The 57,671-nt window shown below is 68.7% G+C and carries 51 protein-coding genes and 4 tRNA genes (1 of these 55 running past the window's edge); 36 read left to right on the forward strand and 19 right to left on the reverse strand.

What is annotated here, in order from left to right:
- From N1032_RS05485 to N1032_RS05495, 3 genes are all read right to left on the reverse strand, one after another.
- Positions 1–563 (reverse strand): biotin/lipoyl-containing protein (locus tag N1032_RS05485; protein WP_310795926.1); only part of this gene is annotated, 563 nt, incomplete at its 3' end.
- 50 nt (positions 564–613) lie between these two features.
- A complete protein-coding gene (lpdA, locus tag N1032_RS05490; RefSeq protein ID WP_259538002.1) occupies positions 614–1,987 on the reverse strand; it encodes a dihydrolipoyl dehydrogenase in 1,374 nt (457 codons plus the stop codon).
- Positions 1,988–2,081: 94 nt separating this feature from the next.
- A complete protein-coding gene (locus tag N1032_RS05495; RefSeq protein WP_259538003.1) occupies positions 2,082–3,602 on the reverse strand; it encodes a leucyl aminopeptidase in 1,521 nt (506 codons plus the stop codon).
- 104 nt (positions 3,603–3,706) lie between these two features.
- Between N1032_RS05495 and N1032_RS05500 the strand changes: the two genes are divergently transcribed.
- From N1032_RS05500 to N1032_RS05520, 5 genes are all read left to right on the forward strand, one after another.
- Positions 3,707–4,645: a proteasome assembly chaperone family protein gene (locus N1032_RS05500; protein ID WP_259538004.1), complete on the forward strand. Its 939-nt coding sequence runs from the start codon at positions 3,707–3,709 to the stop codon at positions 4,643–4,645.
- Between the two features lie 116 nt (positions 4,646–4,761).
- Positions 4,762–6,078, forward strand: a complete 1,317-nt coding sequence (locus N1032_RS05505; RefSeq protein WP_259538005.1) for an MFS transporter — start codon at positions 4,762–4,764, stop codon at positions 6,076–6,078.
- A 204-nt stretch (positions 6,079–6,282) separates the two neighbouring features.
- Positions 6,283–7,581, forward strand: coding sequence for an RNA polymerase sigma factor (locus N1032_RS05510; RefSeq protein ID WP_259538006.1), 1,299 nt, complete (start codon positions 6,283–6,285; stop codon positions 7,579–7,581).
- 4 nt (positions 7,582–7,585) lie between these two features.
- Positions 7,586–8,914, forward strand: coding sequence for a MurT ligase domain-containing protein (locus N1032_RS05515; protein WP_259538007.1), 1,329 nt, complete (start codon positions 7,586–7,588; stop codon positions 8,912–8,914).
- Positions 8,914–9,663, forward strand: a complete 750-nt coding sequence (locus N1032_RS05520; protein ID WP_259538008.1) for a type 1 glutamine amidotransferase — start codon at positions 8,914–8,916, stop codon at positions 9,661–9,663. Before N1032_RS05515 ends, N1032_RS05520 begins: the two co-directional genes overlap by 1 nt.
- A gap of 32 nt (positions 9,664–9,695) precedes the next feature.
- Here the strand turns inward: N1032_RS05520 and N1032_RS05525 are convergent, their stop codons facing one another.
- Both N1032_RS05525 and N1032_RS05530 read right to left on the reverse strand, forming a co-directional pair.
- Complete coding sequence (locus N1032_RS05525; RefSeq protein ID WP_259538009.1) at positions 9,696–10,727, reverse strand: cell wall-binding repeat-containing protein; 1,032 nt, start codon at positions 10,725–10,727, stop codon at positions 9,696–9,698.
- 100 nt (positions 10,728–10,827) lie between these two features.
- Positions 10,828–12,915, reverse strand: coding sequence for a DNA gyrase/topoisomerase IV subunit B (locus N1032_RS05530; RefSeq protein WP_259538010.1), 2,088 nt, complete (start codon positions 12,913–12,915; stop codon positions 10,828–10,830).
- Between the two features lie 211 nt (positions 12,916–13,126).
- Between N1032_RS05530 and N1032_RS05535 the strand changes: the two genes are divergently transcribed.
- Positions 13,127–13,360 (forward strand): DUF7455 domain-containing protein, encoded by a 234-nt coding sequence (locus N1032_RS05535; protein WP_259538011.1) that lies wholly within the window; start codon positions 13,127–13,129, stop codon positions 13,358–13,360.
- Positions 13,361–13,503: 143 nt separating this feature from the next.
- Here the strand turns inward: N1032_RS05535 and N1032_RS05540 are convergent, their stop codons facing one another.
- Entirely contained in the window at positions 13,504–15,969 is a 2,466-nt protein-coding gene (locus tag N1032_RS05540) for a DNA gyrase/topoisomerase IV subunit A (RefSeq protein ID WP_259538012.1), read from the reverse strand.
- 87 nt (positions 15,970–16,056) lie between these two features.
- Here N1032_RS05540 and N1032_RS05545 point away from each other — a divergent pair, with 87 nt between their 5' ends.
- Entirely contained in the window at positions 16,057–17,202 is a 1,146-nt protein-coding gene (locus N1032_RS05545) for an alkaline phosphatase family protein (RefSeq protein WP_259538013.1), read from the forward strand.
- A gap of 36 nt (positions 17,203–17,238) precedes the next feature.
- Here the strand turns inward: N1032_RS05545 and sepH are convergent, their stop codons facing one another.
- Positions 17,239–18,420 carry a septation protein SepH gene (sepH, locus tag N1032_RS05550; protein ID WP_259538014.1) on the reverse strand — a complete coding sequence of 394 codons (1,182 nt, stop codon included), beginning with the start codon at positions 18,418–18,420 and terminating at the stop codon, positions 17,239–17,241.
- Between the two features lie 201 nt (positions 18,421–18,621).
- Between sepH and N1032_RS05555 the strand changes: the two genes are divergently transcribed.
- Positions 18,622–18,915 (forward strand): DUF4193 domain-containing protein, encoded by a 294-nt coding sequence (locus N1032_RS05555; protein ID WP_022897746.1) that lies wholly within the window; start codon positions 18,622–18,624, stop codon positions 18,913–18,915.
- A gap of 35 nt (positions 18,916–18,950) precedes the next feature.
- Here N1032_RS05555 and N1032_RS05560 read toward each other — a convergent pair whose 3' ends face one another.
- Positions 18,951–19,406, reverse strand: a complete 456-nt coding sequence (locus N1032_RS05560; protein WP_259538015.1) for a DUF3093 domain-containing protein — start codon at positions 19,404–19,406, stop codon at positions 18,951–18,953.
- A gap of 39 nt (positions 19,407–19,445) precedes the next feature.
- On the opposite strand from N1032_RS05560, the gene dut reads away from it, so the two are divergent.
- The 6 genes from dut (at position 19,446) to dxs (ending at position 28,698) form a co-directional block, all read left to right on the forward strand.
- A complete protein-coding gene (gene dut, locus N1032_RS05565) occupies positions 19,446–19,904 on the forward strand; it encodes a dUTP diphosphatase (RefSeq protein ID WP_259538017.1) in 459 nt (152 codons plus the stop codon).
- Positions 19,901–20,563, forward strand: a complete 663-nt coding sequence (locus tag N1032_RS05570) for a DUF3710 domain-containing protein (RefSeq protein ID WP_259538018.1) — start codon at positions 19,901–19,903, stop codon at positions 20,561–20,563. Before dut ends, N1032_RS05570 begins: the two co-directional genes overlap by 4 nt.
- Complete coding sequence (locus N1032_RS05575) at positions 20,560–21,300, forward strand: DUF3159 domain-containing protein (protein ID WP_259538019.1); 741 nt, start codon at positions 20,560–20,562, stop codon at positions 21,298–21,300. Before N1032_RS05570 ends, N1032_RS05575 begins: the two co-directional genes overlap by 4 nt.
- 31 nt (positions 21,301–21,331) lie before the next feature.
- Complete coding sequence (locus N1032_RS05580; RefSeq protein WP_259538020.1) at positions 21,332–23,713, forward strand: HAD-IC family P-type ATPase; 2,382 nt, start codon at positions 21,332–21,334, stop codon at positions 23,711–23,713.
- Between the two features lie 142 nt (positions 23,714–23,855).
- Positions 23,856–26,693, forward strand: a complete 2,838-nt coding sequence (locus N1032_RS05585) for an aconitate hydratase (protein ID WP_259538021.1) — start codon at positions 23,856–23,858, stop codon at positions 26,691–26,693.
- A gap of 64 nt (positions 26,694–26,757) precedes the next feature.
- Positions 26,758–28,698 (forward strand): 1-deoxy-D-xylulose-5-phosphate synthase, encoded by a 1,941-nt coding sequence (gene dxs, locus N1032_RS05590; RefSeq protein WP_259538022.1) that lies wholly within the window; start codon positions 26,758–26,760, stop codon positions 28,696–28,698.
- 21 nt (positions 28,699–28,719) lie between these two features.
- Here the strand turns inward: dxs and N1032_RS05595 are convergent, their stop codons facing one another.
- The 5 genes from N1032_RS05595 to N1032_RS05615 form a co-directional block, all read right to left on the reverse strand.
- Positions 28,720–29,262, reverse strand: a complete 543-nt coding sequence (locus tag N1032_RS05595; protein ID WP_259538023.1) for a dihydrofolate reductase family protein — start codon at positions 29,260–29,262, stop codon at positions 28,720–28,722.
- Between the two features lie 53 nt (positions 29,263–29,315).
- Positions 29,316–31,463: a 3-hydroxyacyl-CoA dehydrogenase NAD-binding domain-containing protein gene (locus tag N1032_RS05600; protein ID WP_259538024.1), complete on the reverse strand. Its 2,148-nt coding sequence runs from the start codon at positions 31,461–31,463 to the stop codon at positions 29,316–29,318.
- Complete coding sequence (locus N1032_RS05605) at positions 31,460–32,683, reverse strand: thiolase family protein (protein ID WP_259538026.1); 1,224 nt, start codon at positions 32,681–32,683, stop codon at positions 31,460–31,462. The genes N1032_RS05600 and N1032_RS05605 overlap by 4 nt, the downstream gene beginning before the upstream one ends.
- A gap of 72 nt (positions 32,684–32,755) precedes the next feature.
- The gene (locus N1032_RS05610; protein WP_259538027.1) at positions 32,756–33,976 is read right to left on the reverse strand and encodes a ribonuclease D; all 1,221 of its coding nucleotides are present in this window, start codon (positions 33,974–33,976) and stop codon (positions 32,756–32,758) included.
- Positions 33,969–34,565 (reverse strand): DUF3000 domain-containing protein, encoded by a 597-nt coding sequence (locus N1032_RS05615; RefSeq protein ID WP_259538028.1) that lies wholly within the window; start codon positions 34,563–34,565, stop codon positions 33,969–33,971. Before N1032_RS05615 ends, N1032_RS05610 begins: the two co-directional genes overlap by 8 nt.
- A gap of 116 nt (positions 34,566–34,681) precedes the next feature.
- Here N1032_RS05615 and N1032_RS05620 point away from each other — a divergent pair, with 116 nt between their 5' ends.
- Positions 34,682–35,863, forward strand: a complete 1,182-nt coding sequence (locus tag N1032_RS05620; protein ID WP_259538029.1) for an alpha/beta hydrolase family protein — start codon at positions 34,682–34,684, stop codon at positions 35,861–35,863.
- 19 nt (positions 35,864–35,882) lie between these two features.
- Here N1032_RS05620 and N1032_RS05625 read toward each other — a convergent pair whose 3' ends face one another.
- Together N1032_RS05625 and N1032_RS05630 are read right to left on the reverse strand one after the other, a co-directional pair.
- Positions 35,883–36,323, reverse strand: coding sequence for a SufE family protein (locus N1032_RS05625; RefSeq protein WP_259538030.1), 441 nt, complete (start codon positions 36,321–36,323; stop codon positions 35,883–35,885).
- Positions 36,324–36,339: 16 nt separating this feature from the next.
- A complete protein-coding gene (locus N1032_RS05630; protein ID WP_259538031.1) occupies positions 36,340–37,251 on the reverse strand; it encodes a sulfurtransferase in 912 nt (303 codons plus the stop codon).
- 106 nt (positions 37,252–37,357) lie between these two features.
- Between N1032_RS05630 and zapE the strand changes: the two genes are divergently transcribed.
- Together zapE and N1032_RS05640 are read left to right on the forward strand one after the other, a co-directional pair.
- Complete coding sequence (zapE, locus tag N1032_RS05635) at positions 37,358–38,392, forward strand: cell division protein ZapE (protein ID WP_259538032.1); 1,035 nt, start codon at positions 37,358–37,360, stop codon at positions 38,390–38,392.
- Between the two features lie 243 nt (positions 38,393–38,635).
- Entirely contained in the window at positions 38,636–39,874 is a 1,239-nt protein-coding gene (locus N1032_RS05640) for an ammonium transporter (RefSeq protein WP_259538033.1), read from the forward strand.
- A gap of 31 nt (positions 39,875–39,905) precedes the next feature.
- Here the strand turns inward: N1032_RS05640 and N1032_RS05645 are convergent, their stop codons facing one another.
- A complete protein-coding gene (locus N1032_RS05645) occupies positions 39,906–40,751 on the reverse strand; it encodes an EI24 domain-containing protein (RefSeq protein ID WP_259538034.1) in 846 nt (281 codons plus the stop codon).
- Positions 40,752–40,761: 10 nt separating this feature from the next.
- On the opposite strand from N1032_RS05645, the gene N1032_RS05650 reads away from it, so the two are divergent.
- Positions 40,762–41,052: a hypothetical protein gene (locus tag N1032_RS05650; protein ID WP_259538035.1), complete on the forward strand. Its 291-nt coding sequence runs from the start codon at positions 40,762–40,764 to the stop codon at positions 41,050–41,052.
- Positions 41,053–41,062: 10 nt separating this feature from the next.
- On the opposite strand, the gene N1032_RS05655 is transcribed toward N1032_RS05650, so the two are convergent.
- Positions 41,063–41,135: transfer RNA gene (locus N1032_RS05655), tRNA-Val, on the reverse strand.
- A 139-nt stretch (positions 41,136–41,274) separates the two neighbouring features.
- On the opposite strand from N1032_RS05655, the gene N1032_RS05660 reads away from it, so the two are divergent.
- The 5 genes from N1032_RS05660 to N1032_RS05680 all read left to right on the forward strand — a co-directional run bounded on the left by N1032_RS05660 (position 41,275) and on the right by N1032_RS05680 (position 42,800).
- Positions 41,275–41,346 (forward strand) — tRNA-Gly (locus tag N1032_RS05660).
- Positions 41,347–41,399: 53 nt separating this feature from the next.
- Positions 41,400–41,473: transfer RNA gene (locus N1032_RS05665), tRNA-Cys, on the forward strand.
- Positions 41,474–41,509: 36 nt separating this feature from the next.
- Positions 41,510–41,584 (forward strand) — tRNA-Val (locus N1032_RS05670).
- A 188-nt stretch (positions 41,585–41,772) separates the two neighbouring features.
- Positions 41,773–42,390 (forward strand): DUF433 domain-containing protein, encoded by a 618-nt coding sequence (locus N1032_RS05675; RefSeq protein WP_259538036.1) that lies wholly within the window; start codon positions 41,773–41,775, stop codon positions 42,388–42,390.
- Positions 42,387–42,800 (forward strand): PIN-like domain-containing protein, encoded by a 414-nt coding sequence (locus N1032_RS05680; protein WP_259538037.1) that lies wholly within the window; start codon positions 42,387–42,389, stop codon positions 42,798–42,800. Before N1032_RS05675 ends, N1032_RS05680 begins: the two co-directional genes overlap by 4 nt.
- Positions 42,801–42,997: 197 nt before the next feature.
- Here N1032_RS05680 and N1032_RS05685 read toward each other — a convergent pair whose 3' ends face one another.
- Positions 42,998–43,609, reverse strand: a complete 612-nt coding sequence (locus tag N1032_RS05685) for a GNAT family N-acetyltransferase (protein WP_259538038.1) — start codon at positions 43,607–43,609, stop codon at positions 42,998–43,000.
- Positions 43,610–43,675: 66 nt separating this feature from the next.
- Here N1032_RS05685 and N1032_RS05690 point away from each other — a divergent pair, with 66 nt between their 5' ends.
- The 13 genes from N1032_RS05690 to N1032_RS05750 all read left to right on the forward strand — a co-directional run bounded on the left by N1032_RS05690 (position 43,676) and on the right by N1032_RS05750 (position 57,174).
- Positions 43,676–44,002: a PGPGW domain-containing protein gene (locus N1032_RS05690; protein ID WP_259538039.1), complete on the forward strand. Its 327-nt coding sequence runs from the start codon at positions 43,676–43,678 to the stop codon at positions 44,000–44,002.
- A 62-nt stretch (positions 44,003–44,064) separates the two neighbouring features.
- Positions 44,065–46,044 (forward strand): threonine--tRNA ligase, encoded by a 1,980-nt coding sequence (gene thrS / locus N1032_RS05695; protein WP_259538040.1) that lies wholly within the window; start codon positions 44,065–44,067, stop codon positions 46,042–46,044.
- Positions 46,044–46,682, forward strand: a complete 639-nt coding sequence (locus N1032_RS05700; protein ID WP_259538041.1) for an HIT family protein — start codon at positions 46,044–46,046, stop codon at positions 46,680–46,682. The genes thrS and N1032_RS05700 overlap by 1 nt, the downstream gene beginning before the upstream one ends.
- Before the next feature lie 120 nt (positions 46,683–46,802).
- The gene (gene pdxS / locus N1032_RS05705; protein ID WP_259538654.1) at positions 46,803–47,702 is read left to right on the forward strand and encodes a pyridoxal 5'-phosphate synthase lyase subunit PdxS; all 900 of its coding nucleotides are present in this window, start codon (positions 46,803–46,805) and stop codon (positions 47,700–47,702) included.
- Entirely contained in the window at positions 47,692–48,339 is a 648-nt protein-coding gene (gene pdxT, locus N1032_RS05710) for a pyridoxal 5'-phosphate synthase glutaminase subunit PdxT (RefSeq protein WP_259538042.1), read from the forward strand. The genes pdxS and pdxT overlap by 11 nt, the downstream gene beginning before the upstream one ends.
- 58 nt (positions 48,340–48,397) lie before the next feature.
- On the forward strand, positions 48,398–49,156 hold the full coding sequence (locus N1032_RS05715) for a YebC/PmpR family DNA-binding transcriptional regulator (protein WP_259538043.1): 759 nt from the start codon (positions 48,398–48,400) through the stop codon (positions 49,154–49,156).
- Between the two features lie 69 nt (positions 49,157–49,225).
- Positions 49,226–49,846, forward strand: a complete 621-nt coding sequence (gene ruvC / locus N1032_RS05720) for a crossover junction endodeoxyribonuclease RuvC (protein WP_259538044.1) — start codon at positions 49,226–49,228, stop codon at positions 49,844–49,846.
- Complete coding sequence (gene ruvA / locus N1032_RS05725) at positions 49,843–50,466, forward strand: Holliday junction branch migration protein RuvA (protein ID WP_259538045.1); 624 nt, start codon at positions 49,843–49,845, stop codon at positions 50,464–50,466. Before ruvC ends, ruvA begins: the two co-directional genes overlap by 4 nt.
- On the forward strand, positions 50,463–51,500 hold the full coding sequence (gene ruvB, locus N1032_RS05730) for a Holliday junction branch migration DNA helicase RuvB (RefSeq protein WP_259538046.1): 1,038 nt from the start codon (positions 50,463–50,465) through the stop codon (positions 51,498–51,500). Before ruvA ends, ruvB begins: the two co-directional genes overlap by 4 nt.
- 78 nt (positions 51,501–51,578) lie before the next feature.
- Positions 51,579–52,007, forward strand: coding sequence for a preprotein translocase subunit YajC (yajC, locus tag N1032_RS05735; protein WP_259538048.1), 429 nt, complete (start codon positions 51,579–51,581; stop codon positions 52,005–52,007).
- A gap of 74 nt (positions 52,008–52,081) precedes the next feature.
- Complete coding sequence (secD, locus tag N1032_RS05740; RefSeq protein ID WP_259538049.1) at positions 52,082–53,833, forward strand: protein translocase subunit SecD; 1,752 nt, start codon at positions 52,082–52,084, stop codon at positions 53,831–53,833.
- Positions 53,833–54,834, forward strand: a complete 1,002-nt coding sequence (gene secF / locus N1032_RS05745) for a protein translocase subunit SecF (RefSeq protein WP_259538050.1) — start codon at positions 53,833–53,835, stop codon at positions 54,832–54,834. The genes secD and secF overlap by 1 nt, the downstream gene beginning before the upstream one ends.
- 84 nt (positions 54,835–54,918) lie before the next feature.
- On the forward strand, positions 54,919–57,174 hold the full coding sequence (locus N1032_RS05750; RefSeq protein ID WP_259538051.1) for a RelA/SpoT family protein: 2,256 nt from the start codon (positions 54,919–54,921) through the stop codon (positions 57,172–57,174).
- On the opposite strand, the gene N1032_RS05755 is transcribed toward N1032_RS05750, so the two are convergent.
- On the reverse strand, positions 57,161–57,671 hold the 3' portion of the coding sequence (locus tag N1032_RS05755) for a hypothetical protein (protein ID WP_259538053.1). 74 nt of this gene lie beyond the right edge of the window; the window shows 511 of its 585 coding nt (coding positions 75–585); its start codon lies beyond the right edge, outside the window; the stop codon is at positions 57,161–57,163. The two genes, N1032_RS05750 and N1032_RS05755, sit on opposite strands and share 14 nt — an antisense overlap.

The raw sequence follows: 57,671 nt of genomic DNA on the forward strand, positions 1-57,671 counted from the left end.
CGCGCCGGAGCGGTGGCAGGCGCCGGTGCGGCGGGGGCCGGTGCGGCAGGCGCGGCAGCGACAGGAGCGGGCTCGGGAGCGGCGACGGGCGCCTCCTGCACCGGCGCCGGAGCGGCGGCGGGAACGGCTTCGGCCGGCGCGGGCGCCTCGGTCGACGGCGTCACGACCTCCGCCGGCTGCTCGGCCGACGGCGCCGCCGGAGCGGGCTCGGCAGCGGCAGGAGCCGGTTCGGCCGCCGGAGCGGCGGCCGGTGCCTCGGCGGCGGCCGGGGCCGGAGCGCTCTCCTCGGCGGGCGCCTCGGGCGCGGCAGGCGCCGCGGCGGCGGATCCGTCACCGATCGTCACCAGCGCGGTGCCGACCTCGACCGTCTCGTCTTCCTGCACGAGGATGGCCTCGATCACCCCCGCCACCGGCGAGGGGATCTCGGTGTCGACCTTGTCGGTCGAGACCTCGAGCAGAGGCTCGTCGACCTCCACGCGGTCGCCGACGTTCTTGAGCCAGCGGGTGACCGTACCCTCCGTGACACTCTCACCGAGTGCGGGAAGGTTGACGGATTCGCTCATGAGCTTGTCTCCTTATGAAACCGTTCGTAACTGTTGCCGAAGTGGCAGGACTAGATGGCGTGCAGGGGTTTTCCGGCCAGAGCGAGGTGTGCTTCGCCGAGCGCCTCGTTCTGCGTGGGGTGTGCGTGGATGAGCGACGCCACGTCTTCCGGGTATGCCTCCCAGTTCACGATCAGCTGACCCTCTCCGATCAACTCTCCCACGCGGGCACCGATCATGTGGATACCGATGACCGGCCCGTCGTTGACGCGCACGACCTTCACCGATCCGGTGGTGCCGATGATGTGGCTCTTGCCGTTGCCGGCGAGGTTGTAGTCGTAGCTCGAGATCTCGTCGGCGCCGTACTTCTCGGCCGCCTTCGCCTCGGTCAGGCCCACGGAGGCGACCTCGGGGTCGGAGTAGGTGACCTTCGGGATGTTGACGTCTTCGACGACCTGCGGGTTCAACCCTGCGATCTCCTCGGCCACGAAGATGCCCTGCTGGAACCCGCGGTGCGCGAGCTGCAGGCCGGGCACGATGTCGCCGACGGCGTAGACGCCGGGAACGCTCGTCTCGAGGCGGTCGTTGGTGATGACGAAGCCGCGGTCGACGGTGACGCCGGCCTCTTCGAAGCCGAGTCCCTGCGTCGACGGCCCACGGCCCACGGCGACGAGCAGCAGCTCGCCCTCGAAGGTCTTGCCGTCTTCGAGGCTGACCACGACGCCGTTCTCGTCTTGCGTGACGCCCGAGAAGCGGGTGCCGAGGTTGAAGGCGATGCCGCGCTTGCGGAACGCGCGCTCGAACTGCTTGCTGATGGCCTCGTCTTCGTTGGGCACCAGGTGCGGCAGGGCTTCGACGATGGTGACGTCGGCGCCGAACGACTTCCACACGCTCGCGAACTCGACGCCGATCACGCCGCCGCCGAGGATGACGACCTTCTGCGGCACGAAGTCGAGCGTGAGGGCCTGCTCCGAGGTGATGACCCGGCCGCCGATCTCGAGGCCAGGAAGGGTGCGCGAGTAGGAGCCGGTGGCCAGCACGATCTTCTTGCCCACGATGGTGTCGTCGCCGACCTGCACGGTGGTCGGCGACGTGAGCCGGCCCTCGCCGAGGATCGTCGTGATGCCACGTGCTTTGACCAGGCCTTCGAGGCCCTTGTACTTCGACGAGACGATGCCCTCGCGGTAGGCGGTGACGGCCGCGATGTCGACGCCGTGGAAGTCGGTGTTGATGCCGTACTTCGCCGACTCGCGCGAGACATCCGCGACCTCGGCCGAGTGCAGCAACGCCTTGGTGGGGATGCAGCCCCGGTGCAGACAGGTTCCGCCGACTTTGTCTTTTTCGATCATCGCCACCGAGAATCCCAGCTGGCTGGCCCGCAACGCGGCTGCATAGCCGCCGCTGCCGCCGCCGAGGACCACAATGTCAAAATTCTGTTCCGACACCAAGCAACTCCCTCGTGCATCAGTATCCGCCTGCGCCATCGACTCACGACGGAGGACGGAAGATGGGCGAGATTTTTTCGCCCATACGACCTTACTACGCGCGTGAGTAGCGCTCGGCAAATCGGACGAGCGTGCGCACGGCCACTCCGGTCGGTCCTTTCGGGGTGAATCCGTAGCCCGAGTCCTTATTGAGGGCCGGTCCGGCGATGTCGAGATGCACCCACGGGATCTTGTCGCCCGCGGCGTCGGTGCCGACGAACTCCTCGAGGAACACGCCCGCCACGAGCATGCCGCCGGCGGTGTTGCCGGGCTTCACGTTCGCGATGTCGGCGATGTCGGATGCCAGCAACGGGCGCAGTTCGGCCGGCAGCGGCATCGGCCACATCGGCTCGCCGACCTCGCGTGCCGCCGCGACGACCGACGCCGTGAGCTCCTCGTCTCCCATCGCTCCCACGTAGCGGTTGCCGAGCGCCACGATCGCGGCCCCGGTGAGGGTGGCGACGTCGATGATCGCGTCGGGGTTCTCCTCGCTCGCGGCCACGAGCCCGTCGGCCATCACGAGGCGCCCCTCGGCATCCGTGTTCAGCACCTCGACGGTGCGGCCGCCGTGGATGGTGAGCACGTCGCCCGGGCGGATTGCGTCGCCCGACGGCATGTTCTCGGCCAGGCACAGCCACGCCGTGAGGCGCACGGCGAGCCCGAGGTCGGCAGCGGCGAGCACGGCCGCGAGCACCGTCGCGGCGCCGGCCATGTCGTCTTTCATGCCGATCATCGAGATCGGCGGCTTCAGCGACAGCCCGCCGGTGTCGAAGGTGATGCCCTTGCCCACGAGCGCGATGTGCTTCGTGGCGCCGGCGGGGGAGTAGTCCACCCGCACCAGGCGCGGCAGGCGCGTGGAGCCCTGCCCGACTCCGGCGATGCCGCCGAATCCGCCCGCGACGAGGGCGTCGAAGTCCCACTCGGTGACCTCGAGCGGCCGGTCGGCCGCGAGCGCGCCGACCCGCTCGGCGAAGACCTCGGGGTAGAGGTCGAGCGCCGGGATGTTCACGAGGTCGCGCACGAGGGCGACGGCGTCGACGGATGCGCGGGCGCGGGCGAGCACACGCGTCGCCGCCTCCGAGCCGGCCGGCACCGCGGCCGCCACGATCTCGATCTCGCGCGGGCCGCTCTCGTCGTCGCGCGGGCTTCCGGTGCCGCGGTAGTCGCTGAAGTCGTACGACCCGAGACCGGCGCCCTCGACGATCGCCTCGACCTCGGCGACGTCGTCGGCGTCGAGGTCGATCACCAGCCGGTCGCGGCCGGGCACGCGCCGGGCGGCGACGCCCGCCGCGTAACGCAGGTCGTCGGCACCGGGCTCGGTCGTGCCGAGTCCGACCACCGCGACGCTCTTGACCGTCAGGCCGCCCGGCGCCGGCAGGCGCACGAGCTCATCCTTCTTGCCTGAGAAGCCGATCGCGGCAAGCCCCGCGGCGATCGCCTCGCCGAGGGCGCCGAGGGTGCCGTGCGCGTTCCGCACCGAGATCTCGTCGCCCGACTTCACCCCCGCCAGCACGAGGATCTCGTCGCCGGTGAACGCGGTTTCGGGGGAGCGCAGGGTGATCGGTGCCGTAGTCATCCGGCAATGCTATCGACGCAGCCCCCGGTATTCCCGACTGCTGTTCGCTCTCGGCATGCCACGCGAACCCGGTCGCCCGCGACCGGCCGGTTTAGAGTTGTCGCATGGAACAACCGAGCGGACTCTATGAAGTCGTGGCCGATGCAGGCCTCGTTCCCGACGGTTTGAACCTCGTGGCGGCCCTCACCGGTTTCACCGACGCGGGGGGCGCTGTCGGTCAACTGGGCGAATACCTGCTCGACAACCTCGACAACCGGGTAATCGTCGAGTTCGACACCGACACCCTGCTCGACTACCGCGCCCGCCGGCCGATCATCACGTTCGACGAAGACCACCTGAGCGACTACGAGCCCCAGACCCTGCGGCTCTACCTGATGACCGACGAACTCGGCCAGCGATTCCTCTTTCTCAACGGCTTCGAACCCGACTTCCAGTGGGAGCGGTTCACGGCCGCCGTCATCGAGCTCGTGCAGCTGTTCCACGTCAAGACCACCACCTGGGTGCACGCCATCCCCATGCCGGTGCCGCACACGCGCCCGATCAGCGTGACGGTCAGCGGCAACCGCATCGAGCTCATCGACGCCATGTCGGTCTGGCGCCCCAGCACGCAGGCGCCGGCCAACGCTCTGCACCTGGTGGAATACCGCCTGCAGGAGCTCGGCCACCCCATCGCCGGGTTCGTGCTGCTCGTTCCGCACTACCTGGCCGACACCGAATACCCAGTTACGGCGCTCGTCGCCCTCGAGAGCATCAGCTCGGCGACCGGGCTCATCTTCCCCACCGACCGGCTGCGCGAAGAGGGCCGCGTGTTCGCCGGCAAGATCGACGAACAGGTCGAGTCGAACGCCGAGCTGGCCCGTCTCGTGCACACCCTCGAAGAGCGCCACGACACCTACATGGAGGGCACGAGCCTCCGTTCGCCCCTCACCGACGTCGACGGCGAACTGCCGTCGGCCGACGAGATCGCCGACGAACTCGAGCGCTTCCTCGCCGGCAACCGCCCGGGCGACGACTTCCCGTCGGGCGACGGCCGGCCGCTCTGACCGCATCCGGCGCCGCTCTGCGCGCGACCGGGGCCGCAGCCTCGGCGACTCCCGCCACAGCCCGCGACCTGGCTGCCTGATCCGGTTCCGGATGCCGCGCCGGTAGACTCGGGGCAGTGAACTCCCGTCGATCCTGGCTCGTCTTCGCCGTCGGCGTGTTCGCCTACATGGCTGCCGTGCTCCAGCGCACGACGCTCGGTGTCGCCGGCGTGTCGGCCGCCGACCGGTTCGACACCTCGGCCGCGCTGCTGTCGAGTCTCGCCGTGGTGCAGCTGATCGTCTACGCCGGGCTGCAGATTCCGATCGGTCTGTTGATCGATCGGGTCGGCCCGAAGCTGCTGATCGTCTCGGGGAGCGCGGTGATGGTGGCGGGTCAGCTCGTGCTGGCCTTCGCGCCGAGCATCTCGATCGCGATCGTCGGCCGCATCCTGGTGGGTGCGGGCGACGCCGCCGTGTTCATCTCGCTGATCCGGTTGATCAACTCCTGGTTCAGCGGCCGCACGGTTCCGCTGCTCTCGCAGTGGACCGGCAACGTCGGCGCCATCGGGCAGATCCTCTCCGCCCTGCCGTTCGCGTGGATCCTGCACCAGAACGGCTGGACGGCGGCGTTCAGCTCCGCGGCCGCGGTGTCGCTCGTCGCCCTGGTGCTGGCCGTGATCCTGCTGGCCAACCGGCCGGCCGACGTCGCCGAGCCTCCCCGCGCCGCCTCCATCCGTGAGGCGCTGCACGGCCTCGGCCAGACCCTCCGGCGCCCGGGCACGCAGCTCGGTTTCTGGTCGCACTACACCACGCAGTCGTCGGGCACCGTGTTCGCGCTGTTCTGGGGGTTCCCGTTCATGGTGTCGGCGCTCGGCTTCGACGAGTCGCTCGCGTCGTTCCTGCTCGTGCTGATCGTGCTCGCGGGCCTCGTCGCCGGCCCCGTGCTCGGCATCCTGACGGCCCGCTTCCCCTTGCGGCGCTCCAATCTGGTGCTCGGCATCACGGCACTGCTCGGACTGGTGTGGGCCGTCGTGCTGCTCTGGCCCGGCACGCCACCGGTCTGGCTGATCGTCGTGCTCGTCATCGCCCTCGGCGTCGGCGGCCCGGGTTCGCTGATCGGCTTCGACTTCGCGCGATCGTTCAACCCCATCCGGTCGCTCGGGTCGGCCAACGGCATCGTGAACGTCGGTGGCTTCACGGCGAGCTTCGTCACGATGTTCGTCATCGGTGTTCTGCTCGACGCCCAGTTCGACGCCGGGGTGAGCGCCACCCTCTACGACCTCGACGCGTTCCGGCGGGCGTTCGCCGTGCAGTACCTCATCATCGGCTTCGGAGTGGTCATGCTCGTTCTCGCACGGCGAAAGACCAGGCGCCAGCTCGAGGAGGACGAGGGAATATCCGTGGGCCCCATTTGGGTTGCACTCTACAGAGCGTGGAAGCGCCGGGGGGCGTGAACGGCAAGCGGCCCACCCATTCCATGCAATAATTGATGATGTAGACCCGTTCCTGTGCACGGATGCGACCGCTCTTGCGGGCGCGAGAAATCCCGCACTTGACATGGGTCTTAGTAATGTCCAAAAACATCTTCACGCGTCCGGCGTCTTGCCGGGGGATCGTCACTCTCCCCACTGAGATCGCGTGGCATGAAAGGTGAACTAATGGCCACCCCCAAGTCCGCAGACACCCTCGAGAAGGCAACGGCGCCTGACGAGGTCGCGTCGGTCGCGAAGGCCCCCGCGGCCAAACGCGCCCCGGCGAAGAAGACCGCTGCCAAGGCAGCCCCCAAGAAGGCGACCAAGGCGGCCGCCAAGGCCGGCGACGCCGACGAGATCGATCCCGAAGACGACGTCGAGGTCACGGATGACGTGATCGAGGTCGTCGATGAGGTCGTCGTCGACGACGAGACGGCCGACACCGACACCGACACCGACGACGACTCCGTGGCGAAGCCCGCGGTAGCCGAAGAGGCGCTGCCCACGGGAGCGCTCGTGCTGTCGCTCGTCGACGACGAAGACGACGTGCCGGTCTACTCGACCACCATCACGGGTGCGACCGCCGACCCGGTGAAGGACTACCTGAAGCAGATCGGAAAGGTCGCTCTGCTGAACGCGGCCGAAGAGGTCGAGCTCGCCATGCGCATCGAGGCGGGTCTGTTCGCCGAAGACAAGCTGGCGAACACCGAGAACCTCACCCCGTCGCTGAAGCGCGAGCTGCAGTGGGTCGCCAAAGACGGTCAGCGCGCGAAGAGCCACCTGCTCGGCGCGAACCTGCGCCTCGTGGTCTCGCTCGCGAAGCGCTACACCGGTCGTGGCATGCAATTCCTCGACCTGATCCAGGAGGGCAACCTGGGCCTCATCCGTGCGGTCGAGAAGTTCGACTACACCAAGGGCTTCAAGTTCTCGACCTACGCGACCTGGTGGATCCGCCAGGCCATCACCCGCGCCATGGCCGACCAGGCGCGCACCATCCGCATCCCGGTGCACATGGTCGAGGTCATCAACAAGCTGGCCCGCGTGCAGCGCCAGATGCTGCAAGACCTCGGTCGCGAGCCCACGCCCGAGGAGCTCAGCCGCGAACTCGACATGACCCCCGAGAAGGTCGTCGAGGTGCAGAAGTACGGCCGTGAGCCCATCTCGCTGCACACGCCGCTGGGTGAAGACGGCGACAGCGAGTTCGGTGACCTGATCGAAGACACCGAGGCCGTCGTTCCGGCCGACGCCGTGGGCTTCACCATGCTGCAGAAGCAGCTGGAGTCGCTGCTCGACTCGCTCTCCGAGCGCGAGGCCGGCGTCATCCGCATGCGGTTCGGCCTCGGCGACGGCATGCCGAAGACGCTCGACCAGATCGGCGACACTTTCGGCGTCACGCGCGAGCGCATCCGCCAGATCGAGTCGAAGACGATGGCGAAGCTGCGCCACCCGTCGCGGTCGCAGTCGCTGCGCGACTACCTCGAGTAGGCCGGTGGCCATCCGCACCACCGCGGCCGTGCTCGTCGGGCGGGCCGTTCGCGTCGCCGCGCGCCTGCGCGGCGGCGGCTCGGCCATCCCCGGCAACATCGCCCTCAAGATCGACCCGGGCTTCCTCGAGCGCACGATCGCGTCGATCCCCGACGGCGTCGTCGCCGTGTCGGGCTCGAACGGCAAGTCGACCACCACCAACATGCTGGCCGCCATCATCCGTGCGCACGGGCTGAAGGTGTTCACCAACCCGTCGGGTGGCAACCTGCCGCAGGGCATCGCGTCGGCGCTGCTCTCCGAGGTCACCGTGAGCGGGCGCCTCGACGCCGACATCGCCATCCTCGAGATCGACGAGGGCTACGGCACACGGCTCGCCGAGCTTCTGAAGCCCAAGACCGTGCTGCTGCTCAACATCCAGATCGACCAGCTGAACCGCTACCACGAGCCCGACCGCGTCGCCGCGATGCTCGGCAGGGTGGCCGCCGCGTCGACCGACGGGCTGATCCTCAACCGCGAAGACAACTTCCTTGTCGACCTCGACGCGCAGATCCCCGGCCGGCCCTCCCGCACCGTCTCGTTCTTCGGCGGGGTGCCGAGCCTCGTCGACGGGGCGAGCCACGGCGTGGCGTCAGCCGACCGGTTCGGCGCGGCATCCGCTGTTCCCGGGTCTCGCCCAGCGGCGGTCGAGGTGGTCGCCCTCGACGGCGCTCGCGCCACCCTGGCCATCACCCCCGTGGGCACGCCCGACGGCGACACGGATGCCGCCGCCCGCACCGAGATCGAGGTGCGCCTTCCGGCTCGGGGCATGCACTACGCGCTCGACGCTGCCGGCGCCGCCGCGGCCGCGCGGAGCGTGCTCGGCGACCGGTTCCGCCCCGAGCTCGTCAGCCGAGCCCTCGACACGCTCGAGACCGTCTACGGCCGCGGCGAGCTGCTCGAGGTGGAGGGCGAGCAGATCGAGATCATCATGATGAAGAACCCGGCCAGCCTGCAGCTCAACCTCGACTCGCTCGAGACCGCGCCGGAGCAGGTCTTCCTCGCGGTCGACGAGGGCACGCCCGATCCGTCGTGGATCTACGACATCGACTTCTCGGCCCTCGACCACGTCGACGGAATCACCGGCTCGAAGGCCTGGCAGTTCGCCGTGCGGTTCGGCTACCTCGGCATCCCGGTGGTCGCCGTCGACCTCGACGTGAAGGCGGCCCTCAAGCAGTTCCTGGCGCTGCCGCGCCCGGCAAGCGGTCACAAGGTGATGATCTTGAACTACGAGCAGATGATGCTGATCCGCAAGATCCTGGGCTTCAAGGAGCTCGAGGGCGGGGGAGCCGCGTGATGGCCGCCGCTCCGCAGACACTGCGCATCCTGCACTTGTTCCCGCGCCTGCTGGGCCTGAACGGCGAGAGCGGCAACGTCGACATCCTGCGGCTCCGCAGCGAGTGGCGCGGCCTGCCGGTCGAGGTCATCGCCTACGACGGGGGCGCGCCGCTGCGCTTCGACGACGCCGACCTGGTATTCATCGGCAGCGGGCCGGTCTCGGCCGAGCTGCTGGCGCATCCGCTCGTTCTGGCGATCGCTCCCGACCTGAAGCAGCTGGCCGCCGACGGCCGGCCGTTCCTCGCCATCGGCGCCGGCTTCCAACTGCTCGGCGACCGCATCACCCTCGAAGGCGGAGAGGTGCTCGAGGGCGCCGGCGTCTTTCCGATCACCACCCGCCACGGCGGCACGCGAGTGGTCGGCGACTTCGTGGTGGAGTCGCCGCGCCTCGGCACGGTCGTGGGCTTCGAGAACCGCGGGTCTTTCGTCGACGTCGGCCCGCACGGCACGCTCGGCCGGGTCGTCTACGGCCGCGGCAACACCGAGACGCCCGGCGAGGAGGGCTTCTGGGAGGACAACCTGCTCGGCACCCACATGCACGGCCCGATCCTGGCCAACAACCCAGGTCTCGCCGATTCGCTGCTCGACACCGCGCGCTCCCGCCGCGGGCTGCAGTACACGGATGCCGCCCCCGAGGCCCTGCGCTCGATCGACGAGCGCGCCCGCCACGCCCGCGGCACCATCGCCGCCTCACCGCTCAGCGAGTAGCGCCTTCGCGTCGGCACGGCATCAGCAAGGCGTCAGCACGGCGTCAGCCGTTCGACCGCGGGGCTGAGCGACGCCGGTCCTCCGAGCAGCACGACGTTGCGCGTGCCGTGCGACGCGAGCCGGGAGAGCACGTCGTTCGGAACGCAGTCTGACGGCACCACGTAGAGCGGATTCCTCTTGCTGCCGGCCAGAACACCTCCCGCGAGAGCGTCGGGGAAGTTCGCCCCCGTGGCGAAGTAGACGGTGCCGAAGTCGGCGCCGGTCAGGTCGTTCACCGCCACCGAGACCGCGTAACGGTCGGCGCCCTGGTAGCGGTCGACCGGCCGGATGGCCGTGAGAGAGGTTTCGATGCCTCCGGAGACGGAAGCCGGGCCACCGATCACCGCGATCCAGGCCGGACGCAGCGCGGTCAGGGTGGCGATCGTGGGTGCGTCGGCCGAAGCGGCCGCTCCATCGACGAGAACGAGTGGGGAATACCACCACGCGGCGACCGGCCCTGCCGAGAGGGCGTCGGGGAACTTGGAACCGGTGGCGACGAAACCCGCTTGAGTGCCGATGGCCGGGAAGGCCGCAGCCGTGATCCGACGGCTCACCTCATAGCGGTCGGCGCCGCTGATGCGTGTGACGGAGGCCGAGCTCGCCGCCGCGCGCACGTCGGCGAGCACCGCATCGGGGATGCTTGCCGGCCCGCCCACCACCACGACGCGCTTCGGTGCGAGCGAGACCAGCTCGGCGGTGATCGCGGCAGTCAGCCCACTGGAGGGCACGAGCAAGAGCACGCCCTGCTCCCGCACCACCGCCGGGCCGGCACTCAGCGCATCCGGAAAGTCGTTGCCGGTCGCCAGGTAGACCACGTCGGCTCGCGACCTGGTGGCCTGCGCGATGCGCACCGCCTCCTCGAAGCGGTCGACGCCCGCGATGCGGCTCACCGAGATCGCCGACAACCCCGACCCGTCGCCGGCCACCGGGTCGGCCACAGGGTCGGCCACTGCACCGACGCCCGGGATCAACGCCGACAGCACCGTGCTGACGGCGACGAGCACGGACACTGCTCGAACACGCATGTGAGCTCTCTTCTCTGAGGTGCTCCCCGCCGTGAGTGGCCCCCTGGAGCGCACTCAGCCTAGCGATGCGTTCATGCCTTGTCGAGCATTGCTCAGATAATCACACGTCGATGCGGTCGCGCGAGAGCTTGTCGGAGCCCTGGATGATGAACTCCTTGCGCGGGGGCACCTCGTCGCCCATCAGCAGTTCGAACATCTTCTCGGCCACGGCGGCATCCGCCACACCCACGCGGCGCAGCGTGCGGTAGCGCTTGTCCATCGTGGTCGACGCGAGCTGGTCGGCATCCATCTCGCCGAGGCCCTTGTAGCGCTGGATGGGGTCTTGGTATTTGCGGCCCGACTTCTTGAGCGACGCGAGCACGCCCTGCAGCTCGGCTTCGGAGTAGGTGTAGATGGTCTCGTTCGGCTTGGTACCCGGGTTCATCACCACCACGCGGTGCAGGGGCGGCACGGCCGCATAGACCCGGCCGTCTTCGATCAGCGGCCGCATGTAGCGGAAGAACAGCGTGAGCAGCAGGGTGCGGATGTGCGCCCCGTCGACATCGGCGTCGCTCATCAGGATGATCTTGCCGTAGCGCGCGGCCGGCAGGTCGAAGGAGCGGCCGGAGCCGGCACCGATGACCTGGATGATCGAGGCGCACTCGGCGTTCGAGAGCATGTCGGCGATCGACGCCTTCTGCACGTTGAGGATCTTGCCGCGAATGGGCAGCAGCGCCTGGAACTCGCTGTTGCGGGCGAGCTTCGCCGTGCCGAGCGCCGAGTCGCCCTCGACGATGAACAGCTCGCTCTGCGCCACGTCAGACGACCGGCAGTCGACCAATTTCGCCGGCAACGACGACGACTCGAGGGCGTTCTTGCGCCGCTGGGTCTCTTTGTGGGCGCGCGCGGAGATGCGCGACTTCATCTCGGCCACGACCTTGTCGAGCACGAGCGCCGACTGCGCCTTGTCGTCGCGTTTGGGCGACGCGAACCGGTCGGCGAGCCCCTTGGTGACCACCTGCGAGACGATGTTGCGCACGGCGGGCGTGCCGAGGATCTCTTTGGTCTGCCCCTCGAACTGCGGCTCGGGCAGGCGCACGGTGAGCACCGCCGTGAGGCCCGCGAGCACGTCTTCTTTGTCGAGCTTGTCGTTGCCGACCTTGAGGCGGCGGGCGTTCGCCTCGACCGTCTGGCGCAGGAACTTCAGCAGCCCGGTCTCGAAACCGGCCTGATGGGTGCCGCCCTTGGGAGTCGAGATGATGTTGACGAAGCTCTTGAAGGCCGTGTCGTAGCCGATTCCCCAGCGCAGCGCCAGGTCGACGGTGCACTCGCGGGTGAGTTCGGTGGGGATCATGGCGCCCGCGTCGGAGAGCACGGGCACGGTTTCTTTGAACTGCCCGGACCCCTGGATGCGCCAGATGTCGGTGAGCGGTGCATCCGCGGCGAGGTGCTCGACGAACTCCGAGATGCCGCCCTCGAACCGGAACGTCTCGCTCACGCGCTGCTCGCCCCGGTCGTCGTCGATCTCGATCTTGAGGCCGGGCACGAGGAAGGCGGTCTGCCGGGCCCGCACGAGAAGGTCGTCGGTGAGGAACTCGGCGCCCTTGGTGAAGATCTGCCGGTCGGCCCAGTAGCGCACCCGGGTGCCGGTGACGCCCTTGGCGACCTTGCCGACCACGCGCAGTTCGCTCTTCTTCTCGAACGGCGTGAACGGCGCATCCGGGCTCGCGGGGTTAGTGCCGTCGGCGAACACACCCGGCTCACCGCGATGGAACGACATCGCCCAGGTCTTGCCGTCGCGGTCGACCTCCACGTCGAGCCGTTCGGAGAGGGCGTTGACGACCGACGCGCCGACACCGTGCAGACCTCCGGATGCCGCGTAGGAGCCCGACCCGAACTTGCCACCCGCGTGCAGCTTGGTGAACACCACCTCGACGCCCGACAGACCCGTCTTCGGCTCGATGTCGACGGGGATGCCGCGCGCGGTGTCGCGCACCTCGACGCTGCCGTCGCCGTGCAGCACCACGTCGATCTCGGTGCCGTGGCCGCCGAGCGCCTCGTCGACGGAGTTGTCGATGATCTCCCAGAGGCAGTGCATGAGCCCGCGGGAGTCGGTGGAGCCGATGTACATGCCGGGCCGCTTGCGAACCGCCTCGAGCCCTTCGAGAACGGACAGGTGCCGGGCAGAGTAGTCGGACGGTGATGCCACCGGGTCTCCTTCGGGTCGAGCAGCGGGGCGCACGGGCGGCCTCGATCTCCAAGGCTAACCGCCGCGGGCACCCGCTCCGGCGCACGACACCCACCGGGTATTCCCGGTACGCGCACAGCGAAACACAGGGCGATTGACGCCTGGCTGTTACAGAAGAGTGATTGGATGTGTCTACCAGTCAGTTCTCGTTCGAGTCGCTAAGGAGCCGAAGATGCAGTCAGTTGCCGCAGAAACCAGCGCTGTCTCCGATCTGGAGAACGCATATCAGCTCACAGCGGCCGACCGCTGTGACAGCTGTGGAGCGCAGGCCTACATCAAGGTCGACATGCCGTCCGGCGGAGAACTGTTGTTCTGCGCCCACCACGGCCGCAAATACCAGGAGAAGCTCTCTCAGGTCGCCACCGGTTGGCACGACGAGTCGGCCAAGCTGAACGACCGCCCGTAAGAGTCTTCACGCACGACGTGCCGAAGGGCCCGCACCGCGACTGAGTCGCGGGGCGGGCCCTTCGTCGTGCCGCCGGTGTTGCCTGGCGGCCGTGCCTCGCGGTTATGCTTTGCGGCCGTGTCGATAGCCGGGGCGGCGGCCAGTCAGAGGCGCGCGGCGCCGATCGACCCCACCACGCCGCCGAGGGCGACGCCTGACGCGTCGCGCTTGGCGCCGGCCTCGGGCAGGGTGCGTGCCGATCCGTCGGTGCCGACCGCCAGCGCCGGTGCACGGCCCGCCCAGGCGACCGTGAGCACGTCTTCGCCCTTCAAGAAGCGGTGGGCGCGCACGCCGCCGGTCGCCCGGCCCTTCGGCGGGAACTCGGCGAAGTCGGAGACCTTGCCCGAACCCGGGTCGGTGCCGGCCAGGGTCGCCGTGCTGCCCGAGACGGTGACGACGACCGACTCCTCGCCGTCGGGAACCGAACCGAACCAGATGACGGATGCCCCGGAGCCGAGGTTGATGCCGGCCATGCCGCCCGCCGAGGTGCCCTGCGGTCGCACGCTGGCCTGGAAGAACCGCAGCAGCTGGGCGTCGGAGGTGATGAACACGAGCTCGTCGTCGTCGGAGTGCTGAGCGACCCCCACGACGCGGTCGCCGGGCTTCAGGGCGATCAGCTCGAAGTCGGGCCGCGCCGGGTAGGCGCCAGGCGCCACCCGCTTCACGACCCCCTGGGCCGTGCCGAGGGCGATGGGCACCGGTGAGGCCAGCGACACGAGCCCCACGATCTTCTCGCGCTTGCCGTCGATGGCCAGGTAGTCGCCGACCTTCACACCGGCGGCGAGTTGCACCGAGTTCGCGGGCACGGCGGGCAGGTCCATCACCGGCATCCGGATGAGCCGGCCGGTGTCGGTGACCGCGCCCACCTCTCCGCGGCGGGTGGTGTCGACCTGGCTGCGGATGGCGTCGTGCCGGCTGCGGCGCACGCTCACGGCGGGGCCGTCGGCGCGGTCGTCGTCGCCGTCTTCGCGATCGACGCGCACCACCCGGCCGGTGGTCGAGAGGTAGATCGTGCAGGGCACGTCGGCCACCTCGAGCACGGGCTGCGCCTTCTTCGAGGTGGTCGCGAGCGACGGACGGGCCTCGGTGAGCATCGTGCGACGGGGCGTGCCGAACTTCTCGGCCACCTCGTCGAGCTCGTCGGAGACCGTCTTGCGCAGCAGGGCGGGGCTCGCGAGCAGCTCTTCGAGGAACGCGATCTCCTCCCGCAGCCGGTCGCGCTCCGACTCGAGCTCGATGCGCGAGAACTTGGTGAGTCGCCGCAGCCGGAGTTCGAGGATGTACTCGGCCTGCAGCACGCTCAACTCGAACACCTCGATCAGGCGCGAGCGGGCGGCATCCGTGTCGTCGCTCGTGCGGATGACCTGGATGACCTCGTCGATGTCGAGGATGGCGATGAGGAGCCCCTCCACCAGGTGCAGGCGCTCGCGCCGGCGGTCGAGGCGGTAGCGGGTGCGGCGGGTGACCACGTCGATGCGGTGGTTGACGTAGACGACGAGCAGGTCGCGCAGCCCGAGCGTGAGCGGCCCGCCGTCGACCAGGGCGACGTTGTTGATGTTGAAGCTGTCTTCGAGCGGGGTCAGCTTGTAGAGCTGTTCGAGCACGGCTTCGGGGTTGAAACCGGTCTTGATGCCGATGACCAGACGCAGCCCATGGGTGCGGTCGGTCAGGTCGGTGACGTCGCTGATGCCCTGGATCTTCTTCGAGGTGACGCCGTCTTTGATCTTGGCGATGACCTTCTCGGGGCCGACGAGGTAGGGCAGCTCGGTCACCACGAGGCCGGTCTTGCGGGGGCTGAGGTTCTCGATCGACACCTTGGCGCGGGTCTTGAAGCTGCCCCGGCCGGTCTCATAGGCGTCGCGCACGCCTGCGAGACCCACGATCGTGCCGCCGCCCGGCAGGTCCGGGCCGGGGATGAACGACATCAGATCGTCGAGCGAGGCATCCGGATGCTCGATCAGATACCGCGCGCCCGCAACGACCTCGATCAGGTTGTGCGGCGCCATGTTGGTGGCCATGCCCACCGCGATGCCGGTGGTGCCGTTCACGAGCAGGTTGGGGATGGCGGAGGGCAGCACGTCGGGCTGGGTGAGCTGGTTGTCGTAGTTGGGCACGAAGTCGACGACGTCTTCGTCGAGGCCCTCCACCATGGTCATGGCGGTGGCGTCGAGGCGGGCCTCGGTGTAGCGCGAGGCGGCGGGGCCGTCGTCGAGCGAGCCGAAGTTACCGTGGCCGTCGATCAGCGGCACCCTCATCGTCCACGACTGTGCCAGGCGCACGAGGGCGTCGTAGATGGCCGAGTCGCCGTGGGGGTGCAGCTTGCCCATCACCTCGCCCACCACGCGTGCGCTCTTCACGTGGCCGCGGTCGGGCCGCAGCCCCATGTCGCTCATCATGTAGAGGATGCGGCGCTGCACCGGCTTCAGGCCGTCACGCGCGTCGGGCAGGGCCCGGGAGTAGATGACGGAGTAGGCGTATTCGAGGAACGAGTCCTGCATCTCGGTCGACACGTCGACGTCGAGGATCTTCTCGACGGTCGTCTCGGTGGGCTCGTTCTTCGCTGCTGTCATTCCTGTTTTTCTCGAACGTTTCGCGCTCCGGCGGCACCGGGTGAGTGGTCGGAGCGGAGTGCGGGGTCGTGTGCCAGACTTGGCCGAATGTCCACCATGCTACCGACGCGCACGCCCGACGAGCCGACGCTCGCCGACGTGTTGCCGAGTTGCGTGCTGTCGCTCGCGGGCCGCACCAACCGCCTGGCGCTGCCGCCGGCCGACCGCGCCCTCGTGGTGCTCGTCGACGGCCTCGGTGCCGCCGCCCTGCGGGGCCGGGCCGGGCATGCGCGACTGCTCGCGGGGGCGCTCACCAAGCGGTCCACCATCACGAGCGGGTTCCCGACCACCACGGCGGCGGCCCTCGCGACCCTCGCCACGGGCGGGCGGCCCGGTGAGCACGGCATCGTGGGCTACACCGCCCTCGTGCCGGCCGCCGGCGGGGTGGTGAACCAGCTCTCGGGCTGGTCGGCCGACATGCCCCCGGCCACCTGGCAGCGTCTGCCCACGGTGTTCGAGCAACTCGCCGAGGCCGGCATCCCCTCGAACACGGTCGGCCCCGGCAAGTACGCCGACTCCGGGCTCACGCACGCCATCCTCCGCGGCGCCGACTACGTGGCCGCCGGCACGATCGCCGAGCGGTTCGCCGCGGCGCGACGCCTGTTCGATGGGGGCGGCAAGCGCCTGGTCTACCTCTACGTTCCCGAACTCGACCAGATCTCGCACGCCAAGGGCTGGGAATCAGACCGCTGGCTCACCACCCTCGAAACCCTCGACGCCGAGTTCGGCCGGTTCTCGTCGACGCTCCGCCGCGACGAGGGGATGCTGCTCACCGCCGATCACGGCGTGGTCGACGTGCCGCCGAGCGGCCACATCCTGTTCGGCGACGACGAGGCGCTCGTCGCCCAGGTGGCGCATGTCGGGGGAGACCCTCGGTGCGTGCAGCTCTACCTCGAGCCCGACGCCGCTCCGGATGCCGCCGACCGCCTGGCCGAGGCCTGGCGCGCCCGCGAAGGCGGCCGGGCCTGGATCGCCACCCGCGCCGAGGCGATCGACGCCGGCTGGTTCGGACCGGTCGACCCCGAGGTCGAGCCGCGCATCGGCGACGTCATCGTGGCGGCCCGCAAGCTCGTGGCCTACTACGACGGGCGCGGGGGCGACACGACCGGCCAGTCGATGATCGGCCAGCACGGCTCGCTCACGCCCGAGGAGACGATGGTGCCCCTGCTGCGCGAGGGCGCCTACCGGCTCTAACCGCGGTTCTGGTGGGCCCGACGTATGGCGGCGCGCTCAGGCCGGGTCGTCGTCGGACCGCGCGCCGAAGACGATCTCGTCCCAGCTCGGCATCGCGGCTCGCTGACGTTTCGGCGAACTCTGGCGGGAGCCGGACCCCTGCCCGCCCGAACCCTGCGCGGCTGAGCCGGGCGCGCCCGACTCCGACCGGGGCGGCGCCATCAATTCCGTCTCGAGGCCCTCGAGCGGGGTGTCGAACGGCTCGGCCACGGCGCGCGGGCCGCCGAAGATGGTCGGCTCCTCGGGCTGGGGGTCGAACGACGCGGCCTCACGCTCCCCGCGCCGGCGCCGCAGCGCCTCGAGCAGATCGGCGGTCTGGTTGTGGTCGTTCGTGTCGGCGGTGTCGGGCGCGCGCTTGATGGCGAAACCGTCGTAGGGCCGGCCGTGCTCGCGGCTGGGGCGGGCGGGAAGAGCGGATGCCGCAGGCACCTCGACCACGGGCTGCGCCGGCGCTTCGGGTTCTGCCTCGGCCTCGGCCGCGGCATCCGGTGCCGGCGTGACGACCGGCTCGGGCTCGGGCGCTCGCTCGACCGACGCGAAGGCGCCGCTGTCGAAGCGGGCGGCATCGACCTCGGAGGAGTTCGAGACGGCCCGCAGCCGCGGGATGAGGCCCTCGGTGAGCTCGCCGTGGCGCGAGAGCGTGGTGGCCTCGCTGTTGAGCGGGCTGAGCACGTGACGCTTCGGGTCGAACTGCCAGCGAGCGTCGTGGTCGATCTCGCGCGAGGTGAAGGTGAGCTTCACGATCCACCCGGTCTCGTCTTTCCAGCTCGCCCAGCGCACGTCGCGGGCGTCGAGACCTTCGAGACGCTCGTCGAGCGCGTCGCCGAAGGTCGAGAGGGGTTCTTCGCCGAGCGGGTCGGCGGGAGTGGTGGGCTGCACGGCGACGCGCAGGGCCGAATCGACGATGAACTGGCGCTCGGCCACCACCGGGCCCTCGAAGCGTTCGACGTAGTCGACCGAGGCGCCGGTGAGTTCAGCCACCTCGAAAGCCGACAGGCCGGCCCTGATATGGGTCTGGATCTCGCGCGGCGAGACCTTCTTTCCGCCCTGGGCGGACGCGATGCCCTGACGGAGCCGGGATTGGAGAAGTTCGTCGATGACGATGCGAAAACGTTCGCCGCCGTCACTCGAGACGAGCAACGCACCGTTCTCGACTCCGATTACCGTCAAATCCTGCATGGTGAAAGGCCTCCAGAGGTCACTGTCCGCTTAGAGGATGACACGGGAGAGCCCCTGATCCGGGGAATGTTCTGGGCGTGCCGCAAGTTGATGGCGGCATGAGTATTTGATGCTCATGCGGCGGTTTGCTATTCCTGCCCGTTTGATGCAAACTAACGCCGCCGATTTCGTTAATGGGCTGTATTCAAGAAGTGGATGGGCATGGCGACTGATTACGACGCACCGCGTAAGACCGATGACGACTCCGACTCGATCGAAGCGCTGAAGGAGCGAGTTCCGGACAAGATGTCCGGCGTCGTAGATGTCGATGACGCCGACAACCCGGGTGGTTTCGAACTGCCCGGCGCCGACCTCTCCGATCTCGACCTCGACGTTGTCGTCCTGCCTCCGCAGGCCGACGAATTCACCTGCATCAGCTGCTTCCTGGTGAAGCACCGCTCGCAGATCGATCACGAAGAGAAGCTCGGAGCCATCTGCGTGGAGTGCGCCTCATAACGCACCCCTCGTGAGTGGCACGACCGGCCGCGGGCTCACGCCCGGCGGGCCGCCGTCACCGCATCGATGAACTCGCCGGGACGCCGGGTCGACACCAACCAGTAGGGTGTCGGATCCTGCGGATCGGCGATTTCCATTTTCACCACCGGGTCGATCCAGCCCCGGATGCACAGATAGGCCCGGGCGTCGAGCGAGCGCCCGCGCTGGGTCGTCGCCTCCTCGCCGCGGTAGCCCTCGCAGGCACCGACGAGCGCGGCGGGAATCGTGGCGCGCCCGACGCGCACCGTGCCGTTCTCGACGTCGAGCACCGGGGCGAGCCCGATCAGCAGCACGAGCAGCCCGCCGTAGAGCACCACACCCACCCCGGCGCCCACCAGCCAGCCCGAGCCGTCGCCGATCGGGGCGAACACGACGATGCTCGCCGGCAGCACCAGCGCGGTCGAGAGCAAGACCCAGAGCGAAGGAGAGAGCCTCTCCCGATAGTGCGACATGGCTCTATTCGATCATTCTTTCTGCACTACCCTCGACTCGTGACTTCTTCTGTCGAGATCCTCATCACCGCACAGAACGTGCCCGCCTACGCGCATCCGGGCGACGCGGGGGCCGACCTGCTCTCCACCGAGGCCCTCACTCTCGGGCCCGGCGAACGCCGCACCGTGGGCACCGGCGTGTCGATCGCGCTGCCCGACGGCTACGTCGCCTTCGTCGTGCCCCGCAGCGGGCTGGCGAGCAAGCACGGCATCACCGTGGTGAACGCCCCGGGCACCGTGGATGCCGGCTACCGCGGCGAGATCAAGGTCGCCCTCCTGAACACCGACAGTTCGGTGCCGTACGATATCGGCGTCGGCGACAGAATCGCGCAACTGATCGTGATGCCGGTGACGCGAGCCGTGTTCGTCCCCGTCGAGACGCTCCCCGGGAGCCATCGCGGTGAGGGCGGCTTCGGCTCCACCGGATATTCGTCGCCAACGAACGGAAACCAGTCATGAGCGACAACGAGATCGTGCCCGACGACCAGCAGCCCGACGACCTGGAGGTGCAGCCGGCCGCCGACCGCGACGCCAAGAGCGCGCCGCCCGAGCGCGCCACCGAAGGTCCGTTCGACGCCACCGAGGCCAACCCGGCCCGGCCCTACGTCGACCTGGGCGGAGTGAAGATCCTTCCCCGCGAGGGCCTCCACCTGAGGCTCGAGGTCGAAGAAGGCACCAACCGCGTGGTGGCCGTGGGCCTCGACTACGCCGGCTCCACCCTGCAGGTGCAGGCGTTCGCCGCGCCCCGGTCGACCGGCCTGTGGCACGAGATCCGCGAGCAGATCGAAGACCAGATCCTCAAGCAGGGCGGCAAGAGCACGGTGCAGCCCGGGCCGTTCGGCCCCGAGCTCATCGCCGGCGTGCCGGCCACGGCGCCCGACGGCAGCCAGGGCGTTCGGATGGCGCGGTTCATCGGCGTCGACGGCCCCCGGTGGCTGCTGCGCGGTGTGATCGCCGGCGAGGCGCTCACCAATCCCGCGGCGCAGACCGCGGTCGAAGACCTCTTCCGTAGCGTGGTCGTCGTTCGCGGCTCGTCGCCGATGCCGCCGCGCGACCTGATCCCGCTCACCATCCCGAAGACCGCGGCGACCGGCGGCGCGCAGACGGCGACTCCGTGACGACACCGCAGAACGAGCCTCCCGAGGAGCCGGCGGCATCCGCCCCGACCTTCTCCGAAGCCTTCGCCCAGGCGGCGCGCAACGCCGGCATCGGGCAGGTCGCGCCGGGTGAGACGCCGACCGGTGCGTCGTTGCTCAAGGCGATCGGCGGCATCCGGGGTCTCATCGAGTCGATTCTGCCGGGGCTCGCTTTTCTCGTGATCTTCACCTTCTCGAAGAACCTCGTGCTCGCCGTGACCGCACCGGTGGCCCTCTCGGTCGTGTTCGTGATCGTGCGCCTGGCGACCCGCAGTGCCGTGATGCCCGCCGTGGCCGGACTGCTCGGCGTGGGCATCTCGGCCGGTCTCGCCCTGTTCACCGGCCGGGCCGAAGACAACTTCGTCGTGGGCATCGTGATCAACTGCGTGTGCCTGGTGATCCTGCTGATCTCGCTGATCGCGAGGCGGCCGTTCATCGGCATCGTCGTGGGTCTTCTCGCCGGTGACGGAAACGGCTACCGCACCGACAAGGCGAAGTTCCGCGTGGTGCTCGTCGCGACCTGGTGCTGGGTGGGACTGTTCGCCGCACGGCTCGCGTTCGAGTTGCCGCTCTACTTCGCCGGCCAGACCGAGTTGCTCGGCTCGGTGAAGCTCATCATGGGTGTGCCGCTGTATGCCGCGCTGCTCTGGGTGACCTGGCTGCTCGTGCGTGCGGCCTACGCCAAACCCACGGCCGAGCGCTCCGCCGACATCCGCTGACCGCCCGCGAGATCGACGGAGCGGCTGCGGCGTGGGCGATGCGGGCGTGAACGGCGGTCTCTCCGAGGCCGAGGTCGCCGACCGGGTCGCCCGTGGGCTCACCAACGTCAGCTCCGATGCGACGTCGCGATCGGTGGCGAGCATTCTGCGCGAGAACATCTTCACCTTCTTCAACGCGATCCTCACCGTCTGCTTCGTGGCCGTGGCGTTGCTCGGCGATCTCGGCGACGGTCTGTTCTTCGGCATCGTGATCGTCAACTCGCTGATCGGCATCGTGCAGGAGCTGCGGGCGAAAGCGAGCCTCGAGAAGCTCGCGCTGCTCGCGGCGCCCGAGGCGGCCGTGCGGCGCGGTGGCGAGGTGATGGTGATCGCGCCCGAACAGGTGGTGCAAGACGACCTGCTGCTGCTGCGACCGGGCGACCAGGTGACGGCCGACGCGGTGATCGACAGCGTCGCCGACCTGCTGCTCGACGAATCGATGCTGACGGGGGAGTCGGAGCCGGTCGCCAAACGCCCCGGCGACACCCTGCTGTCGGGCTCGCTGGTGGTGTCGGGCACGGCCGAGGCGCGGGTGGTGGCGGTCGGCGAGCGCTCCTATGCCAACACCTTGACCCGCGAGATCAAACGGCACACCCTGGTGCACTCCGAGTTGAGGGCCGCGACCACCCGCATCCTGGTGTACCTCACCTGGATCCTCATCCCCGTCATCGCCGTGGTGATCGTCGGCCGGGTGTTCACCTACGGGGGAGCGAGCGGGCTCGACACCGTGTCGCTCGAATCGTGGCGCCTCGCCGCGCTCGACACGGTGGCGAGCGTCGTCGGCATGATCCCCGAGGGGCTCGTGCTGCTGACCAGCCTGGCGTTCGGGGTGGCCGTGATCCAGCTCGGGCGGCAGAAGGTGCTCGTGCAGGAGCTCGCGGCGGTCGAGGTGCTCGCGCGGGTCGACGTGCTGTGCCTCGACAAGACCGGAACCCTCACCACCGGCGAGATCGGCTTCGAGCGGCTGGTGACCCTCGATGCGACATTCCGCGACGACGAGCTCGACACGGTGCTGGGGCTGATCGCGAACGACGTCGCCGCCAACCAGACCGCCCTCGCGCTGCGGCCGCATTTCGTCGCGACCGACGCCGTGCTGATCGAGCGGCTGCCGTTCAACTCCCGCCGCGCCTTCAGCGCCGTCACCTTCGACCGGGCCGGCGAGCGGCAGACCTGGCTGCTCGGGGCGCCCGAGCGGCTGCTCGCCGCGTGGCCCGGCCACCTCGACGCCGCCATGACGATCGCCGCCGACGGGCGCCGCGCGCTCGCGCTCGGCCGGGGCACGGGCACGGCGTCCGACTACACCGACACCGTGACGCCCGACGGCGAGTTCCGGCCCGCCGCGATCGCCGTCTTCCACGAGTCGGTGCGACCGGATGCGCGGCCGACCCTCGACTACTTCGACCAGCAGGGCGTGCGGGTCGTGGTGCTCTCGGGCGACAACCCCGTGACCGTGGGAACGATCGCCGGCGAACTCGGGCTCGGATCCCTCGCCATCGACGCGAGCTCTCTCGACGGCGCGGAGGCAGTGATCGGGGCCCTCGCCGGCGCGAGCGTGTTCGGCCGCGTGGCGCCCGAACAGAAGCGCACCGTCGTGCACGCGCTGCAGCAGCAGGGCCACGTCGTGGCGATGACCGGAGACGGCGTCAACGACGCCATGGCGGTCAAAGACGCCGACCTCGGCATCGCCATGGGCAACGCGACGGCCGCGACCCGTGCGGTCTCGCGCATCGTGCTGCTCGAGGGCCGGTTCGACCGCCTGCCGACCGTGCTGTCGTATGCCCGGCGGGTGATCGCCAACGTCGAGCGGGTGTCGAACCTGTTCCTCACCAAGACCGTCTACGGCATCGTGCTCGCCCTCGTCAGCGCCATGCTGCTGTGGAAGTTCCCGTTTCTGCCCCGGCAGATGACGCTCGTGTCGTCGCTCGCCATCGGCATCCCGTCGTTCTTCCTGGCCTTGGCCCCGAACGCCCGCCGTTATCACCCCGGGGTGCTGAGGCGCATCCTGAGCTTCTCGATCCCCACCGGGCTCATCGCGTCGGCCGCCTGCATCGCGAGCTTCATCGTGTTGCGGTCGCTGCTGCCGCTCAGCCAGGCGCGGAGCCTCGCGACGGTCACCCTGTTCCTGGTGTCGCTGTGGGTGCTCTGCGTGCTCGCCCGGCCGCTCACGCGCTGGCGGCTCGTGCTGGTCGGCGCCGTGACGAGCGCCTTCGTGCTGGCGTTCGTGGTGCCGTTCGCCCGCGACTTCTTCGCCCTCGAGATCACCAGTGTGCCGGCATCCGTCTATGCCGTCGGGGTCGGCGTCGCCGGGGCGCTCGGGGTCGAGGGATGGTACCGGCTCGCCCGCCGTCGGGGACTCGTGTTCGATCGCGAATGAGAGTGGTATATTTATCTCGACGTCAAGATAAATTATTCAACCGTGAACGGCTTTCCACGGGACTGCGGTTAGGTTCCCCTTGCTAGCCATTCACCCTCCTCGCGCACAAAGATTGTCGTGAGTCAGCGAAGGTGAGGTCGACGTGTCGGCAGTCAACAGTTTCGGTTCGAAAGACACCCTCCAGGTCGGAGACACGTCTTACGAAGTCTTCAGAATCGACCAGGTCCCCGGCTACGAGAAGCTTCCGTTCAGCCTCAAAGTGCTGCTCGAGAACCTGCTCCGCACCGAAGACGGCGCGAACATCACCGAGGCGCACATCAAGGCTCTCGGCGGCTGGGTGCCCACGGCCGAGCCCGACACCGAGATCCAGTTCACCCCCGCTCGCGTGGTGATGCAGGACTTCACCGGCGTGCCCTGCATCGTCGACCTCGCGACCATGCGTGAAGCGGTCGGTGCCCTGGGCGGCGACCCCACCAAGATCAACCCGCTCGCTCCCGCCGAGCTCGTGATCGACCACTCGGTCATCGCCGACCTCTTCGGCACCGAGAACGCCCTCGAGCGCAACGTCGAGATCGAGTACGAGCGCAACGGCGAGCGCTACCAGTTCCTGCGCTGGGGCCAGACGGCGTTCGACGACTTCAAGGTCGTGCCGCCCGGAACCGGCATCGTGCACCAGGTGAACATCGAATACCTGGCGCGCGTCACCTACACCCGCGAGGTCGTCGACTCGTTCGGCCAGACCGTGCTGCGCGCCTACCCCGACACCTGCGTCGGCACCGACTCGCACACCACCATGGTCAACGGCCTGGGCGTGCTGGGCTGGGGCGTCGGCGGCATCGAGGCCGAGGCCGCGATGCTCGGCCAGCCCGTGTCGATGCTCATCCCCAAGGTCGTGGGCTTCAAGCTCTCGGGCTCGATCCCCCCTGGCGTCACGGCGACGGATGTCGTGCTCACCATCACCGAGATGGTGCGCAAGCACGGTGTGGTCGGCAAGTTCGTGGAGTTCTACGGCGAGGGCGTCGGCGAGGTGCCGCTCGCGAACCGCGCGACCATCGGCAACATGAGCCCCGAGTTCGGCTCCACCGCCGCCATGTTCCCCATCGACGACGTCACGCTCGACTACCTGCGCCTCACCGGCCGCAGCGAGGAGCAGGTGGCCCTCGTCGAGGCCTACTCCAAGCTGCAGAAGCTCTGGCACGACCCCGCGCAGGAGCCCGTGTTCAGCGAGTACCTCGAGCTCGACCTCGGCACCGTGGTGCCGTCGATCTCGGGCCCGAAGCGTCCGCAGGACCGCGTGGAGCTGAGCGTCGCCAAGTCGACCTTCATCCGCGACCTCGAGAACTACGCCAACTCCGATCAAGACCTCTCGCGCGTCGACGCGGCGGTGGAGGGCACCTTCCCGGCATCCGACCCGCTCGGCTTCACGGCGCAAGACGAAGACTCGGCGCACGAGTTCTCGCACACCCACGTGAGCCACGCCCCGGGCGTGCTCTCGCGCCCCACCAAGGTGGAGACCGCGGGCGGCGACGCGTACACGCTCGACCACGGTGCGGTCGCCGTGGCGGCCATCACCTCCTGCACGAACACCTCGAACCCCAGCGTCATGCTCGCGGCCGGCCTGCTGGCCCGCAACGCCAACAAGCTCGGCCTCAAGGCCAAGCCGTGGGTCAAGACCACGCTGGCGCCGGGCTCGAAGGTCGTCACCGACTACTACGAGAAGGCCGGCCTCACGGGCGACCTCGAGGCGCTCGGCTTCTACACGGTGGGCTACGGATGCACGGTGTGCATCGGCAACACCGGCCCGCTGATCGAGGAGGTCAGCGCGGCCATCAACGACAACGACCTGGCCGTCACCGCCGTGCTGTCGGGCAACCGCAACTTCGAGGGTCGCATCTCGCCCGACGTGAAGATGAACTACCTCGCGTCGCCGCCGCTCGTGATCGCCTACGCTCTCGCCGGGTCGATGAACTTCGACTTCGAGACCGACGCGCTCGGTCAGGACACCGAGGGCAACGACGTGTTCCTGCGCGACATCTGGCCCGACGCGACCGAGGTGCAGCAGACCATCGACACCTCGATCAACACCGAGATGTTCACCCACGAGTACTCGAGCGTGTTCGAGGGCGACGAGCGCTGGCGTTCGCTGCCCACGCCCACCGGCCCGGTGTTCGAGTGGGACTCCGAGTCGACCTACGTGCGCAAGCCCCCGTACTTCGACGGCATGACGCTCGAGACCACGCCGGTCTCCGACATCGCCGGAGCCCGCGTGCTCGCGAAGCTCGGCGACTCGGTCACGACCGACCACATCTCGCCCGCCGGCAACATCAAGGCCGACAGCCCCGCCGGCCGTTACCTCGACGCGCACGGCGTCGCCCGCAAGGACTACAACTCCTACGGCTCGCGCCGCGGCAACCACGAGGTGATGATCCGTGGCACGTTCGCGAACATCCGCCTGAAGAACCAGCTGCTCGACGGTGTGGAGGGTGGCTACACCCGCGACTTCACCCAGGAGGGCGGCCCGCAGGCGTTCATCTACGACGCGTCGCAGAACTACCAGGCGGCGGGAACGCCGCTGGTGATCTTCGGCGGCAAGGAGTACGGCTCGGGCTCGTCGCGCGACTGGGCGGCCAAGGGCACGTCGCTGCTCGGCGTCAAGGCGGTCATCGTCGAGAGCTTCGAGCGCATCCACCGGTCGAACCTCATCGGCATGGGCGTGGTTCCGCTGCAGTTCCCGGCCGGTGAGAGCTGGGCGTCGCTCGGGCTCGACGGCACCGAGGTGGTCACGATCACCGGCATCGAAGAGCTCAACGAGGGCCGCACCCCGAAGACCGTGCACGTCGTCGCCGCCCCCAGCGAGCACTCGCCGGAGGGCAAGCAGACGATCGAGTTCGACGCCGTGGTGCGCATCGACACCCCGGGTGAGGCCGACTACTACCGCAACGGCGGCATCCTGCAGTACGTGCTGAGGAGCCTGGTCTGATCCAGCCGCCGAACCCCCGGCGACGTAGACTGAAAAATCACGTTGTCATGGGAAGGTGGAACGTATGAGCCTGCTCACGAGGATCACCGGACCGCGTGACCTCGACGCTCTCTCGCCAGAGGAGCTCGAGGTTCTCGCGGCCGAGATCCGCACCTTCCTCGTCACCGAGGTGTCGAAGACCGGCGGTCACCTCGGCCCGAACCTCGGTGTCGTCGAGACCACGATCGCCATCCACCGGGTGTTCGACTCGCCGCGCGACGCGATCGTGTTCGACACCGGCCACCAGTCCTACGTGCACAAGCTGCTCACGGGCAGGCAGGACTTCTCGCAACTGCGCCAGCGCGGCGGCCTCGCCGGCTACCCGCAGCGCTCCGAGAGCCCGCACGACGTGGTCGAGTCGTCGCACGCGTCGAGCTCGCTCTCGTGGGCCGACGGCATCTCGCGCGCCTTCGAGATGACGGGTCAAGACGACCGGCACGTGGTCGCCGTGGTCGGCGACGGCGCGCTCACCGGCGGCATGACCTGGGAGGCGCTCAACAACATCAGCGACGACAACTCGCGCAACCTCGTGATCGTCGTGAACGACAACGGCCGCTCCTACGCCCCCACCATCGGCGGCATGGCGCGCTACCTCAACACGGTGCGCACCAAGAAGAGCTACCACGACCTGCACCAGTCGAGCCGTCAGCTCTTCGACCGGCTCGGGTCGCCGGGCCGCGCGCTCTACCGCGGCGTTCGCGGCGGTCTGCACGGGTTCTTGAGCCGGGTCACGAACAACGCCTCGCTCTATGCCAACCTCGACATCAAATACGTCGGCCCGATCGACGGGCACGACCTCCCCGCCATGGAGGAGGCGCTGCGCCAGGCGAAGCAGTACGGCGCGCCGGTGATCGTGCACGCCATCACCGAGAAGGGCCGTGGCTACCAGCCGGCGCTGACCGACGTGGCCGACCAGTTCCACGCGGTGGGCCAGATCGATCCCGAGACGGGCGAACCGCTGTCCGCGCCATCCGGAGCCCCCTCGTGGACGGGCGTGTTCGCCGACGAGATCGTGCGGCAGGCCGAGCTCGACCCGACGATCGTGGGCATCACGGCCGCGATGCTGCGGCCGACGGGTCTGCACAAGTTCGCCGAGCGTTTTCCGACTCGGGTGTTCGACGTCGGCATCGCCGAGCAGCACGCCGTCACGTCGGCCGCCGGTCTCGCGTTCGGTGGGCTCCATCCCGTCGTCGCGCTCTATGCCACCTTCGTCAACCGGGCGTTCGACCAGGTGCTGATGGATGTCGGCCTGCACCAGGCGGGCGTGACCTTCGTGCTCGACCGGGCCGGGGTCACCGGGCCCGACGGGCCGAGCCACCACGGCATGTGGGATCTCGCGATCCTGCAGGTCGTGCCGCGCATCCGGCTCGCCGCGCCGCGCGACGCCGAGCGACTGCGTGAAGAGCTCGCCGAGGCCGTGCGGGTGACGGATGCCCCGACCGTGATCCGTTTTCCGAAGGGCAACGTCGGCGACGACATCCCGGCCCTCCGGCGCACCGGCGACGGTGTCGACGTGCTGCGCGAGGAGGAACGTAAAGACGTGCTGCTCGTCGCAGTGGGCCCGATGGCCGATCTCGCCCTCGAGGTGGCCGAGTTGCTCGCGGCCCAGGGCATCGGCTCGACCGTGGTCGACCCGCGCTGGGTGGTTCCCGTGCCGTGGAGCATCATCGAGCTCTCCGACGCCCACCGCCTGGTCGTGACGATCGAAGACGGCGTGCGGGTGGGCGGAATCGGCACCCGCATCCGCCAAGACCTGCGCGAGGCCGGGGTCGACACCGCGGTCACGGAGCTCGGGCTGCCCGACGAGTTCTTGGAGCACGCCACCCGCGAGCAGATCTTCGAGCGGGTCGGGCTCACGCCTACGCAGATCGCCGACGACCTCATCGCCCAGGTGCGGGGCAACAAGATCCCCATCGCGCGGCCGCTGACGGCCGACGAGCCCACGTTCCACCGCCTGGTGCCGTAGCACTAGGGCTGCTGCCGGCCGTCAATGCGGCAGCGTGTAGGTCGTGCTCACCGCCCCGCTCGGCTCGAGCAGCCGCGTGCCGGTGGCCCGCAGCACGGGCGACACCCGCGCGATCGGCAGCAGGGGAGTGCCGGCGCCGAGCACGACCGGCATGGTGGTGAGCAGGATCTCGTCGAGCAGGCCGGCGTCGGCCACCTGGGCGGCCACGTCGCCCCCGCCGACGATCCAGATGTTCTTGCCGGCGGCGGCGGTCACCCACTCGCTGTGCAGTGCCGTCACGTCGCCCCGCGACATCCGGATGTCGCCGCCGGGCACCAGGGGCAACTCGCGTCTCGTCAGCACCCAGGTGACCTGGTCGGGATAGGCCCAGGTCGTGGCGTCTTCGCCGAGCACGAACTCGTAGGTGCGGGAACCCATCACCACGACGCCGACCTCGGCGAGGAACTCCTCGTAGTCGGCCATGAAGTCGTCGAACCCGAACTGCATCAGCCAGTCGAGCCGGTTGTCGCGGTCGGCGATGAACCCGTCGATGCTCGCGGCCACGTAGTACTGCGTCTCCGTCATGCGACCACGGTAGATCCCCCCGCCGACACCCGGGTGAGGGCGGGGGGAACCGGCTACTCGACGCCCCGGATGAGGGGGTGGTGGAAGGTGTCGCCGAACACGCGCTCCGAGGCGCCCACGCGGTCGAGGTAGGGCGTCAGCCCACCCATCTGGAACGGGTAGCCCGCGCCGAGGATGAGGCACAGGTCGATGTCTTCGGCCGCGTGCACGACGTCGTCTTCGAGCATGCGGTGCACCTCGTCGGCCAGGCCATCTTCGACCCGTCGCAGGATCTCGGCCTCGGTCATCGGGTGCGACTCGGCGCCCTTGGCCGGGGTGACGATCTTCACGGCGGTCTTGTCGAAGCCCGTGATCTTGCCCTTGCCGTCGCGGTCGAAGATCTTGCCGTGCTCGGCCAGCTTGTGCAGGTTCTCGCTCTCGAAGAAGCGGTCGGGGAACGCCGCGTGATGCGTGTCGAGCACGTGCGCGCCCACCTTGAGGCCCACGAGTTCGAGCAGCTCGAACGGCGTCATCGGCAGCCCGAACGGGTCGAGCGCGCGGTTCATGACCTCGAACGGCGTGCCGGTGTCGACCGCGTGCATGGCCTCGCCGAGCACCTTGGCCAGGATGCGGTTCACCACGAACCCGGGGGTGTCGCGGGTGATGACCGCGTTCTTCTTGAGCTTCGCGGCGGTGACCATCGCGGTCGAGAGGGTCGCGTCATCCGTCGCCGGCGCGTTCACGACCTCGACCAGCGGCATCACGGCCACGGGGTTGAAGAAGTGGAAGCCCACGAGGCGCTCCGGATGCGCGAGCTTCGCACCGATCTGCTCCACCGACAGCGACGACGTGTTCGTCGCGAGCACGGCGGTCTCGGAGACGTGCTGCTCGATCTCGGCGAAGACGTCTTGCTTCACGCCGAGCTCTTCGAACACGGCCTCGATCACCCAGTCGGCGTCGTTGAAGTCGGCCTTGTCGGTGGTGCCCGAGATCAGGGCGTTCAGCCGGTTCGACTCGTCGGACGAGATGCGGCCCTTCGACAGCAGCGTGGCGATCTCGCCGCGGATGTAGTCGAGGCCCTTGTCGACGCGCGACTGATCGAGGTCGGTGATGACCACCGGCACCTGAAGACGGCGCACGAACAGCAGGGCGAACTGCGAGGCCATGAGGCCGGCGCCGATGATGCCGACCTTCGTGACCGGCTTCGCGAGCGCCTTGTCGGGAGCGCCGGCGGGCTTCTTGGCGCGCTTCTGCACCAGGTTGAAGGCGTAGATGCTGGCCCGGAACTGGTCGCCGGCGATGAGCTCGGCCAGCGCGTCGTCTTCGCGCGCGAAGCCCTCGGCCGCCGTGCCAGACTTCGCGGCCTTCAACAGGTCGAGCGCCTTGTAGGGCGAGAGCGCGACGGCGCCGATGCGCGACTCGAGCATCTTGCGGGCGATGCCGATCGCGGCATCCCACTTCACCAGGCGTTCGACCTTGCCCGGTTCGTTGGCGCGCTTGACCTTCGTGGTGCCGGTGAGCACCGAGTCGGCCCACCGCAGGGAGTCTTCGAGGTAGTTCGCCGGCCCGAAGATCGCGTCGGCGATGCCGAGGTCGAAGGCTTCCTGGCCCTTCAGGGTGCGGTTGTTCTTGAGCGGGTTCTCGATGATCACCTTGAGAGCGTTCTCGATGCCGATCAGGTTCGGCAGCAAGTAGGCCCCACCCCAGCCCGGGATGATGCCGAGGAACACCTCGGGCAGCGCGAGCGCCGGGATCGACGAGTCGATCGTGCGGTAGTCGGCGGCCAGGGCCACCTCCACGCCGCCGCCGAGCGCCAGGCCGTTGATGAAGGCGAACGACGGAACACCCGTCTCCTTCATCTTGCCGAACACGTAGTGCCCGAGCTGCGCCATCTGCTTGGCGACGGCCTTGCTCGGAATCTCGCCGACCTTGCTGAGGTCGGCGCCGGCGGCCAGGATGTAGGGCTTGCCGGTCACGGCGACGGCGTCGATCTCGCCGGCGGTCGCGCGCGCCTTCAGCGCATCCAGGGTCGCGCCGTATTCGATCAGCGTGGCCGGCCCCAGCGTGTTGGGGCGGGTGTGGTCGCGGCCGTTGTCGAGGGTGATGAGCGCGAGCGTCTTGCCGCTCGGCAACGGGATGTCGCGCACGAACGAGTGCGTCACGACCTCGTCGGCCGACAGCGCCTCCAGCGTCGAGAAGTCGATGGTCGAGTAGTCGGTCATCGTGCCGCCTTCTTGGTCGACATGGCTGCCTTCTTGTTCCAGTTCGGGTTCTCCCAGATGACGGAGCCGCCCTGGCCGAGCCCGATGCACATGGCGGTGAGGCCGTAGCGCACCTCGGGGTGCTCCTCGAACTGGCGGGCGAGCTGGATCATCAGACGAACGCCGGAGGATGCGAGGGGGTGGCCGAGCGCGATCGCCCCGCCGTATTCGTTGACCCGCGGGTCGTCGTCGTCGATGCCGAAGTGGTCGAGGAACGACAGCACCTGCACGGCGAACGCCTCGTTCAGTTCGAACAGGCCGATGTCGTCGATCGACAGGCCCGCCTTGCGCAGCGCCTTCTCGGTCGAGGGAACCGGGCCGATGCCCATGATCTCGGGCTCGACGCCGGCGAAGGCGAACGACACCAGGCGCATCTTGATCGACAGGCCCAGCTGCTCGGCCATCGACTCGCTCGCCAGCAGCGACGCGGTGGCGCCGTCGTTGAGGCCCGACGAGTTGCCGGCCGTCACGCGGCCGTGCGGGCGGAACGGGGTGCGGAGGCCTGCCAGGCCCTCCATCGTCGTCTCGGGGCGCGGTGCCTCGTCGCGCGTGGCCAGACCCCAGCCGTCGCCGTTGCGGGTGGCGACCGGAATGAGGTCGGGCTGGATCTTTCCGGCCTCGTAGGCGGCGGCCACCTTCTGCTGGCTGCGCATCGCGTAACGGTCGGAGCGCTCCTTGGTGAGCTGCGGGAACCGGTCGTGGATGCGCTCGGCCGTGTTGCCCATGTTGAGCGCCTCGGCGCTCACGAGCTTCTCGGCGAGGAAGCGGGGGTTCGGGTCGGCCCCGAAGCCCATCGGGTGGCGGCCCATGTGCTCGACGCCGCCCGCGATCGCGAGGTCGTAGGCGCCGAAGGCGATGGCGCCGGCGGTCGTGGTGACGCTCGTCATCGCGCCCGCGCACATGCGGTCGATCGCATAGCCGGGCACCGACTGGGGAAGCCCGGAGAGCAGAGCTGCCGTGCGGCCCAGCGTGAGCCCCTGGTCGCCCTGCTGCGTCGTCGCGGCGATCGCCACGTCGTCGATCGCGTCTTTCGGAACGTCGGGGTTGCGCTCGAGCAGGCCCATGATCGCCTTGACGACGAGGTCGTCGGCGCGGGTCTGCCAGAACATTCCTTTTTCGCCGGCACGCCCGAATGGGGTGCGAACACCATCGACGAAAACGACTTCAGATCTTTCGGCCACTATGCCTCCTGGAATTGGATCGGATTCGATCCTAGAACCGCCGATTCACGCGCCGGAATCGTTTGCTTGTTTCTACGAATCGGCTTCCGGAGCACTCTCGGGCGGTTGGCGAGCATCTACAAAGGCCTGCAGGATCGGCTGTGCAGTCAGTTCAATCTGCCACGGGCGCGCACCGAGCGATCGGAGGCTCTCGGAGACGGTCTCGACCGTGAGCGGCTCGGGCGGATTCCAGGTCACGCGCCGCAGGAAATCAGGGGTCAGCAGGTTCTCGACCGGGATGTTCTGCTCCTCGGAGACCACCGCAAGAGCCGCTCGCGCGTTCTTCAGCCGGGCATCGGCATCCGGATTCTTGTCGGACCAGCTGCGCGGGGGTGGAAGGGTGTCGGTGGGGCGCCGGTGCACCGGGATGTCGTCGGTGGTGAGCGCCCTCTCGATGGCGGCCCACCAGCGGTCGAGCTCACTGCGGCTCGCCCGGCCCGAGAACTGTTTCAAAGCAGCCAGCTCGCGCCGCGACGCCGGCAGCGCCTTCGCCGCCACGAGCAGCGAGGCGTCGGGCACGAGTCGCCCGGGCGCGGTGTCGGTCTCGCGGGCGAGGGCGTCGCGGGCGAGCCACAGCTCGCGGGCGGCGGCGAGATGCCGGTCGGCGCGCAGGGCGTGGATGCCGGTGAGGCGCCGCCAGGGCTCCGCGAGCGGTGCCTTCTCTTCTTTCGCCACCACGGCGGCGAACTCCTGAACGGCGATGCGCTCCTTGCCCTGCTGCTTCAGCAGCACGGCCATCGAGTCGCGCAGGTCGAGCAGCAGCTCGACGTCGAGCGCCGCGTATTCCAGCCACGACGGCGGCAAAGGCCTGGTCGACCAGTCGGCAGCCGAGTGCTCCTTCGCCAGGTGGATGCCGAGCAGCTCTTCGACCACGGTGCCGAGCCCCACGCGCGGGATGCCGAGCAGTCGCGCCGCGAGCTCGGTGTCGAACACCCGCTCCGGGTCGAGGCCCACCTCGCGCAGACACGGCAGGTCTTGGCTCGCCGCGTGCAGCACCCACTCGACGTCGCCGATCACCGACTGCAGCGGGGCGAACTCGCCGATCGCCGGCGGGTCGAACAAGAAGGTGCCCGCTCCGCGCCGGTAGAGCTGGATGAGGTAGGCGCGCTGGGAGTAGCGGAACCCGCTCGCCCGCTCCGCGTCGACCGCGACCGGGCCCGAGCCGAGGGCGATCAGCTCGACCGCGTCATGAAAATCATCGACCGTCGTGATGACGGTTCTCTGGGGTGTTTCGATCAGTTCTTCGTCACTCACGTCGCGCTCGCCTGGTCTGCAGCATCGTCACGCCATCGACGACGGGTGGCAGACCGGCCAGCATGCAGAGGAGTTCGCTCCAGCCCTCGACGTGGGCCTGGAGGTTGTGGTCTGTAGGAGTCCAGGATGCCCGCAACTCGATCTGAGCGCCATCTCCCTGGCTCGACAACTCGCCGAAACCGGTCGAGATGATCTTCGTGGCCGTGCCCGACGCGCTCGTGTAGTTGGCGCCACGGGCGTCGAGGGCGTCGACCAGCCACGACCAGGCCACGTCGGCCAGGAAGGGGTCGAGCCCGATCTCGGTCTCGAGCGGCGCCTGGGCGAAGCACACCACCCGGAACTCGCCGCCCCACGCCTCGGGCCGCGACTCGTCGTGCAGCAGGATGAACCGGCCGGTGCCGAGCTCGGAGTCGGCGCCATGGCGGGCCGGCGTGACATCCGCCGCGAGTGCCACGGCGTTCGGTGCCAGATTCGCGGGCGCGGGAATCTCGTGGACCACGAGTTCGTCGCGCGTGTCGGCCCGCCGCAGCGAATCGAGCGCTGCGCCGAACGCCGCCGGGATGTCCGGGGTGAAGGGGGAATCGGCCACGTCTGCAGACTAGAGTTCTTTACGTTCCGGGCGGTGAAGGCACGCCGGATCGCGTGTCAGCAACTGTTCCAGGCCGGAGCGCCGCGTGCGGCCCCGGTGCGAGAAGGGATGGCCGAATGAGCCCCAGAGCATCCGATCCAGCGAACGTTCCCGGCTGGGCCGTGGCCGCCCTCGTGGCCGGATCGGTCGCCACGATCGCCACCGCCGGAGCGGCCGTCGTGACCGCGCTCATGTCGCGCGCCATCGTCATCCCGTCCGCGCCGGTCGACGACATCCGGGTGCTCGGTTACGACGAAGAGAACGGCACCGTCGCGCTCTCGGTGACGGCCGACTCGATCCTGCCGGGCCTCTACAGCCTGCGGTTCTCGGGCGACCACGGGCACGCGCGCCTCGGCGAGGTGCTGTCGGTCGGCGACGGCATCGTCGTGCGCTCGGTGATCCAGGTCGACTACGGCGACCTGGCTGCGGCCCGCAACGGCCGCATCAGCGGCTGGTACTACATCCACCCGCGCGAGCTCGACGTGCCCGTCGACGAGGTCGATGTGTTCACGCCGGTCGGTCCGGCGCCCGCCTGGTTCGTGCCCGCCGCCGGTGGCGCGGCCGGCAAGTGGGTCATCCAGGTGCACGGGCGCGGAGTGCGTCGCGGTGAGACCATCCGGCCGATCCCGGTGTTCCGCGAGCACGGCTACAGCTCGCTGCACATCTCCTACCGCAACGACGGCGAAGCGCCGAAGTCGCCCGACGGGCGCTACGCGCTCGGCGACACCGAGTGGCAGGACCTCGACGCCGCCATCACCTACGCGGTCGACCACGGCGCCACCGACATCGTGCTGATGGGTTGGTCGATGGGCGGTGCGATCGCGCTGCAGGCGATGGGCCGAGCGGTGCACCGCGATCGCGTTCGCGCCATCGCGCTCGACTCGCCGGCCATCGACTGGCGAGACGTGCTGCGCTATCACGGCCGCGCCCGTCACGCGCCCGAGCTGGTCGGCGACGCCGCGTTCGCCACCATCACCCACCAGTGGGGGAGCGTCGTCACCGGGCAGGCCCAGCCGCTCGACCTCGACCGGCTCGACTTCGTCAAGCGCAGCGACGAGGTGAACGTGCCGCTGCTCATCATGCACAGCGACGACGACGGCTACGTGCCGTCGACCGGATCGCGGCAGCTCGCCGAGGCCCGGCCCGACCTCGTCACCTTCGTGCCGTTCGCCGTGGCCCGGCACACCAAGCTCTGGAACTACGACCGCGCGAAGTGGACCACGGCCATCTCGAGCTGGCTCACCGCCAACGGCCTCTGACCGGCGAGGTAGGACGGGCCTAGGCGGCGATCCGCTCGCGGATCTGGCGCTTCGTGCGCCCGAGCAGCGCCGTCATGCCCCGGATGCGCAGCGGCGAGACCGCGGCCGTGAGCCCGAGCGTGTTCGGGAAGTCGTCGGGGATGCCGAGCACCTCGTCGACCGTGAGCCCGTCGATGCCCTGCACCAGGATCGAGGCGAACCCGCGCGTGGTGGGCGCCTCTTTGGGCGCCGTGGCATAGAGGTGCACCACGGAGTCGGGCTCGACCTCGACGAAGATGTAGACCGGCGACTGGCACTCGACCACGCGTTCGAACAGGTCGGGATGCTCCTGGTAGCGCGCGGGCAGCTCGGGCAGCTCGTTCGAGAACTCCAGCAGCATCTCGAGACGCTCGCGCTGCTCGAGGGCGAGGAAGTCGTCGCGGATGTCGGCGAGGGCGGAGGGGAGGGTGTGGTCGGTCATCCCTTCCAGTATCGCTCTACTTCGCGGGAGTGGTGCTCGGCGCGGCTCCGGGCTCGGCGCCGGTGGCGATCGGCACCCGCACGGCACTGCCCCACTCGGTCCACGACCCGTCGTAGTTGCGCACGTTCTCGAAGCCGAGCAGGTGGGTGAGCACGAACCAGGTGTGGCTCGACCGCTCGCCGATGCGGCAGTACGCGATCACGGGCTCGCCCTGCTCGAGACCGGCGCCGTCGCGGTAGATGGCGTCGAGCTCGGCGACGGGCTTGAAGGTGCCGTCGTCGGCCGCCGCCTTGGCCCACGGCACGTTGGCGGCGGTGGGGATGTGCCCGGCGCGGAGCGCCCCCTCCTCCGGGTAGGCGGGCGCGGTGGTGCGTTCTCCGCTGTACTCCTCCGGCGACCGCACGTCGATCAGGGGGTGGCCGAAGTGCGCGAGCACGTCGTCCTTGAACGCGCGGATGGCGTCGTCGCGGCGCTCGACGACCGGGTAGGTGGCGGCATCCGTCACCGTGCGGTCGGTCGTGATCGGGCGGCCCTCGGCGATCCATTTGTCGCGCCCGCCGTCGAGCAGGCGCACGTCGTCGTGGCCGAAGAGGGTGAACACCCAGAGGGCGTAGGCGGCCCACCAGTTGTTCTTGTCGCCGTAGATCACCACGGTCGAATCGCGCGAGATGCCTTTGCCCGCCACCAATTCGGCGAACGCGGCGCCGTCGATGTAGTCGCGCTGCACCGGGTCGTTGAGGTCGGTGTGCCAGTCGATCTTGACCGAGCCCGGGATGTGACCCGTCTCGTAGAGCAGCACGTCTTCGTCGGACTCCACCACGACGAGACCCGGTTCGCCCAGGTGCGCCTCGAGCCAGTCGCCCGACACCAGCCGTTCGGGGTGGGCGTATGCGGCGAACTTCTCGGAGCGATCGGTCTCGACTGTCATTTCACAACCTCCAGTTAGGGTAGGTACAACCCCGACAAGAATCTATGTCTTCCCGACTCCCCGCTGCACATCGCGGGTCAAATTTCGACATACAGGACTTCAGCAGATGACAGGTGAGCGGCAGGCAGTCGCCCCGCGCTTGACCGAGCGCACCCCCTCGATCTCCGCCGCCGAACTCGCCGGCACGCTCGTGCCGCCGCGGCAGTTCGACACCGCCTCGTTCGAGACCTACCGGCCCGACCGCGACTACCCCTCGCAGGGCGAGGCGCTGGCCAAGGTGCGTCATTTCGCCGAGGGCTGGAAGCCCGCGAAGGCCGGCGGCTTCTTCAGCCGCGGCAAGAAGGGACCGGTCGCCAAGCCGGGCATCTACCTCGACGGCGGGTTCGGCGTGGGCAAGACCCACCTGCTCGCCGCGCTGTGGCACGCGGCCCCCGGCCCCAAGTACTTCGGCACCTTCATCGAGTACACCGCGCTCATCGGCGCCCTCGGCTACGCCAACGCCGTGCAGCTGTTCACGGGTGCCAAGTTCATCGCGATCGACGAGTTCGAGCTCGACGACCCGGGCGACACCATGCTGATGACCCGCTTCCTGGGCGAGCTCGTCGCCAAGGGCACGCGGTTGGCGGCCACCTCCAACACGCCGCCGAACGCGCTCGGCGAAGGGCGGTTCGCCGCGAGCGACTTCCTGCGCGAGATCCAGGCCATCGCCGACCGCTTCGACATCGTGCGCATCGACGGTCTCGACTACCGGCGCCGCGACATCGAGGGCCACGCCGTCGGCTTCGCGACCGACGACGAGTTGGCGGCGGCGGTCGAGGTGCGCGCCGCGGCGGGGGAGCGCATCACGAGCGACGGGTTCGACGCACTCGTGCAGCACCTCGGCACGATTCATCCGTCGCGCTACGTCAAGATGGTCGACGGCCTCGACGTGATCGCGCTCAGCGGCGTCACGCCGTTCGCCAACCAGACGGATGCGCTGCGCTTCGTGGCGTTCGTCGACCGGGTCTACGACGCCCAGATCCGCATCCTCGCCTCAGGCGCACCGCTCGACGAGGTGTTCGCGGGCGACATGATGAACGGCGGCTACCGCAAGAAGTACCTGCGTGCCGTCTCGCGGCTGATCGCCTCGGCCACCGTCTGAGGCCTGCCGGAGCCCTCCGCTCACCGGATGCCGGCTCTCGCCGGATTCCCTGCACCGCGAAACACGATGTTTACATTCGCGCGCACCGTGTAACACGACGTACACATAGTTCGTCGCCCGGCGAAACCTCTCTTCGCCAGACTTCCCTTGCCTGCAATTGCGCCCTCGGCCCCGTGCTAGCCGCGAGCATCACAGCAGTTCCAGCAGTACCCGCCAGCACGTTATAGAGAGGTAACCATTCATATGGAAGAAGTAACCGGCAACCTGAACTCACTGTGGTTGCTCGTTGCAGCCGCCCTTGTGCTCCTGATGACCCCCGGCGTCGCGTTCTTCTACGGCGGCATGGTCAAAGCGAAGTCCGTCATCTCGATGATGATGATGAGCTTCGGCGCAATGGGCCTCGTCGGCGTCCTCTGGGTGCTGTACGGCTACGGACTCGCCTTCGGCACCCCGCTCATCCCGGGAATCGTCGGAAACCCGTTCGACGGCTCGATCGGACTCGGCAGCCTGCTGGGTCTCGGTGAGGGCGGATCGATGGACCCCGACCTCGCCGGTCTCGCGTTCGCGGGCTTCCAGGCGACCTTCGCCATCATCACCGTCGCCCTGATCTCGGGTGCGATCGCCGACCGTGCCAAGTTCGGCGCGTGGATGGTCTTCGCCGGCATCTGGGTGACCGTGGTCTACTTCCCGGTCGCGTTCATGGTCTTCAACCTGGCCGAGGGCTGGGCTCCGGTCTGGGGCGTCAACGACTTCGCCGGTGGAACCGCGGTGCACATCAACGCCGGTGCCGCCGCTCTGGCTCTCGCCCTGGTGCTCGGCAAGCGCGTCGGATTCCAGAAGGGCATCCAGAAGCCGCACAACGTTCCGCTGACGCTGCTCGGCGCCTCGCTGCTGTGGTTCGGCTGGTTCGGCTTCAACGCCGGCTCCGAGGCCGCTGTCGACGGCGTCGCCGCGATCGCCTGGATCAACACGCTCGCCGCTCCTGCCGCCGGTATCCTCGGCTGGCTCATCGTCGAGAAGATCAAAGACGGCAAGCCCACCTCGATCGGTGCCGCCTCGGGCGCCGTCGCGGGCCTGGTCGCCATCACCCCGGCCTGTAACATCCTGACCCCGGGCTGGGCGATCGTGCTCGGCGTGCTCGCCGGTGCCGTCTGCGCCCTGGCGGTCGAGCTCAAGTTCAAGCTCGGCTTCGACGACTCGCTCGACGTCGTGGGCATCCACCTCGTCGGCGGCCTGATCGGCACGCTCTACATCGGCATCTTCGGCGCCGGCATCGGCCTCATCGACACCGGTTCGCTGGAGCAGCTTGGCAAGCAGGCCGCCGCGGCCGTGGTCGTGATGGTCTACTCCTTCGTGGTCGCCCTGCTCATCGGCTGGATCATCCAGAAGACCATGGGCTTCCGCATCAACAACGAAGACGAAGTGGCCGGTGTCGACACCACCGTCCACGGCGAAGAAGGCTACGTGCTCGAGACCGTCTAGTCCGGTCACGCCGCACGACACGAGCGGGGCGTCATCCTTCGGGGTGACGCCCCGCTTCTGTGTCTTCGGGCCGGGTGCCGCGGGCGGGGGTTCCGGATGCCGCGGCCGCGGCGTCGCGGGCCAGCAACGTCGCTCCCACCACCGCGGAGGGCATCGCGAACACGGCGCCGAGCGGCACGAGGAACACCAGGTAGGTGGCCACCCCGAAGCCGAGCGTGCGGGCCCGGCGGGCTCCCAGCATCCGCCGCCGTTCGCGCAGGGGGATCTCGCGGGCCTCGAAGGCGAAGCCGGTGAGTTCGAGCGCGATCACCCAGCCGCCGAAGAGGGCGCCGAGCACCGGCACGGCGATCTGGCCGACGAGAGGCACCAGTCCCACCACGAACAGCAGCAGGCCGATCAGCAGGGTGAGCGCGAGGATGCGCACGCCGGTGCCGATGCCGCGCAGCAGCAGCCGCCAGAACCGCCCTGAGGGCTCTGCGGGGGCGTCACCAAGGGTCTCTTCGGTCTGGCGCCAGATGCGTTCGTAGAACGGGTCGCCGACGGCGAGGGTGATGGCCGTGTAGGTGAACACCACGAGCAGCACCGCGACCCCCACCAACGCGAGGGCGGCCGAGACGCGGGTGATGGTGCGCCAGGGCTCGTTCCACTCGTCGGCGAACGGGGTGGCCCACTCGGCGATGCCGGGCGAGAAGATCGCGAGCACCACGATGCCGGTGCCGTAGACGAGGGCGACGATGAGGGCCGGGATGGCACCGGTGACCATCAGGCGGGGCCGGCTCGCCCAGACGCGGAGCCCGCGGCCGAGCAGCCCCACGCCGGAGAGGAAGTCGCGGATCACCATCCCGCGATCGTAGCCGTCGGGCGCCAAGGGGAGCATTCTTGGATGCATGAAGCGCATCAACTACGCCGGCCGGTCGTTCGTCGTCTCGGATGCCGGCGCGCTCGAGATGATGAGACACGCGACGGAGTTCCTGCGCATCCTCGGGTCGGAGTCGACGGGCGATTCGGATGTCGCGGCCGCGGTCTCGCAGGCCACGGCCGCGGTCACCATCAGCGAGCTTGACGGAACGCCGGTCGAGGTGCCGGCGACGCCCTGGGGCCACGTCTCGGTGCGGGCGCACGCATTCGGGGCGTCGGAGGAGTCGGACGATCTGGACGAGCAGGACCCGCTGGGCTGAAATCTGTCGGTGGGCGATACCGGACTCGAACCGATGACCTCTTCCGTGTGAAGGAAGCGCGCTACCAACTGCGCCAATCGCCCTGAACAGTTATCGATAGTACTGGATGCCGAGGGGTGCTGGTGAACACGACCGGCCGCGACACGCGAGGCCGGGAGCGATTTGGCTATCCCCGAACGAATCGGCTAGTGTCTAATCCGCACGCAGAAATGCGAGCGAAATGCGGATGTGGCGCAGTGGTAGCGCATCACCTTGCCAAGGTGAGGGTCGCGAGTTCGAATCTCGTCATCCGCTCGAGTGAAGTTACTCGTTTGTGGGAACCCACCCGGTTCCCATTGCACGAACTGGGTGGCGTGGCCGAGAGGCGAGGCAGCGGCCTGCAAAGCCGTCCACACGGGTTCAAATCCCGTCGCCACCTCCACTCGGCAGCAACACCACCGCGGAGTTCTACTCCACTGGGCGATTGGCGCAGCGGTAGCGCGCTTCCCTGACACGGAAGAGGTCACTGGTTCGATCCCAGTATCGCCCACCACGACAGCCCCGGCTCGCCGGGGTTTTTTCGCATCTAGCGACAGATCCATGCGCTGGGCGTAGCTCGCACCATTCAGCGAGGCGCCAGTACGAGCGACGAGCTTCGCTTTCTGCTCGTCGGGCGCGGCGATCGCCCAGGACGTCGGCGGTGTCTGGCACAATGTCACCATCCCTGGGAAGGAAGCTAAGGTGTCGTTTCCGATTCCGCTTGCGTCGAAGATGAGCGGTGCGAGCATCAGCCAACTCGCCCATTGGCGCAAGACTGACGTGCTCGTTCCTGAAATCGAAAGCGCAAAGCCGCCGTACCTCTACTCGTTCCGAGATATCGTCGCCCTTCGCACGTTCGCGTGGCTTCGAGGCGATCATTCGCTGCAGTTGATCCGCAAGTCCCTCGATACGCTCCGCGAACTCGACATGGTCAGCCATCCCTCGTCGTACAAGCTCGTCAAGCTCGGTAACAGCATCGGCGTGCACGCTGAGGACGACCGAGCGATCGACATCGCCCGGAACCCCGGACAAGTCACGATCGGATCGCTGGCGGACGTGTTCGCAGAATTCGAGACAATCAGGAACCGTCGTGTCGACTCGTTGCGCCATCCTCGGCGTGGTGTCGAAGTCGATCCGAACCGGCTCGGCGGGTGGCCGACCATCATTGGCACCCGTATCCCATTCGATCTGGTCGCTGAATTGCTGAGCGACGGATCGGTGACGCCTGAGCAAATCGGAAGCTTCTATCCAAGCGTGTCTGCCGAAGCAGCCCGCGATGCGCTCGACTACATGCGTTCCATCGAGAGTCACACTGCGTGAAGGTCTACCTCGATGAAAACTTGCCGCCATTCGTCGCCACACCGCTTGCGATGGTCTATCAAGAGCACACGTTTGCGACGTTCGACGATGAAAAACTAGGTGGAATGCACGATATCCCCTTGTTGCGCACCCTGCGGGAAAGAGGATACGACGCGATCGTCACGCGCGATCGTGCTCAGTTGCGGGATCCAGACGAGCGCCGCGCAGTGAGGGACTCGGGCCTGAGGTGGATCGGAGTCGCAGATAAGCGCCTCAGGGGACTGGAGCAGATCACGATCACGGTGTCGACCCTCATCGCAGGGATGCGATTTGTGTTTGCTCACGAACCCGCCGGCCCGACCAGTTACGCCCTTCACAATGTGCCGCACACGGAAACTCAGCGGGTGCGAGTGCGTTCCATCGTGGCCTAGCACGGTGTCGCCGTAGGACACGATGTCGAACCCGACCGTGGCGGCGATCGACGTGTCCGCGCCCGTGTAGGTCACGGAGTAGTTCACGATCTCGTAGTGCGACCCGGTGGGCGCCGTCTCGTTGAAGCTGTTCGCGACCACAGTCGCGTTGCCGTCGGTGGTGTACGAGTTCACGACCACGGTCCAGTCGCTGGGGGTCAGAAGTCGATGCGCACCACGGCTCGACGGGGGGTGGGGCGGGTGATCTCGGTGAAGCCGGCGGCCTCGAAGATGGTGAGGCTGCCGACGTAGAGCTCGCCCCAGGTGATCTCCTGGCCCGGGCGCACCACCATGGGGTAGCCCTCGAGTGCCCGGGCGCCGCGACTGCGCGCGAAGTCCACCGTGGCGGCGGCGAGCGCCCGGCTGACGCCCTGACGGCGAAAGCCGGTGCGCACGACGAAACAGGTGACGGCCCAGGTGGAGTCGTCGGCTCGGTCCTCGTCGCGACCGGCCCAGGGAACGCGCATCCGCAGGAGGCGCTGGTAGGCGGTGCGGGGTTCGACCGCGCACCAGCCGGCGGGCTCGTCGTCGCGGTAGGCGATCAGGCCGCTGGTGGTGGGAGAGTGCGGGTGCCCGCATCCGCTCTGTTCGCGCAGGTTCGCCGCGCGCTCTTCGACCGGCACGGCCTGCCAGTCGCGATCGCGGTGCTTGAACCACTGGCAGCGGCAGGCGGCCGGCGTGCCGCGCGTGCCGAACACCGCCTCGAGGTCGGCCACCGAGGCCTCGTTGGCGGGCACCACCCGGATGCCGGTCACAGCGAGGTCGCCCACGAATCCTCCCCAGGTGCTGCTCGGCGATGCGGGTCGATTCCCAGTATCCGCCTCTAGCGTGGGCGCATGAGTGATTCAGGCGCAGCCAGAAAGCCGTCGATCCCGGGTCGCACCCGTGCGCTCATCCGCAAGAACTCCACGGTCGACCGTGTCTACCGCACCGGTGTCGGCGTGGTGGGCGGCGGAACGGTCGCTCTCGGGGTCGTGATGATTCCGCTGCCCGGGCCCGGGGCGCTCATCGCCGTGGGCGGGCTCGCGCTGCTCGGCACCGAGTTCGAGGGGGCGAAACGGGTCAGCACCAAGGCGAACGCCGCCGCCAAGAAGGCCTACGCCAAGGCCAAAGAGGTGCGCGCCGACCGCAAAGCGCGGAAGGCCACCGAGGCCCCGCGCTGAGCCGAGCCTGGCGCCGGTAGAGTTGACGGGTTGATCAGCGATACCGAGGGAGCACTACCAGCGTGGCGACAGGATTCGAACTCTTCACCGACAGGTCCGTGGTGGCCATGCGCGTCAACGGAGAGCTGAAAGACCTGGCCACGACCGTCACCGACACCGACACGGTCGAGCCCGTGACCATCGACAGCCCCGACGGCCTGGCCATCCTGCGCCACTCCGCCGCGCACGTGGCCGCTCAGGCCGTGCAGCAGATCAACCCCGAGGCGAAGCTCGGCATCGGGCCGCCCATCACCGATGGCTTCTACTACGACTTCGACGTCGCCGAGCCGTTCACGCCCGACGACCTCAAGGCCATCGAGAAGGGCATGGAGCGCATCATCCGTCAGGGCCAGCGTTTCGTGCGCCGGGTCGTGACCGAAGACGAAGCGCGCGAAGAGCTCAAGAACGAGCCCTACAAGCTCGAGCTGATCGGCCTGAAGGGCTCCGCCGACGGCGATGCCGCCCTCGACGACGACAACGAGTCGGTCGAGGTGGGCGGTGCCGAGCTCACGATCTACGACAACGTCGACCCCAAGACCGGCGAGACCCTCTGGAAAGACCTCTGCCGCGGCCCGCACCTGCCGTCGACCCGCCTCATCGGCAACGGCTTCGCGCTCACCCGCCTCGCCGCCGCCTACTGGCGCGGCTCGGAGAAGAACAAGCAGCTCCAGCGTGTCTACGGCACCGCGTGGCCGGGCAAAGACGACCTGCGCGCCTACCAGACCCGTCTCGAAGAGGCCGCGAAGCGCGACCACCGCAAGCTCGGCGCCGAGATGGACCTCTTCTCGTTCCCCGACGAGATCGGCTCAGGCCTCGCGGTCTTCCACCCCAAGGGCGGCATCATCCGCTCCGAGATCGAGAACTACCTGCGCGAGCAGCTCATCGCCAACGACTACGAGCTCGTCAACACCCCGCACATCACCAAGAAGCACCTCTACGAGATCAGCCAGCACCTCACCTGGTACAAGGAGGGCATGTTCCCCCCGATGCACCTCGACGAGGAGCAGGATGCCGACGGCAACATCACGAAGCAGGGCCAGGACTACTACCTGAAGCCCATGAACTGCCCCATGCACAACCTCGTCTTCCGCGCCCGCGGCCGCAGCTACCGTGAGCTGCCGCTGCGCCTGGCCGAGTTCGGCACCGTCTACCGCTACGAGAAGAGCGGCACCCTCTCGGGCCTCACCCGCGTGCGCGGCCTCACCCAAGACGACGCCCACATCTACGTGACCCCGGGCGAGGTGCGCGAGGAGCTCACCCGCCAGATCGACTTCATGCTCGAGGTGCTGCGCGGCTACGGGCTCGACGACTTCTACCTCGAGCTCTCCACCCGCGACCCCGAGAAGTCGGTGGGCACCGACGAGATGTGGGAGGAGGCGACCGAGACCCTTCGAGAGGTCGCCGTGGCATCCGGTCTCGAACTCGTGCCCGACCCCGGGGGAGCCGCGTTCTACGGTCCGAAGATCTCGGTGCAGGCCCGTGACGCGATCGGCCGCACCTGGCAGCTCTCCACCATCCAGCTCGACTTCAACCAGCCCGAGTTGTTCGAGCTGGAGTACACGGCCGCCGACGGCAGCCGCCAGCAGCCCGTGATGATCCACCGCGCCCTGCTCGGCTCGATCGAGCGCTTCTTCGCCATCCTGCTCGAGCACTACGCCGGAGCGTTCCCGGTGTGGCTCGCGCCGGTGCAGGTCGTCGCCATCCCGATCTCCGACGACCACGCCGACTACCTGGCCGAGGTGGTGCGGCGGCTGAAGCGCCGCGGCATCCGGGCTCAGCTCGACGACTCGGCCGACCGCATGCAGAAGAAGATCCGCACCCACACCAAAGACAAGGTGCCTGTTCTGCTCATCGCGGGCGACGACGACACGGCGGCGGGCTCGGTGAGCTTCCGGTTCCGCGACGGTTCGCAGGAGAACGGCGTGCCGACCGACGACGCCATCGACCGCATCGTGAAAAGCGTCGAGCAGCACCTGCAGGTGACGACGCAGGGTCAGCTCTGATGAGCGACGAGAGCACTGAGGCGAGCCGGGGCGAGAGCCCGAGCGGCGGCGGCGGCCGGCACGGTGGCGCCTACAGCCCTCGCGAGTTCGACGAGGTGCCGATCGAGAACGCCGCCGACTTCGCCGCGGTTCCGGATGCCTTCCAGCGGCTCTGGACGCCACACCGGATGGTCTACATCCAGGGCGGCGAGCAGCCGCACATCGACGAGTGCCCGTTCGACCGCGCCCCGACGCTGAGCGACGAAGAGGGCCTGATCGTGGCCCGGGGCGAGCACGCCTACGTGCTGCTCAACCTCTTTCCCTACAACTCCGGCCATCTGCTCGTCTGCCCCTTCCGGCACGTGGCCACCTACGACCTGGCCACGCCCGAGGAGGTCGCCGAGATCGGCAGCCTCACCCAGACCGCCATGCGGGTGCTCACCGCCGTGTCGCGCTGCGACGGCTTCAACATCGGCATGAACCAGGGCCGGGTCGCGGGCGCCGGTGTCGCCGGGCACCTGCATCAGCACATCGTGCCGCGCTGGGCCCTCGACTCGAACTTCTTCCCGATCATCGCCGGCACCAAAGCGCTGCCGCAGCTGCTCGGCGACGTGCGGGCCGAACTGCAGGCCGCCTGGCCGGCCGCGCCCGCCGTTTAGACGCGGCAGAGAACGGCCGTCGAGAACGGCCGTAGACCCGCACGAGGCCACCGACCCCCCGGTGGCGCGCGAGGCTCCCGGCGCCGCGCGATAGAATCCTTGTGTTTCTGAGAGGACATGATGAGCGAGAGCACCACACACGAGTTCGGATCCAACCGCGTCAAGCGCGGTCTGGCGGAGATGCTGAAGGGCGGCGTCATCATGGACGTCGTGACGGCCGAACAGGCCCGCATCGCCGAGGATGCCGGCGCCGTCGCCGTCATGGCCCTCGAGCGTGTTCCCGCCGACATCCGTTCGCAGGGCGGCGTCGCGCGCATGAGCGACCCCGACCTCATCGAGGCCATCATCGCCGAGGTGTCCATCCCCGTCATGGCGAAGGCCCGCATCGGCCACTTCGTCGAGGCCCAGGTGCTGCAGGCCCTCAACGTCGATTACATCGACGAGAGCGAGGTGCTGAGCCCGGCCGACTACGTGAACCACATCGACAAGTGGGACTACACCGTCCCCTTCGTCTGCGGAGCCACCAACCTCGGCGAGGCGCTGCGCCGCATCAACGAGGGTGCCGCGATGATCCGGTCGAAGGGCGAGGCCGGCACCGGCGACGTCTCCGAGGCCACGAAGCACATCCGCAAGATCAAGAGCGAGATCGCGGCCCTGTCGTCGATGTCGAAAGACGAGCTGTATGTCGCGGCCAAAGAGCTGCAGGCGCCCTACGACCTCGTGGTCGAGGTGGCCGAGACCGGCAAGCTGCCGGTCGTTCTCTTCACCGCGGGCGGCGTGGCCACCCCGGCGGATGCCGCGATGATGATGCAGCTCGGCGCCGACGGCGTGTTCGTGGGCTCGGGCATCTTCAAGTCGGGCAACCCCGCCCAGCGCGCGGCCGCCGTGGTGAAGGCGACGACGTTCTACGACGACCCGTCGGTGATCGCCGAGGTCTCGCGCGGTCTGGGTGAGGCGATGGTGGGCATCAACGTCGCCGACCTCGCAGCACCGCACCGGCTCGCCGAACGTGGCTGGTAGCCGGGAGGGCTACGGGGCAGACGCCGCCGACACGCCGCTCGACGGCCCGGTGGGCGTGCTCGCCCTGCAGGGCGACTTCCGTGAGCACGTCAACGTGCTCACCACCCTCGGGGCCGACGCCGTGCTCGTGCGGCGACCCGACGAGGTCGCGGCCATCTCCGGTCTCGTCATCCCGGGCGGTGAGTCGAGCGTCATGGACAAGCTCTCGCGCGCGTTCGGCGTGGCCGACGCGCTCAAGCAGCGCATCGCGGGCGGCATGCCGGTCTACGGCACCTGCGCCGGGCTCATCATGCTCGCCGACCGCATCGTCGACGGCATCCGGGGCCAGCAGAGCCTCGGCGGCCTGGATGTCGCCGTGCGACGCAACGCCTTCGGCGCCCAGACCGAGTCGTTCGAGGCCGACCTCGACGTGCCGGTGCTCGGCGAGCCACCGATGCACGCCGTGTTCATCCGGGCCCCCGTGGTGGCCGAGCTCGGCGATCGCGCCACGGCGCTCGCGACCCTCGAGAACGGCACCGTGGTGGCGGTCGAGCAGGGCAACCTCATCGGCACGTCGTTCCACCCCGAGATGACCGCCGACTACCGCTTCCACCAGTACTTCCTCGACAAGATCGTCGCGCGTTCCTCCGGCCTGTGATCCCGGCCTCCGCCGCGCCGTCGCGTAGACTTGTCATCGATTCCTGAAGGAGATTTTCGTGTCCGGACACTCTAAATGGGCCACGACCAAGCACAAGAAGGCGATCATCGACTCGCGCCGTGCCAAGTCGTTCGCCAAGCTGATCAAGAACATCGAGGTCGCCGCCAAGATCGGCGGTGCCGACCTGTCGGGCAACCCGACCCTCGTCGACGCGGTGCAGAAGGCGAAGAAGACCTCGGTGCCGAACGACAACATCGACCGCGCCATCAAGCGCGGCGCCGGTCTCACCGGTGAGTCGATCGACTACCAGACCATCATGTACGAGGGCTACGGCCCGAACGGCGTCGCGCTGCTGATCGAGTGCCTCACCGACAACAAGAACCGCGCCGCCGCCGATGTGCGCACCGCCATGACCCGCAACGGCGGCACCATGGCCGACCCGGGCAGCGTGGCCTACAACTTCAGCCGCAAGGGCGTCATCACCGTGGCGCACGCCGACGGTCTCTCCGAAGACGACGTGCTCGTGGCCGTGCTCGACGCGGGGGCCGAGGAGGTCACCGACCGCGCCGAGTCGTTCGAGGTGCTCACCGAGCCCTCGCAGATGGTCGCCGCGCGCGCTGCACTGCAGGATGCCGGCATCGACTACGACTCGGCCGACGTCGAGTTCGTGGCCAGCCTGCAGGTCGAGGCCGACGCCGAGACCGCGCGCAAGGTGTTCCGCCTGATCGACGCGCTCGAAGACTCCGACGACGTGCAGAACGTCTACACCAACATCGACATCACGCCCGAGGTGCAGGCCGAGCTCGAAGAAGACTGATCCACCGCGGCCGGCGCCTGGAGCCGGCAGCGGAGCACCGGACGTGAAGCGCGAGCAGAGGGGGAGCGGATGCGGGTTCTCGGCATCGATCCCGGGCTGACGCGCTGCGGCATCGGCGTCGTCGACGTGTCGTCGACCCGAACTCCGGTTCTCGTGCATGTCTCGGTGATCACGACGAGTCCCGACCTGCCGCTCGAAGAGCGGCTGCTGCTCGTGGCGCGCGGCATCGAGGCGGTGCTCGACGAGCACCGGCCCGACAGTGTCGCCGTGGAGCGCGTCTTCGCCCAGCACAACGTGCGCACGGTGATGGGCACCGCCCAGGTCAGCGGCGTCGCGCTCCTCGCCGCCGCCCGGCGGTCGCTGCCGGTGGGCCTGCACACGCCCTCCGAGGTGAAGGCGGCCATCACCGGTTACGGCCAGGCCGACAAGAAGCAGGTCGGCGCCATGGTGGCGAAGGTGCTGCGTCTGGCCGCCGTTCCGAAGCCGGCCGACGCGGCCGACGCCCTCGCTCTGGCCATCTGCCACGCCTGGCGGGTTCCGCTCGGCAGCGCGGTGACCGGCGCGACGAGCGGATCGACCCGGCCGCGCGCATCCGTCGACCCCTCGCAGCTCACGCCCGCTCAGCTGGCGTGGCGCGCCGCGGAGCAAGGCGCGGTCGCCGCCCGCCCGGCGCATAAGCTGGCCCGATGATCTCTGCTCTGCGCGGCACCGTTCTCTCCGTGTCGGGGGGCACCGCCGTGATCGACGTCGGGGGAGTCGGCTTCTCGGTGAGCGTCACGCCCCGGCACGCCCTCACCATGCGGGTGGGCGGCGAGACGACGGTGCTCACCTCGCTCATCGTGCGCGAAGACAGCCTGGCCCTGTTCGGTTTCGCCGACCAGGAGTCGCTCGACGTGTTCAGTCTGCTCGTGGGCGTCACCGGCGTCGGCCCGAAGTCGGCGCTCGGCGTGCTGGCCGAACTGACCGCGGGCGACATCGCCCTCGCGGTCGCCCGTGACGACGACGCGGCCTTCCGCAAGGTCACCGGCATCGGGCCGAAGACGGCGAAGCTCATCGTGGTGTCGCTCGCCGGCAAGATCGCGGTGCGCCCGGTGGAGTCGCACGCCGAGGCTGTGGGGCCGTCGAAGGTGGTTCGGGTCAACGTCGAGCGCGCCCTGGTGGGTCTCGGCTGGCCCGAGCGCAACGCCGCGGCGGCCGTCGACGAGGTGCTCGAGACGGCGTCGGCGACGGATGCCGCGAACGTGCAGTCCCTGCTGCGGCTCGCCCTCGGCGTGCTCGGCCCGGCCAAGACGACGGGCGGTGACCGGTGAGCGACGCGTTCGACGGGGAGGCGCTGGTGAACCCCGAGGTCGAGTCCGAAGCCGAGGTGGCGTTCGAGGGCGCGCTGCGCCCCAAGTCGCTCGCGGAGTTCGTGGGGCAGCGCAAGGTGCGCGGTCAGCTGCAGCTGCTGCTGGATGCCGCGGCCATCCAGAACCGAACGCCCGACCACATCCTGCTCGCCGGCCCTCCTGGCCTCGGCAAGACCACGCTCGCGATGATCGTCGCCCACGAGAGCGAACGGCCGCTGCGGCTCACGAGCGGCCCCGCCATCCAGCACGCCGGCGACCTCGCCGCGGTGCTCTCGTCGCTCGTGCCGGGAGAGGTGCTGTTCATCGACGAGATCCACCGCATGGCGCGGTCGGCCGAAGAGATGCTCTACCTCGCGATGGAGGACTTCCGCATCGACATCATGGTGGGCAAGGGCGCCGGGGCGACCTCCATCCCGCTCGACCTCGCGCCGTTCACGCTCGTGGGCGCCACCACCCGCTCGGGCCTGCTGCCGAACCCGCTGCGCGACCGCTTCGGCTTCACCGCCCACCTCGAGTTCTACGAGACCGGCGAGCTCGTGCGCGTGCTGCAACGCGCCGCACAGCTGCTCGGCGTGCCCATCGGCGACGAGGCCCTCGGCGAGATCGCGTCGCGGTCGCGGGGGACACCCCGCATCGCGAACCGCCTGCTGCGCCGGGTGCGCGACTACGCGCTGGTCGACGGCGGCGGGGCGACGCTCGAGGCGGTGCGCGCGGCGCTCGACCTCTACGACGTCGACGAACTGGGCCTCGACCGGCTCGACCGTGCCGTGATGGGCATCATCCTCGAGCGCTTCGACGGCGGGCCGGTGGGGCTCAACACCCTCGCGGTGTCGGTGGGCGAAGAGGCCGAGACCATCGAGGCGGTCGTGGAGCCCTTCCTGGTGCGCATCGGCCTGCTCTCCCGCACCCCCAGGGGCCGCGTGGCCACCAAGGCGGGCTGGGCACACTTCGGAATGCCTCGGAATGCGAACGCGCTTTTCGGGGATGACCTATAATTCAAGCTGGTCTTCAGGACTCGTCTATAGGATGAAGCCTGGCAAACCCCCCACCCCACTTGGAAGGCGCCTTTTTTCATGGCCATCGATCCGTTAACAATCATCATGCTGGTCGTTCTGGCCGTGCTGGTGTTCTTCATGTTCCGCAACAGCCGCAAGCGCAAGGCGCAGGCGCTCGAACTGCAGAGCAAGGTGGCTGTGGGTGCCGAGGTCATGACGAACTTCGGCGTGTACGGCACCATCCTCGAGATGGACGACGAAGAGAACCAGGTTCTGCTCGAGACGACGCCCGGCACCGTGCTCCGAGTGCACCGCCAGACCGTCACGCGCGTCGTGACCCCGTCGCCCCTGGCTCCCACCGAGGAGTCGATCGACCACACCGACGACGCCGCTCCCGCCTACGGTGAGCGCATCGACGAGGTCGACGCTACGGCAGACGCCGCCATCGATCCCACCACCCCCAAGAGCGAGGCCACCCCTAAGACCGAGAAGCGGGGCGACGAGTAACCCTCGTCCCTTTTCGTCGACATCTACGCTCGTCGCGACGGCGCACGAGCGGCACAGAAAGCTGAGTAACTTAGGTGGCACAATCAACCGCGGTCAAGAAGGCGTGGAGAACGCTGATCTGGCTGGTCGTGGTCTTCGGAGTCCTGATCGGAACGATCGCGGGAGGCGTGCTCTGGAGCAACGCCACGTGGACTCCGAAGCTCGCCCTCGACCTCGAGGGTGGAACGCAGATCATCCTGACCCCGAAGCTCGAGTCGGGCGACCAGGTCTCGCAGGAGCAGCTCGACCAGGCCGTCTCGATCATCCGTCAGCGCGTCGACGCCAGCGGTGTCTCCGAGGCGGAGGTGACGACCCAGGGCGGCACGAACGTCGTGGTCTCGATTCCCGGCTCGCCCGATGACGAGACGCTGAACCGCATCGAGTCGTCGGCGAAACTCGACTTCCGTGCCGTGCTGCTGGCCGACGTGGCGGCCACCGCCACCACCGCCAGCCCGAGCCCCACGGTCGACCCCAACCTGTCGACGACGCCGACGGCCAGCCCCACCAACGCGAGCGACCTCGCCTGGGTGACCCCGGCGCTGCAGGCCCAGTTCGACAACTTCGACTGCAACTCCGAAGCGGCGGATGACGCGGGCCAGGCTCCGGCCGACCAGCCCCTCATCACCTGCGACGACAACGGCGTGAAATACCTGCTCGGGCCGGTGGAGATCGAAGGAGCCGACATCGCCGACGCCTCGAGCGGCATCGCGACCACGCAGAACGGCTCGTCGACCGGCCAGTGGGTCGTCGACATCTCGTTCAACGACGCCGGCACCAAGAAGTTCGCCGACGTCACCACCCGGCTCTACGGCCTCACCGGTGTGCAGAACCAGTTCGCCATCGTGCTCGACGGCCGCGTCATCACGGCGCCCACGACGGGCGGTGCGTTCACCGACGGCAAGGCCCAGATCTCGGGCTCGTTCACGCAGGAGTCGGCGAAGACGCTCGCCGACCAGCTGAAGTTCGGTGCGCTGCCGATCGGCTTCACCACCCAGTCGTCGGAGGCCATCTCGGCGACCCTCGGTTCGACCCAGCTGCTCTCGGGCCTCATCGCCGGTGCCATCGGCCTGCTGCTGGTCATCATCTACTCGCTCATCCAATACCGGGTGCTCGGCACGGTGACCATCGCCTCGCTCGTCGTGGCGGCGGCGCTCACCTACCTTCTCGTCACCCTGATGTCGTGGCGCATCGACTTCCGTCTCTCGCTCGCGGGGGTCGCCGGTCTGATCGTGGCCATCGGCATCACGGCCGACTCGTTCATCGTCTACTTCGAGCGAATACGCGACGAGTTGCGCGACGGCAAGGTGCTCACCTCGTCGGTCCAGGCGGGCTGGAAGCGCGCGATCCGCACGATCACCGCCTCCGACGCCGTGAACTTCCTCGCCGCAGCGGTGCTCTACGTGCTCGCGATCGGCAACGTGCGCGGGTTCGCGTTCACGCTCGGGCTCACCACGATCGTCGACATCATCGTGGTCGTGCTGTTCACGCATCCGTTGATGACGTTGCTGGCCGAGCTGCCGTTCTTCCGCGACGGCCACAAGGCGAGCGGGCTCGACCCGCGTGCCCTCGGAGCGGTCTACCGCGGCCGGGCCCAGTTCCGGGCTCCGGCGGCCGGTGTCACCGCGGCCAAGAGGGGCTCCTCGAGCCGCGAGGCCGTGAAGCGTCAGACCATCGCCGAGCGCAAGGCGGCCGAGCTGGCGGGCACCTCCGCCGGCATCACCGGGGGCTCGGCGGGCAAGCCGGGCACCGACTCCACCCGCCCGACCGATGAGGGGAAGAACTCCTGATGGCCAGCTTCTCCAAATTCGGAAACGACCTCTACTCGGGCAAGCGCTCGATCGACTTCGTGGGCCGTCGCCGGCTCTGGTATGCGATCTCGGCCGTGCTCGTGCTCATCGCCCTGGTCGGCCCGTGGCTGCGCGGCGGCTACGAGTTCGGCATCGAGTTCCGCGGCGGCTCGGAGTTCACCGTCTCGCAGGTCTCGAGCCTCGACCAGACCATCGCCACCGACACGGTCAACGAGGTCGCCCCGGGGTCGAACCCGCGGGTCAGCACGCTTGGGCAGGACTCCGTGCGGGTGCAGACCGACGAACTCGACAAGACCCAGACGGCGAGCGTGCAAGACGCGCTCGCCACGGCCTACGACGTGCCGGTCGACGACGTCACGACGTCGTTCATCGGGGCGACCTGGGGCGCCGACATCACGACCCAGGCCATCCGCGGTCTGGTGATCTTCCTCGTGCTGGTCGCGATCTTCATGGCGATCTACTTCCGCACCTGGAAGATGGCGGCCGCCGCGCTGATCGCCCTGTTGCACGACCTCATCATCACGGCCGGGGTCTACGGCCTCACGGGTCTCGAGATCACGCCGGCGGCGGTGATCGGTCTGCTGACGATCCTCGGCTACTCGCTCTACGACACGGTCGTGGTGTTCGACAAGATCCGCGAGAACACGTCGAACCTCGGCGAACGCGGCACGCAGACGTTCGGCGAGATGGTGAACCTCGCCATCAACCAGACGCTGGTGAGATCGATCAACACGTCGATCGTCGCGGCATTGCCCGTGGCATCCATTCTCATCATCGGGTCGTTCGTGCTGGGCGCGTCGACGCTGCGCGACATCTCGCTCGCGCTGCTGATCGGCATCATCGTGGGCACCTATTCCACGATCTTCGTGGCGGCGCCGCTGTACGTGCAGTTCCGTGAGAAGGAAGCGAAGATCGTCAAGCACGACGCGCGCGTGACGGCCGACCGCAAACGCGCCGCTCAGAGCTCGGTCTCCGCGTAGGCCGGCGCCCTCTGCTCGCCCACAGCACAACGCCGCGTACATCTGAGCGTCTCGACTGAGGGATAATCGAGGTGGAGGCCTGACATGACGGAAACCAGCACCACGTCGACCGCGACGCTGCGCCGTCTGGTGCCCCGCATCTTCTCGAGGGCCCAGCCGTCGGGAGCGGTCGACACGCTGATCAGAACGGTTCGGGCGAATCATCCCAAGGCCGACCTGACGATCGTCGAGCGCGCCTACACTGCGGCCGAGCGGGCGCACGACGGCCAGAAGCGCCGCAGCGGCGAGCCCTACATCACGCATCCGGTCGCCGTCGCCCAGATTCTCGCCGAACTCGGCCTGGGGTCGAAGGCCGTGGCGGCCGCCCTGCTGCACGACACCGTCGAAGACACCGAGTACTCGCTCGACATGGTGCGCCACGACTTCGGCGACGAGGTGGCGATGCTCGTCGACGGCGTGACGAAGCTCGACAAGGTCAAATACGGCGACAGTGCGCAGGCCGAGACCGTTCGCAAGATGATCGTGGCGATGTCGCGCGACATCCGGGTGCTCATCATCAAGCTCTGCGACCGGCTGCACAATGCCCGCACCTGGGGCTTCGTGCCCACCGAGTCGGCGCAGCGCAAGGCGAAAGAAACGCTCGAGATCTATGCGCCGCTCGCGCACCGGCTGGGCATCCAGTCGATCAAGTGGGAGCTCGAAGACCTTTCGTTCGCGGTGCTCTACCCGAAGCTCTACGTTGAGATCGAGAACCTCGTGCGTCAGCGCACCCCGCAGCGCGAGGAATACGTGCAGCAGGTCATCGACGCGGTCGGTGAAGATCTCAAGGCAAACAAGATCCGGGGCAAGGTCGCGGGGCGGCCCAAGCAGTACTACTCGATCTATCAGAAGATGATCGTGCGCGGGCGCGAGTTCGACGAGATCTACGACCTGGTCGGCATCCGGGTGCTCGTGAACACGGTGCGCGACTGCTACGCGGTGCTCGGGTCGATCCATGCCCGCTGGAATCCGATTCCCGGGCGTTTCAAGGACTACATCGCCACGCCGAAGTTCAACCTCTACCAGTCGCTGCACACCACGGTCATCGGGCCGGGCGGGCGGCCGGTCGAGATCCAGATCCGCACCAACGAGATGCACCAACGCGCCGAATACGGCGTGGCGGCGCACTGGAAATACAAGGAGCGGGTGAACGGCGGCAAGTCGCAGGCGGCCACGAGCACCGCGCCCGACGCCGACATGGCGTGGCTGGCGCGCATCTCCGACTGGCAGGCCGAGACGGTCGACCCGGGGGAGTTCCTCGATTCGCTGCGCTTCGAGATCGGCGCCAAAGAGGTCTACGTCTTCACGCCGAAGGGCAAGGTGGTCGGTCTGCCGGCCGGCGCGACCCCGGTCGACTTCGCCTACGCGGTGCACACCGAGGTGGGTCACCGCACGATGGGAGCGAAGGTCAACGGCCGCCTGGTGCCGCTCGACTCCACCCTGGGCTCCGGCGACGTGGTCGAGGTGTTCACGTCGAAGAACCCCGACTCCGGTCCGTCGCAGGACTGGCTCAGCTTCGTGCAAAGCCCCCGCGCGCGCAACAAGATCCGCCAGTGGTTCACCAAGGAGCGCCGCGACGAGGCCATCGAGCAGGGCCGCGACGCGATCGCGCGCGCCATGCGCAAGCAGAACCTGCCGCTGCAGAAGCTGATGAGCCAGGACTCGATCGCCGAAGTCGCCTCGCAGATGCACTACGACAACGTGTCGGGCCTCTATGCCGCGATCGGCGAGGGTCACATCTCGACCCAGTCGGTCATCGAGAAGGTCATCGCCTCGCTGCAGACCGAGGTCGAGAGCGAAGACAGCGATCTCGACGTCTTCGTCGGCAACCGTCCGCGGGTCACCCACAGCGACTCCGGCGTGCTGGTGCGCGGCGCGCCCGACATCCTGGTGAAGCTCGCGAAGTGCTGCACCCCGGTTCCGGGCGATGACATCGTCGGCTTCGTGACGCGCGGGTCGGGTGTGTCGGTGCACCAGGCCGACTGCCACAACGTGGCCTCGCTGCTCAACGAGCCCGAGCGCATGATCGACGTCGAATGGGCGCCGTCGTCGAAGAGCGTCTTCCTGGTGCAGATCCAGGTCGAGGCCCTCGACCGATCGGGGCTGCTGTCGGATGTCACGCGGGTGCTCTCGGAGCACCACGTCAACATCCTCTCCGCCTCGGTGAACACCTCAAGCGACCGGCTGGCCCTCAGCCGCTTCGTGTTCGAGATGGGTGACACCACCCACCTCGACCGCGTGCTCAACGCGGTGCGCCGCATCGACGCGGTTTACGACGTCTACCGCGTCACGGGCGGCTGATCGGGCCGCACACGCCGCCCGCGAAGGCGGGCAGAGTGGCGAGGCGGTCGAGGGCACGGAGTTTGTGCGGTAGGTGGGGCACCCGGCTGAGGGCGCGGGCGACGTCGGGCGGAGTCGCGCGGGCGGCGAGCAGCAGGGTGGTCACCGTGGTGGCGGTGGTGCGGTCGAAGGTGTGCTCCCAGCGCAGCAGGTCGATAGCGGTGCGAAACGGATGCGTCGTGAGAAGCGTGCCGGCGCGGGTGATCTCGCGTTCGGCGAGCACGACCTGGCGCACGACCCGGTCAGTCGACGGATGCGCCCGCACCCGGTGATCGGATCGCACGCAGAGCTGCACCGGGCGCCGGAAGAGGGGAGTCGCCCCATGGAGCCAGGCGGCCGTCATCCGCTCGACGACGAGCCCGTCGGGAACCATCGGGGCGAGTGCCGCCGCCCTGAGGTCGAGGCAGGGACGCACGTCGACCGAGCAGTAGCCGCCGGCAAGCTCACGCAGGTCGCCG

It is taken from the genome of Herbiconiux daphne (assembly GCF_024979295.1).
In the GTDB taxonomy this organism is placed as follows: domain Bacteria; phylum Actinomycetota; class Actinomycetes; order Actinomycetales; family Microbacteriaceae; genus Herbiconiux; species Herbiconiux daphnes.

What these genes read in the sequence shown, in the direction of transcription:
- N1032_RS05495 (WP_259538003.1), bottom strand. Translation starts at nt 3,602, where the DNA reads ATGACTACGGCACCGATCACCCTGCGCTCCCCCGAAACCGCGTTCACC.
- N1032_RS05500 (WP_259538004.1), top strand. Translation starts at nt 3,707, where the DNA reads ATGGAACAACCGAGCGGACTCTATGAAGTCGTGGCCGATGCAGGCCTC.
- N1032_RS05510 (WP_259538006.1), top strand. Translation starts at nt 6,283, where the DNA reads ATGGCCACCCCCAAGTCCGCAGACACCCTCGAGAAGGCAACGGCGCCT.
- N1032_RS05520 (WP_259538008.1), top strand. Translation starts at nt 8,914, where the DNA reads ATGGCCGCCGCTCCGCAGACACTGCGCATCCTGCACTTGTTCCCGCGC.
- N1032_RS05525 (WP_259538009.1), bottom strand. Translation starts at nt 10,727, where the DNA reads ATGCGTGTTCGAGCAGTGTCCGTGCTCGTCGCCGTCAGCACGGTGCTG.
- N1032_RS05535 (WP_259538011.1), top strand. Translation starts at nt 13,127, where the DNA reads ATGCAGTCAGTTGCCGCAGAAACCAGCGCTGTCTCCGATCTGGAGAAC.
- N1032_RS05540 (WP_259538012.1), bottom strand. Translation starts at nt 15,969, where the DNA reads ATGACAGCAGCGAAGAACGAGCCCACCGAGACGACCGTCGAGAAGATC.
- N1032_RS05545 (WP_259538013.1), top strand. Translation starts at nt 16,057, where the DNA reads ATGTCCACCATGCTACCGACGCGCACGCCCGACGAGCCGACGCTCGCC.
- sepH (WP_259538014.1), bottom strand. Translation starts at nt 18,420, where the DNA reads ATGCAGGATTTGACGGTAATCGGAGTCGAGAACGGTGCGTTGCTCGTC.
- N1032_RS05555 (WP_022897746.1), top strand. Translation starts at nt 18,622, where the DNA reads ATGGCGACTGATTACGACGCACCGCGTAAGACCGATGACGACTCCGAC.
- N1032_RS05560 (WP_259538015.1), bottom strand. Translation starts at nt 19,406, where the DNA reads ATGTCGCACTATCGGGAGAGGCTCTCTCCTTCGCTCTGGGTCTTGCTC.
- N1032_RS05570 (WP_259538018.1), top strand. Translation starts at nt 19,901, where the DNA reads ATGAGCGACAACGAGATCGTGCCCGACGACCAGCAGCCCGACGACCTG.
- dxs (WP_259538022.1), top strand. Translation starts at nt 26,758, where the DNA reads ATGAGCCTGCTCACGAGGATCACCGGACCGCGTGACCTCGACGCTCTC.
- N1032_RS05595 (WP_259538023.1), bottom strand. Translation starts at nt 29,262, where the DNA reads ATGACGGAGACGCAGTACTACGTGGCCGCGAGCATCGACGGGTTCATC.
- N1032_RS05600 (WP_259538024.1), bottom strand. Translation starts at nt 31,463, where the DNA reads ATGACCGACTACTCGACCATCGACTTCTCGACGCTGGAGGCGCTGTCG.
- N1032_RS05620 (WP_259538029.1), top strand. Translation starts at nt 34,682, where the DNA reads ATGAGCCCCAGAGCATCCGATCCAGCGAACGTTCCCGGCTGGGCCGTG.
- N1032_RS05625 (WP_259538030.1), bottom strand. Translation starts at nt 36,323, where the DNA reads ATGACCGACCACACCCTCCCCTCCGCCCTCGCCGACATCCGCGACGAC.
- N1032_RS05630 (WP_259538031.1), bottom strand. Translation starts at nt 37,251, where the DNA reads ATGACAGTCGAGACCGATCGCTCCGAGAAGTTCGCCGCATACGCCCAC.
- zapE (WP_259538032.1), top strand. Translation starts at nt 37,358, where the DNA reads ATGACAGGTGAGCGGCAGGCAGTCGCCCCGCGCTTGACCGAGCGCACC.
- N1032_RS05640 (WP_259538033.1), top strand. Translation starts at nt 38,636, where the DNA reads ATGGAAGAAGTAACCGGCAACCTGAACTCACTGTGGTTGCTCGTTGCA.
- N1032_RS05645 (WP_259538034.1), bottom strand. Translation starts at nt 40,751, where the DNA reads ATGCTCCCCTTGGCGCCCGACGGCTACGATCGCGGGATGGTGATCCGC.
- N1032_RS05650 (WP_259538035.1), top strand. Translation starts at nt 40,762, where the DNA reads ATGAAGCGCATCAACTACGCCGGCCGGTCGTTCGTCGTCTCGGATGCC.
- N1032_RS05690 (WP_259538039.1), top strand. Translation starts at nt 43,676, where the DNA reads ATGAGTGATTCAGGCGCAGCCAGAAAGCCGTCGATCCCGGGTCGCACC.
- N1032_RS05700 (WP_259538041.1), top strand. Translation starts at nt 46,044, where the DNA reads ATGAGCGACGAGAGCACTGAGGCGAGCCGGGGCGAGAGCCCGAGCGGC.
- pdxS (WP_259538654.1), top strand. Translation starts at nt 46,803, where the DNA reads ATGAGCGAGAGCACCACACACGAGTTCGGATCCAACCGCGTCAAGCGC.
- ruvC (WP_259538044.1), top strand. Translation starts at nt 49,226, where the DNA reads ATGCGGGTTCTCGGCATCGATCCCGGGCTGACGCGCTGCGGCATCGGC.
- ruvA (WP_259538045.1), top strand. Translation starts at nt 49,843, where the DNA reads ATGATCTCTGCTCTGCGCGGCACCGTTCTCTCCGTGTCGGGGGGCACC.
- yajC (WP_259538048.1), top strand. Translation starts at nt 51,579, where the DNA reads ATGGCCATCGATCCGTTAACAATCATCATGCTGGTCGTTCTGGCCGTG.
- secF (WP_259538050.1), top strand. Translation starts at nt 53,833, where the DNA reads ATGGCCAGCTTCTCCAAATTCGGAAACGACCTCTACTCGGGCAAGCGC.
- N1032_RS05750 (WP_259538051.1), top strand. Translation starts at nt 54,919, where the DNA reads ATGACGGAAACCAGCACCACGTCGACCGCGACGCTGCGCCGTCTGGTG.